This window comes from Corynebacterium macginleyi (assembly GCF_003688935.1).
Lineage (GTDB): Bacteria > Actinomycetota > Actinomycetes > Mycobacteriales > Mycobacteriaceae > Corynebacterium > Corynebacterium macginleyi.
The window spans coordinates 1-57,671 of record NZ_REGE01000012.1; the positions used below are offsets into that span (position 1 = coordinate 1).

At 56.1% G+C, this 57,671-nt stretch carries 50 protein-coding genes and 1 tRNA gene (1 of these 51 running past the window's edge); 35 read left to right on the plus strand and 16 right to left on the minus strand.

Going from position 1 to position 57,671, the window contains the following annotated elements; translation table 11 throughout:
• Positions 1–588: 588 nt before the first annotated feature.
• Positions 589–768 (plus strand): hypothetical protein, encoded by a 180-nt coding sequence (locus D9V82_RS08420; protein WP_121911961.1) that lies wholly within the window; start codon positions 589–591, stop codon positions 766–768.
• Between the two features lie 515 nt (positions 769–1,283).
• On the opposite strand, the gene D9V82_RS08430 is transcribed toward D9V82_RS08420, so the two are convergent.
• The 4 genes from D9V82_RS08430 to D9V82_RS08445 all read right to left on the minus strand — a co-directional run bounded on the left by D9V82_RS08430 (position 1,284) and on the right by D9V82_RS08445 (position 7,555).
• On the minus strand, positions 1,284–3,473 hold the full coding sequence (locus D9V82_RS08430) for a YhgE/Pip domain-containing protein (RefSeq protein ID WP_121911963.1): 2,190 nt from the start codon (positions 3,471–3,473) through the stop codon (positions 1,284–1,286).
• Entirely contained in the window at positions 3,470–6,142 is a 2,673-nt protein-coding gene (locus tag D9V82_RS08435; RefSeq protein ID WP_121911964.1) for a YhgE/Pip domain-containing protein, read from the minus strand. Before D9V82_RS08435 ends, D9V82_RS08430 begins: the two co-directional genes overlap by 4 nt.
• A gap of 222 nt (positions 6,143–6,364) precedes the next feature.
• A complete protein-coding gene (locus D9V82_RS08440) occupies positions 6,365–6,658 on the minus strand; it encodes a hypothetical protein (protein ID WP_121911965.1) in 294 nt (97 codons plus the stop codon).
• A 213-nt stretch (positions 6,659–6,871) separates the two neighbouring features.
• Positions 6,872–7,555 (minus strand): IclR family transcriptional regulator, encoded by a 684-nt coding sequence (locus tag D9V82_RS08445; protein ID WP_121911966.1) that lies wholly within the window; start codon positions 7,553–7,555, stop codon positions 6,872–6,874.
• Positions 7,556–7,607: 52 nt separating this feature from the next.
• On the opposite strand from D9V82_RS08445, the gene leuC reads away from it, so the two are divergent.
• Both leuC and leuD read left to right on the plus strand, forming a co-directional pair.
• On the plus strand, positions 7,608–9,029 hold the full coding sequence (gene leuC / locus D9V82_RS08450; protein ID WP_121911967.1) for a 3-isopropylmalate dehydratase large subunit: 1,422 nt from the start codon (positions 7,608–7,610) through the stop codon (positions 9,027–9,029).
• 22 nt (positions 9,030–9,051) lie between these two features.
• The gene (gene leuD / locus D9V82_RS08455) at positions 9,052–9,642 is read left to right on the plus strand and encodes a 3-isopropylmalate dehydratase small subunit (RefSeq protein ID WP_121911968.1); all 591 of its coding nucleotides are present in this window, start codon (positions 9,052–9,054) and stop codon (positions 9,640–9,642) included.
• A 117-nt stretch (positions 9,643–9,759) separates the two neighbouring features.
• On the opposite strand, the gene D9V82_RS08460 is transcribed toward leuD, so the two are convergent.
• Positions 9,760–10,758, minus strand: a complete 999-nt coding sequence (locus D9V82_RS08460) for an NUDIX hydrolase (RefSeq protein ID WP_121911969.1) — start codon at positions 10,756–10,758, stop codon at positions 9,760–9,762.
• A 149-nt stretch (positions 10,759–10,907) separates the two neighbouring features.
• Between D9V82_RS08460 and D9V82_RS08465 the strand changes: the two genes are divergently transcribed.
• Positions 10,908–11,906 (plus strand): NAD(P)H-dependent glycerol-3-phosphate dehydrogenase, encoded by a 999-nt coding sequence (locus D9V82_RS08465; protein WP_121912016.1) that lies wholly within the window; start codon positions 10,908–10,910, stop codon positions 11,904–11,906.
• Positions 11,907–11,927: 21 nt separating this feature from the next.
• Positions 11,928–12,995 (plus strand): D-alanine--D-alanine ligase family protein, encoded by a 1,068-nt coding sequence (locus tag D9V82_RS08470; protein WP_121911970.1) that lies wholly within the window; start codon positions 11,928–11,930, stop codon positions 12,993–12,995.
• Positions 12,996–13,036: 41 nt separating this feature from the next.
• Here D9V82_RS08470 and D9V82_RS08475 read toward each other — a convergent pair whose 3' ends face one another.
• A complete protein-coding gene (locus D9V82_RS08475) occupies positions 13,037–13,936 on the minus strand; it encodes a DUF3515 domain-containing protein (protein ID WP_121911971.1) in 900 nt (299 codons plus the stop codon).
• Between D9V82_RS08475 and D9V82_RS08480 the strand changes: the two genes are divergently transcribed.
• From D9V82_RS08480 to D9V82_RS08515, 7 genes are all read left to right on the plus strand, one after another.
• Positions 13,884–14,921, plus strand: coding sequence for a thiamine-phosphate kinase (locus D9V82_RS08480; protein WP_121911972.1), 1,038 nt, complete (start codon positions 13,884–13,886; stop codon positions 14,919–14,921). The genes D9V82_RS08475 and D9V82_RS08480 overlap by 53 nt on opposite strands.
• A 2-nt stretch (positions 14,922–14,923) precedes the next feature.
• Positions 14,924–15,562, plus strand: a complete 639-nt coding sequence (locus D9V82_RS08485) for a uracil-DNA glycosylase (RefSeq protein ID WP_121911973.1) — start codon at positions 14,924–14,926, stop codon at positions 15,560–15,562.
• Positions 15,563–15,572: 10 nt separating this feature from the next.
• Positions 15,573–16,925 (plus strand): DAK2 domain-containing protein, encoded by a 1,353-nt coding sequence (locus tag D9V82_RS08490; protein WP_121911974.1) that lies wholly within the window; start codon positions 15,573–15,575, stop codon positions 16,923–16,925.
• Positions 16,926–16,927: 2 nt separating this feature from the next.
• The gene (locus D9V82_RS08495) at positions 16,928–19,060 is read left to right on the plus strand and encodes an ATP-dependent DNA helicase RecG (RefSeq protein ID WP_121911975.1); all 2,133 of its coding nucleotides are present in this window, start codon (positions 16,928–16,930) and stop codon (positions 19,058–19,060) included.
• A gap of 231 nt (positions 19,061–19,291) precedes the next feature.
• Positions 19,292–19,885, plus strand: coding sequence for a 16S rRNA (guanine(966)-N(2))-methyltransferase RsmD (rsmD, locus tag D9V82_RS08505; RefSeq protein ID WP_121911976.1), 594 nt, complete (start codon positions 19,292–19,294; stop codon positions 19,883–19,885).
• A gap of 14 nt (positions 19,886–19,899) precedes the next feature.
• Complete coding sequence (coaD, locus tag D9V82_RS08510; RefSeq protein ID WP_121911977.1) at positions 19,900–20,373, plus strand: pantetheine-phosphate adenylyltransferase; 474 nt, start codon at positions 19,900–19,902, stop codon at positions 20,371–20,373.
• Positions 20,370–21,116 (plus strand): sulfite exporter TauE/SafE family protein, encoded by a 747-nt coding sequence (locus D9V82_RS08515; protein WP_121911978.1) that lies wholly within the window; start codon positions 20,370–20,372, stop codon positions 21,114–21,116. The genes coaD and D9V82_RS08515 overlap by 4 nt, the downstream gene beginning before the upstream one ends.
• Positions 21,117–21,144: 28 nt before the next feature.
• On the opposite strand, the gene D9V82_RS08520 is transcribed toward D9V82_RS08515, so the two are convergent.
• From D9V82_RS08520 to D9V82_RS08540, 5 genes are all read right to left on the minus strand, one after another.
• Entirely contained in the window at positions 21,145–21,909 is a 765-nt protein-coding gene (locus D9V82_RS08520; protein ID WP_121911979.1) for an amino acid ABC transporter ATP-binding protein, read from the minus strand.
• Positions 21,909–22,862, minus strand: a complete 954-nt coding sequence (locus tag D9V82_RS08525; protein WP_121911980.1) for an amino acid ABC transporter permease — start codon at positions 22,860–22,862, stop codon at positions 21,909–21,911. Before D9V82_RS08525 ends, D9V82_RS08520 begins: the two co-directional genes overlap by 1 nt.
• Entirely contained in the window at positions 22,855–23,742 is an 888-nt protein-coding gene (locus D9V82_RS08530) for an ABC transporter substrate-binding protein (protein ID WP_121911981.1), read from the minus strand. The genes D9V82_RS08525 and D9V82_RS08530 overlap by 8 nt, the downstream gene beginning before the upstream one ends.
• The gene (locus D9V82_RS08535; RefSeq protein ID WP_121911982.1) at positions 23,742–24,578 is read right to left on the minus strand and encodes a DUF368 domain-containing protein; all 837 of its coding nucleotides are present in this window, start codon (positions 24,576–24,578) and stop codon (positions 23,742–23,744) included. The genes D9V82_RS08530 and D9V82_RS08535 overlap by 1 nt, the downstream gene beginning before the upstream one ends.
• Before the next feature lie 356 nt (positions 24,579–24,934).
• Positions 24,935–25,008: transfer RNA gene (locus D9V82_RS08540), tRNA-Leu, on the minus strand.
• 144 nt (positions 25,009–25,152) lie between these two features.
• Here D9V82_RS08540 and polA point away from each other — a divergent pair.
• Together polA and D9V82_RS12235 are read left to right on the plus strand one after the other, a co-directional pair.
• Positions 25,153–27,801 carry a DNA polymerase I gene (polA, locus tag D9V82_RS08545; RefSeq protein WP_121911983.1) on the plus strand — a complete coding sequence of 883 codons (2,649 nt, stop codon included), beginning with the start codon at positions 25,153–25,155 and terminating at the stop codon, positions 27,799–27,801.
• A 356-nt stretch (positions 27,802–28,157) separates the two neighbouring features.
• Positions 28,158–28,325, plus strand: a complete 168-nt coding sequence (locus D9V82_RS12235; protein ID WP_167449765.1) for a hypothetical protein — start codon at positions 28,158–28,160, stop codon at positions 28,323–28,325.
• Positions 28,326–28,728: 403 nt separating this feature from the next.
• Here the strand turns inward: D9V82_RS12235 and D9V82_RS08550 are convergent, their stop codons facing one another.
• Together D9V82_RS08550 and D9V82_RS08555 are read right to left on the minus strand one after the other, a co-directional pair.
• Positions 28,729–29,190, minus strand: a complete 462-nt coding sequence (locus tag D9V82_RS08550) for an RDD family protein (protein ID WP_121911984.1) — start codon at positions 29,188–29,190, stop codon at positions 28,729–28,731.
• 10 nt (positions 29,191–29,200) lie between these two features.
• On the minus strand, positions 29,201–29,350 hold the full coding sequence (locus D9V82_RS08555; RefSeq protein WP_234459314.1) for a hypothetical protein: 150 nt from the start codon (positions 29,348–29,350) through the stop codon (positions 29,201–29,203).
• A 352-nt stretch (positions 29,351–29,702) separates the two neighbouring features.
• On the opposite strand from D9V82_RS08555, the gene rpsA reads away from it, so the two are divergent.
• From rpsA to D9V82_RS08590, 7 genes are all read left to right on the plus strand, one after another.
• Positions 29,703–31,166: a 30S ribosomal protein S1 gene (gene rpsA / locus D9V82_RS08560; protein WP_121911985.1), complete on the plus strand. Its 1,464-nt coding sequence runs from the start codon at positions 29,703–29,705 to the stop codon at positions 31,164–31,166.
• Between the two features lie 314 nt (positions 31,167–31,480).
• Positions 31,481–33,529, plus strand: a complete 2,049-nt coding sequence (locus tag D9V82_RS08565; RefSeq protein ID WP_121911986.1) for a glucose PTS transporter subunit IIA — start codon at positions 31,481–31,483, stop codon at positions 33,527–33,529.
• A 74-nt stretch (positions 33,530–33,603) separates the two neighbouring features.
• On the plus strand, positions 33,604–34,206 hold the full coding sequence (gene coaE / locus D9V82_RS08570) for a dephospho-CoA kinase (RefSeq protein WP_121911987.1): 603 nt from the start codon (positions 33,604–33,606) through the stop codon (positions 34,204–34,206).
• Between the two features lie 75 nt (positions 34,207–34,281).
• On the plus strand, positions 34,282–34,644 hold the full coding sequence (locus D9V82_RS08575; RefSeq protein WP_121911988.1) for a DUF4259 domain-containing protein: 363 nt from the start codon (positions 34,282–34,284) through the stop codon (positions 34,642–34,644).
• A gap of 39 nt (positions 34,645–34,683) precedes the next feature.
• Positions 34,684–36,777, plus strand: a complete 2,094-nt coding sequence (gene uvrB / locus D9V82_RS08580; protein WP_121911989.1) for an excinuclease ABC subunit UvrB — start codon at positions 34,684–34,686, stop codon at positions 36,775–36,777.
• Positions 36,778–36,931: 154 nt separating this feature from the next.
• On the plus strand, positions 36,932–37,384 hold the full coding sequence (locus D9V82_RS08585; protein ID WP_121911990.1) for a universal stress protein: 453 nt from the start codon (positions 36,932–36,934) through the stop codon (positions 37,382–37,384).
• An 83-nt stretch (positions 37,385–37,467) separates the two neighbouring features.
• Positions 37,468–37,908 carry a universal stress protein gene (locus D9V82_RS08590; protein WP_121911991.1) on the plus strand — a complete coding sequence of 147 codons (441 nt, stop codon included), beginning with the start codon at positions 37,468–37,470 and terminating at the stop codon, positions 37,906–37,908.
• 73 nt (positions 37,909–37,981) lie between these two features.
• Here D9V82_RS08590 and D9V82_RS08595 read toward each other — a convergent pair whose 3' ends face one another.
• From D9V82_RS08595 to D9V82_RS08605, 3 genes are all read right to left on the minus strand, one after another.
• Entirely contained in the window at positions 37,982–40,249 is a 2,268-nt protein-coding gene (locus D9V82_RS08595) for a HelD family protein (protein ID WP_121911992.1), read from the minus strand.
• Between the two features lie 143 nt (positions 40,250–40,392).
• Positions 40,393–41,310, minus strand: coding sequence for a DoxX family protein (locus tag D9V82_RS08600; RefSeq protein WP_121911993.1), 918 nt, complete (start codon positions 41,308–41,310; stop codon positions 40,393–40,395).
• Between the two features lie 77 nt (positions 41,311–41,387).
• On the minus strand, positions 41,388–41,990 hold the full coding sequence (locus D9V82_RS08605) for an MBL fold metallo-hydrolase (RefSeq protein WP_121911994.1): 603 nt from the start codon (positions 41,988–41,990) through the stop codon (positions 41,388–41,390).
• 64 nt (positions 41,991–42,054) lie between these two features.
• On the opposite strand from D9V82_RS08605, the gene uvrA reads away from it, so the two are divergent.
• The 14 genes from uvrA to D9V82_RS08675 all read left to right on the plus strand — a co-directional run.
• Positions 42,055–44,895 carry an excinuclease ABC subunit UvrA gene (gene uvrA, locus D9V82_RS08610; protein WP_121911995.1) on the plus strand — a complete coding sequence of 947 codons (2,841 nt, stop codon included), beginning with the start codon at positions 42,055–42,057 and terminating at the stop codon, positions 44,893–44,895.
• A gap of 407 nt (positions 44,896–45,302) precedes the next feature.
• Positions 45,303–45,824 (plus strand): translation initiation factor IF-3, encoded by a 522-nt coding sequence (infC, locus tag D9V82_RS08615; RefSeq protein ID WP_081443661.1) that lies wholly within the window; start codon positions 45,303–45,305, stop codon positions 45,822–45,824.
• Between the two features lie 36 nt (positions 45,825–45,860).
• Entirely contained in the window at positions 45,861–46,055 is a 195-nt protein-coding gene (gene rpmI / locus D9V82_RS08620; RefSeq protein WP_005280326.1) for a 50S ribosomal protein L35, read from the plus strand.
• 56 nt (positions 46,056–46,111) lie between these two features.
• Complete coding sequence (gene rplT / locus D9V82_RS08625) at positions 46,112–46,495, plus strand: 50S ribosomal protein L20 (protein ID WP_005323264.1); 384 nt, start codon at positions 46,112–46,114, stop codon at positions 46,493–46,495.
• A gap of 235 nt (positions 46,496–46,730) precedes the next feature.
• Positions 46,731–47,537 carry a TrmH family RNA methyltransferase gene (locus D9V82_RS08630; RefSeq protein ID WP_121911996.1) on the plus strand — a complete coding sequence of 269 codons (807 nt, stop codon included), beginning with the start codon at positions 46,731–46,733 and terminating at the stop codon, positions 47,535–47,537.
• Positions 47,538–47,658: 121 nt separating this feature from the next.
• The gene (gene pheS, locus D9V82_RS08635) at positions 47,659–48,705 is read left to right on the plus strand and encodes a phenylalanine--tRNA ligase subunit alpha (protein ID WP_121911997.1); all 1,047 of its coding nucleotides are present in this window, start codon (positions 47,659–47,661) and stop codon (positions 48,703–48,705) included.
• Between the two features lie 23 nt (positions 48,706–48,728).
• Complete coding sequence (gene pheT, locus D9V82_RS08640) at positions 48,729–51,245, plus strand: phenylalanine--tRNA ligase subunit beta (protein WP_121911998.1); 2,517 nt, start codon at positions 48,729–48,731, stop codon at positions 51,243–51,245.
• Positions 51,246–51,448: 203 nt separating this feature from the next.
• Positions 51,449–52,492, plus strand: a complete 1,044-nt coding sequence (argC, locus tag D9V82_RS08645) for an N-acetyl-gamma-glutamyl-phosphate reductase (RefSeq protein WP_121911999.1) — start codon at positions 51,449–51,451, stop codon at positions 52,490–52,492.
• Positions 52,493–52,520: 28 nt separating this feature from the next.
• Entirely contained in the window at positions 52,521–53,690 is a 1,170-nt protein-coding gene (gene argJ, locus D9V82_RS08650) for a bifunctional glutamate N-acetyltransferase/amino-acid acetyltransferase ArgJ (protein WP_121912000.1), read from the plus strand.
• A 9-nt stretch (positions 53,691–53,699) separates the two neighbouring features.
• Positions 53,700–54,632 carry an acetylglutamate kinase gene (gene argB, locus D9V82_RS08655; protein WP_121912001.1) on the plus strand — a complete coding sequence of 311 codons (933 nt, stop codon included), beginning with the start codon at positions 53,700–53,702 and terminating at the stop codon, positions 54,630–54,632.
• Positions 54,632–55,810: an acetylornithine transaminase gene (locus D9V82_RS08660; protein WP_121912002.1), complete on the plus strand. Its 1,179-nt coding sequence runs from the start codon at positions 54,632–54,634 to the stop codon at positions 55,808–55,810. The genes argB and D9V82_RS08660 overlap by 1 nt, the downstream gene beginning before the upstream one ends.
• Complete coding sequence (argF, locus tag D9V82_RS08665) at positions 55,807–56,733, plus strand: ornithine carbamoyltransferase (RefSeq protein WP_121912003.1); 927 nt, start codon at positions 55,807–55,809, stop codon at positions 56,731–56,733. Before D9V82_RS08660 ends, argF begins: the two co-directional genes overlap by 4 nt.
• Complete coding sequence (locus tag D9V82_RS08670) at positions 56,730–57,212, plus strand: arginine repressor (protein ID WP_121912004.1); 483 nt, start codon at positions 56,730–56,732, stop codon at positions 57,210–57,212. Before argF ends, D9V82_RS08670 begins: the two co-directional genes overlap by 4 nt.
• A 75-nt stretch (positions 57,213–57,287) precedes the next feature.
• Positions 57,288–57,671: the 5' portion of an argininosuccinate synthase gene (locus D9V82_RS08675; RefSeq protein ID WP_121912005.1), read on the plus strand. It continues 837 nt past the right edge of the window; the window shows 384 of its 1,221 coding nt (coding positions 1–384); the start codon lies at positions 57,288–57,290; its stop codon lies beyond the right edge, outside the window.

The following is a 57,671-nucleotide window of genomic DNA, read 5'->3' on the forward strand; positions in this document are numbered from 1 at the left end:
AGCCCGGAAGGCGGTGGCTCGCTGGATTGAGATTGTCTACAACCGGCGTCGTCGCCACTCGTCCATCGGGATGGTAAGCCCCGTCGATTTCGAAGCCCAGCTCGCTGATCAAAATTGTAATAAGAAAACCGCTGCTTAACCCCTAAGCAGCTTAACAACGTGTCCACGATTTGCGGGCAACCCCAATACTCGGTGGATCGGGCAGCTCTTTCTTGTTCTTTTCGCCGGAGTTAGTTTTGCTGGGTTGCTATTCCGAGACTCACTAAGCGCGGGACAAATTTTAACAGCGTCGATGACACTGGTTGCGTCATTTTCCGCACTGTTCGGTGTGAGACTTACTCTTCGTGACAAAGCGTTGGATGAGTGGTGGAAGACATCTCAGTGGATATTGGGTCAATTGATTGGTGAGGTGGATGAGGAAGATAAAAAAGTGCTCTTGCGGTTACTCCAAACTCATTTGCAGCACCGCTGAAACGGAAAAGGGATCATGACGCGACTTTAGATGTAATGGCTGATCTGTTAAATAAATGGGATCATCACCAGTGACATGCCTGCTAAAATCTAGGTTACGAGACAAAGGAGGACACTATGCGTACCTTTCAACGTAAACGTGTAAAGCGCGACAGGGCAGGTAATTCTGTCTTTGAGAAATCGGATGATTCAGTGTTGCGTTTGGCGCGCCTCATTGTAAGCGAGAGCGAGAATGCAAATGATTATCCTCGTGCGTACCAGCTTGTCCAAGAGGCTTCGAAAAAGACTGTGGCGTAGCGACGGAAGTTAGTCAGTATTCTACGAACAGTCGCACCGAATACTCAGTTCATGTTTGGGAATCAAGATCTATCTGAGAGCAGCTATTTTCGTGCTTTCTGGTGCAAGCTCTGAAATTCTGTGGGCTAGGGGTATTAGCAGGTCAGGGGTTCAGGCTGGTGGGGGAGTTTCGTGAAAGTGCCATATATTGGCTGCGAGCTTCACCGCTCGCAGCCTTTTCTTTTGCCATTTTCTTTCTGCGTTTCCCGAGGCTAGAGAAATAGATTACGCGGCGTTTGAACGGCTCTGGCTGGGCCACATGGAACATCGCGTTCTGGGTGCACGGGGCGAGGAGGGGCATCGGAAAGCACTTGTGGTAGTCGCAGTCCGCCCTTCGCGCTCACGGGGTCAGCGGGAATGGGGGCTGGGTTAGCGGCCCGTGAGCGCCAACAGAGGGGAATGGGTCCACCGCTGCAAAAAGGACGCCCAGCGAGCCTCTCAGGCTGCACTGGGCGGTGAATGTAGGTGGGGGGAGGCTATGCCATGACCTTCGTCTTCTTAATCGCCTTTTGGAGCCGCTTGTGATAGTTGTCCATGGCGGGGCGCAGGAATAGGCCGAGGATGAGCGCCGGGATGGTAAAGAGGAGGAGCATGCCGAGCTCGCGGAAGATATCGGCCTCGTAAATGCCGGCGATGGCGCTGCGGAACGCGTCGATACTGTAGGTGGCTGGCAGCCACGGACTGACATTTTGGAACCATTCCGGAAGCAACGGCAGGGGATAGGCGCCGCCGGAACCGGAAACTTGGATGACTAAGAGCAGAACCGTGAGGGCCTTGCCTGCGCTATCGAATGTGATAACCAGTGAATATACTATCAACATAAACACTAGTGAGATTATCCATGAGGCAAAGAGCATCATGAATGGGTGTTCCGGTTCGATCTCCACGAAGAAAATCAGACTGAGAACCACGAGGGTGGCTTGGGTTATGCCGATGAGCCCAAATGTAAGGAAGCGGCCCAAGAAGATTTGGTTCCTGGTGAACTGATTTTTCTTTTCGATGTCTTCGTTCTTCTTCAAGTATTTGCGCTCGGCGTTGGTATGCACCAGCACGCAGGCAAGCAGGGCGCCCACCCAGAGGGAGAGCGTTAAGTAGAACGGCGTCATGCCAACGCCGAAGGCAGCAACCTCGTAGATGGGATGCCGGTCTACATTGACCGGTGAGGCGATGCGGGAGGCTAGTAGCTCAGGGTCATCGCCGATGAGATCAGCGAGCTGGCTAAGGTCGCCGCCGGCGCGGATTTCTTCGATCTTTCGACTGAGCTCACCAAAGCGGGCGGCCTGTTGTTGCAAAGTACCGGATAGACCGGCGGTCAGATCGCGAGCCCGCACGAGGGTGTCGTTGTCATTAGAAATGGTAGTGCGGATGCCTGTGATATCGCGCTTTACCGCATCAATATCGCTGGCAACCAGTCTCACGCTATCCCCTAAGGCCACTAGCTGTGGCTTAAGCTTAGCGTTATAAGATTTGCGGGCGTTTCCCACAGCCTGCTTGGCGCTGGCAATCGCTTCTTGCGTTTGTTGTCTGGACTCTTGGGAGTTGCGGCCATCTTCAATGTTATTGGCAGTAGACGTCAAGGAATCGTATAGCGCATTGCTTTGGGCAATGCTGGCATCTATGTGACTCATCACTGCCCTGTAGCCCGCCGCTACAGGGCCGGGAAGATTGACCTTATTGGCTTTGTTCTGGATGCTGTTTTTGACGCCTTGGAAGGCAGCGGTTTGTTGTCCTACGCGGTCTGCGGCAGTGCGGAAGGTCTGGGCGGTTTGCGCTGAGGTGGCACTGGCATTGTTCAGCAATTCCTCGATTTGTGAGGATAGGACCTCGTAGCTTTGCTGCGTTGCGGCAAGGGACGCATCCAAGGAATCAGTGGATTTAGCCAGGGCGGATTTGAGGATGTCTATCGGGGACTGGCCCTTGTCGTTCGTAGTGCTGGATGCTTGGTTTCCGGCCTCGTTCAGGATATTTTTAGCAGCATGGGTCAGCGGAATGGTGGAATCTACCAGGTTGCTTAGCGCCATAACCGTGCCAGAGGCTGCATCGAGCCGGGACTGTACCGCGGTGACGCGGTGGTGCACGTTATTGAGCGCGGCTTGGGTGTCACCTTCGGCTAAGTACTGGTCTAGCGAGGAAATGACCCCGAGGCCTACATTAGACACAACGCGGGTAAAAGACTCATCGATCTTCTCTATCACACCGGTAGCGCTGCGTTGGGTAATCGTGGTCGACAGCGCATTCTTTTTCTCATTGGTATAGAGATTAAGCTTGCTCGGCTCGGTTCCTTCCACGTAAAAGGTCAGGAGGTTGGAGCTAAAATCCTTAGGCAAAATGATGCCGGCGTAGTATTCGCCGGATTTGGTGCCCTCTATGGCATCTTCGCTATTGGTCAGAACCCAGTTGATCTCATCGTTGCGGCTGAGCTGGGATAAAACCTCATCGGCTAAGTTGAGCTTGAGCGAAGCCAGGTCGCTTTGGTGGCCCTCATCCTCACTGGCGACGGCGATTTTTAATTGCTTGGTATTGGCAAACGGGTCCCAGCTGGCGAGCGCGTTAAAGGTGGTAAAAAGCAACGGGATAATGGCGAGACCGAAGATGATGACGGCGGTCATTACGTTGCCACGGATGGCCTTGAGGTCATCGCGGAGAATGGTCAGGATATTGTTCATGACGGATCTCCCTTTTGAGATGCATCGCCGTCGGCGGCGGGACTATCTGTGGCATCGGCCGGTGATTGGGGGGTAGAAGATATTTTGGCATGTTTATCCGACCGGACATCTTCTAGCCGATGTTGATTGGAGTTTTGGCGTTGATGGTCGAGGTGCTGCTGGATTTCTTCATCGCTGAGAGCCGCGAGGCGCGTGTCGTGCGCGATGCTTTGTTTAACGTATTCCAGCGAACAAATGACGGCGACTGCCAAAAGCGCCACGAGGCAAGCAATGCCAAAAAATATCGCCTTTTGATCCGGTATTAAACGGGAGAGAATCACGAGCGCGAAGAGTAAAGCCAGCCCAATGGCGATGGTGAGCTTCATTAACTGTGAATAGTTCTTCCGGGCTGTCACCCATTTGGTGTCCAAGCTCCTTTGGTAGCCATCGCGGTCCGCAGAGGCATACAGGAGATCGGTGAAGCGGTAGCGGCTGCCAACCAAATGGACCTGTTCGTGGATAACGAGCCCGCCCTTGGCCAGCTCGTCATTGACCAGCATCGTGACGTTTGATAACCCGCGCCTTAAGAAGGTGCCCATGAGATAGGCGACGACTGCCATGCCGGTCAGTGCAGCGAGATCGCGGATGTAGTGGGCGCCGTAGAATCCACCCACCGTCTCGCGCATCGCGCCGATGCCATAGGTAAAGGGCAAGAAGGGGTGAACGGCGCGGAAGAAGTCCGGTGTCATCTCGATGGGATATAGGCCCGATGCACCGGGAATTTGAATAAAGGCAAGGACGACCGCTATACCGCGGCCCACATGGCCGAATGTTGAAACAAGGCCATAAGTAATGCTGAGGTAGCACAGGCTGATGAACACAGAGGTAAGGACATAAGCGCTAGCGCTGACGTGCTCGACGCCGATGACCAAGTTACCGATGGAGACGATAAGCGCCTGGGCAATAGCAAAAAAGCTGAGGAGCAAAAAGCGCGAAAAATACGCCTTGCTGACGGTGAGGTCCCGACGGCCCTGCGGGTCAACCTCGGCACGGAAAATGATCAGTAGCATGAAGGCGCCGATCCACAGGGTGAGGTTGATAAACAGTGAAGACATACCGGAGCCGTAGTGCGTGACAGGGAAGACCGCGTGGTTGTCCATCTTTGCGGGTGAGGAGAGGAAGGAAGAAATGTGATCTGTATCAAGACCATTGACGGATTTCAGCACGGTGTTGTTATTAGCAGTGTTGCTCAAGGCAATGACATCGGTTCGTGCGGAGCGCAGGCCTTCCTCGATGCGGTCCAGATCGACCGAGAAGCGTTTTACCACCTCTTGGGCGTGGGGCAGCTGCTCGTTGATACCCCCGAGAAGCCCATCCGTTTGTCCCACTAGCGCTTTTTGGCTGTTGAGGGAGGCAGATAGTCGTCCGGCGGTAGCGGAGACATTAGAGAGCGCGGAATTGAGCTGAGGTAGGCCGTTGGCCACGTCATCGCGCAGTCTGAGGGAATCATCGCGGGCTTGGGCTGCCATGGAATTGAGCAATTCCGAGGTTTTATTCAGCGAATCAAGGGTGGCATTGGTATTGCTATTGAGAGAATCCAGCTCTCCTAGCACCGCGCGGTTTTGGTTGTTGCGCTCGCGCAATTCAGAGACCGACTGTTGAATTTGCTGGGTTAGCTCTGGAGGAAGTGCCGGTAGGGTAGCAACACTGGCTAATTTGTCGATGGCCTGGTCGGCTTGGCCGAGGATTCCCCGGGCGCCGTCTGTAGCGGCATCGACACGGTTGAGAGCACCGCTTAACTTACCGGTGGCAGAACCGATACTGGCGTTGGCGTTCGCGGTGCCATCGGCAAGCGCGGTGGTGCCTTGGATATAGGCGGTGGTGGCATCGTCGGCGAAGGAAGTTACTTCTCTTTGTACCTCGTCGGTCAAGGCGGTGACCTGGTTTAGGGCCTGCTGGGCATGATCAATCGTAGTCCGTACTGAGCCGAGGGACTTGCGAGCCTGCGCGATGGTGGGGCGAGCATTATTGATAGTGGCGTTGATATCCGCTAGGGAATTGCGGGAATTGGCCACGGTATCGGCGGTTGTTGCGAAGGAATTTGCGGTGTTACCCGCGGTGCTACTTATCCTATCGCTGAGTTCGCTGCCGGATTTCCGCAGCTCGGTGGATACTGATTTCGCTACGCTTTCATTAAAGGTCGCGCTAATCGTGGTCTCAAGAATTGAGGAACCAGTGTCAGTAACCTTGGGGGCAATGGCGTTGATTTTCTCATTCACCTGGTATTCCAGCGTGGGCTGAGAGTAATTTCCTTCGAAGAGGCTGATGAAGTCAGAGGAGAAATCCTCCGGGACGGTAATCGAGGCAAAAACATCGCCGGACTTTACAGCATGTGCGGCTTCATCACGGTCCAAAAACTGCCAGCCGAGGTTGTCGTTGTTGTGCAGCTTTTTCATTATCTGCCCGCCCACGTCAATATTGCCGGTGAGATCTGATGAGGCACCCTTGTCCTCGTTCACCACGGCTACTTTAAGTTGTTCCGTATTTCCATAGGGATCCCAGAAACCGGAGATATTGACCCAAGAATATAAAGCAGGAGTAATCATCAAACCGATGAGAATCACCCAGACTTGCGGTGTCCGCCATAGGCGAACGAAGTCTTGGCGAAAAAGCTTCCAACTAGTAATCACTCCAAAACCGTAGCACCGTAACGGTTCTAACCAATAGTCAAACAGACAGATTCCGCGAAATTGATAGCCTGGTTACCTTTGGGTTTCCGAGCACCGCGCACGAATGTGACTATGGTTAATAAAAGGTGAATTTAAGCTGGGTAAATGTGTGGAAAAGCGCCGCGGTAGTCCATGCGTCATAGCAGTGGATTAGCGCGGCGCTCGGGTACTTGCCGTCGAGGCTTAGTGCTCGTCGTAGTGGTCGCCGTGAGCGGCGTGGCGGTGGCCGTCGTGCACGTAGTCGACGTGATCGCCGTGGGGGATGGCAACGTGGCCGCAGCCTTGCCCGTGGGTGTGGTCGCTATGCGCTTCAGCCTCTATGTGATCGTTGGTCTCGCACTCGTCCCAGTGGCCTTCGTGCTCGCGGTGGATGTGGCCATCGTGTACGAAGTCGACGTGATCGCCGTGCGGGAAAGCGACATGTCCGCAGCCTTCGCCGTGGGTGTGCTCGTGGTCGGTGTGGGTAGCGTGAGTCATAATCATGAATCCTTTCTGCGCCGTGGTGTCAGGGAGTGACTCTATTCGTTTTCACTCTGTTTTCATTAAATCATGTTTTCAGTACGGTTTCAATAGCGCGCGAGAGATTTTAAATATTTTTTCACAGGACGCAATGGGGTGGGGTTGGTGGAGGAAAAACACGACGCCCTGGGCCGGTGGGCGGCGCAGGGCGTTGGTGGGGTACTGGTGAGGTTAGAGTAGTTCCGAAAGTTCTCGGGCGGCGGAGGTAAGGAGGTGGGCGTACTTCTTAGCCGGCGAGGGGCGGAAGCGTTCGGCGGAACCGGAGATGGACAGCGCAGCGCGAAAAAAGCCGGAGGAATCAAAGACGGGGGCGGAAATGGAAGCCAAGCCAGCTTCGCGCTCCTCTATAGATTCGGCATAGCCTAGTCGGCGGGCGGTGTCTGCGTCGGCGGCGCTGAAGTGCGCGGTGTCAAGGGGGAAGTCTACGTAACCGGCAATGATGCGCGCTGCGGAACCGGAGGTAAGAGGCAGCCGTCGTCCCACCGGGACCACGTTGTGCAGGCCAGATTTTGGTTCGCGGGCGGCAATGCATGTGCGCGTGGTCCCCGTCAGCTCATAGAGCTGAATGGACTCACCGGTGCGATTGAGGAGTCGGTCCATGATGGGACCCGCGACGTCGAGGATGTGGTCGCGGTTGCCTGGAAGCGCGGGGCCGGCCTTCCATTTTCCTTCAGGGGTCCGTACGAGGATGCGGTGTGCTTCTAACGCGGTCGCTAGCCGGTGCGTTGTTGCCCGAGGAAGCCCTGTGGTTTCGCATAATTCATTAAGGGTTGATGGATGGTTTGCGGCAGCCATCATGATGGCCATTGCTCGGTCTAGTACCTTAATTCCGGAAACTGCGCTATACTCTCCCATATAATGAAATCTACGTCCCAAATTATGAGATTTCAAGTGTGGAGTGATGTTTATGAACCAGAAGCTGACCTTGGCAGAAAAAGTATGGCGCGACCACATCGTCCAGCAGGGCGAGGCGGGTGCACCGGACCTTATTTATATTGACTTTCAACTTTTGCACGAAGTTACCAGCCCGCAGGCCTTCGACGGGCTCCGGCTGCAAGGTCGCACTTTGCGGCATCCAGAATTGCACCTAGCAACCGAAGACCACAATGTGCCGACAGAGGGGGTTAAATCCGGCAACCTTTTGGAAATTAAAGATGAGGTATCTCGTACCCAGGTTTCTACCCTGCGCAAAAACTGTGAAGAATTTGGGGTGCGGTTACATTCGATGGGGGATGAGCAACAGGGTATCGTGCACACCGTCGGCCCACAGTTGGGTATTACACAGCCCGGTATGACGATCGTGTGCGGTGATTCGCATACCTCTACCCACGGTGCGTTTGGCTCCATTGCCATGGGTATCGGTACCTCAGAGGTAGAGCACGTTATGGCTACCCAGACGTTGTCCTTGAAGTCGTTTAAGACGATGGCCATCGAAGTCACCGGGGAATTGCAGGACGGCGTATCTGCCAAGGACCTCATTCTCGCCATCATCGCTAAGATCGGCACCGGCGGCGGCCAAGGGTATATCATTGAATACCGCGGTGAAGCCATTCGGAAGATGTCGATGGAAGCCCGTATGACTATTTGTAATATGTCCATTGAGGCTGGCGCCCGCGCCGGTATGGTGGCCCCCGATGAAACAACGTTTGAGTACGTCAAAGGCCGCGAGTTCGCCCCACAGGGTGCCGATTGGGAGGCAGCGGTGGAGTACTGGAAGACGCTACCTACTGACGATGGCGCTGAATTCGATCGCGTCGTAGAAATTGACGGATCAGCACTGACGCCGTTCGTGACCTGGGGAACGAACCCGGGTCAGGGCCTGCCGCTCGGCGAATCCGTACCGGATCCAGAAGACTATGGCGATGATAATTCCAAGGCCACTGTAAAAAAAGCCCTTGAGTATATGGACCTGCAACCAGGCACCCCACTGCGCGATATCAAGATCGATACCGTTTTCGTGGGATCGTGCACCAATGCTCGCATTGAGGACTTACGAGCCGCCGCTGCGGTGGTCAAAGGTCGCACCATTGATGCCAATACCCGCATGATTGTGGTTCCTTCCTCCGCAGTAGTCAAAGCCGATGCGGAAAGGGAAGGCCTTGACCAGATTTTCCAAGATTTCGGTGCGGAGTGGCGTACAGCGGGGTGCTCGATGTGCCTAGGCATGAACCCTGATCAACTGAAGCCAGGGGAGCGTTCCGCATCCACGTCCAACCGGAACTTTGAAGGCCGACAGGGCCCTGGTGGGCGCACCCACCTCGTGTCCCCGCAGGTTGCCGCCGCTACCGCCGTCACCGGATACCTGTCCAGCCCGGCTGACCTGAAATAAGCAAGCGAGAAAGGTTGAAATAATGGAGAAAATTATCACTCATACCGGCACGGGAGTCCCGTTGCGGGTCTCCAACGTGGATACGGACCAGATCATTCCCGCACGCTACCTCAAATCGGTCAAGCGCACAGGTTTTGCGGAGGGCCTGTTTTCTAACTGGCGTTCCGATTCCACCTTCGTCTTAAATCAAGAGCAGTTTAGGGACGGTTCCGTCTTATTCGCTGGCCGCGACTTTGGTACCGGTTCTTCGCGCGAGCACGCAGTCTGGGCTTTGCGCGAATACGGCTTCAAGGCGGTCTTCTCCTCGCGCTTTGCGGATATTTTCCGCGGCAATTCCGGAAAGTCTGGTCTGCTTGCCGGATTGATGGAGCAAGAAGACATTGAGCTAATTTGGAAGCAGTTGGAAGCCGGGCAAACCCAAGTCACGGTCGATCTGGAGGCGCGCACCGTCCAGGTAGGTGAAAACACCTATTCATTCGATATCGACGACTACACGCGCTGGCGCCTGATGGAAGGCCTCGATGACATCGGCATCACCCTGCGCGATGAAGAAGCGATTACGAATTACGAGGACTCCCGCGCCAGCTTCAAGCCCGCTGTTCACGCGAAATAAATTGCCTGCGCTATGACTTCGCCCTATTTTGGATCAAATGACTGTAACGGAGTCCATTACTCCTCCCAATAGCCATACTGCGCGGCTAGGGGTCAAAAATGGGAGTACCCAGGCTAGTTAACGCACCGGCAGGGGGCTGGGAAGATAATCGGCGCCGGTTAATACACCGTTGTTAAAGGACAAGACCCACACTGAAGCCTTTTTAAACTTCAATTTCTCCAGCGGTTTCTTGAGGAATTGCGGCGCCAAGTCTTCGATAATGCCGGGCATGGTTTGTCCCTGGCTGATAATGACCGGCACCCCTCCGCCTTCTACAACGCGGCGGAAAGCCTTCTTGGCGCCAGCCGGGTTTTTTCCCCACGCCTCGTCCCCGAAGTCCTTATTAATCGCAATGTCCATGCCTAATTCATCGGCAAGCGGCGCAGCGGTTTGTTGGCATCGATACGGGCGGGCGGAATAGATCGCGGTGGGGTGGAAAGCAGCCAACATGGGCACAAGCATCTCTGCTTGGCGGCGCCCCTTCTTATCCAAAGGCCGCAGGTTGTCATCGCCCTCCCACTTCTTACGGTCATGGGCATGGGCGTGGCGGACGTATAAAACGCGCGTCGTAGGGGCGAGTTGCAGCCGCTTGTGCGCTTTGGCGACGACATCTATATCGACGTTATAGGACAGGAGCTGTTGGGCCTGGTCAATGGGCACCCACCGCAACTCATCGGTCTCATCATTGGGTGTATAGGTGCCGCTGAGATAAAACGCCGCCCAGTAATAGACCACCTTAGTGCGCCCCTGCACGGGGTAGGTGACTTTGCCAATGAGCTTGCCTAGGCGCACGTGAAAACCGGTTTCTTCCGCGATTTCTCGCACTGCGGTGGTAGGAAGCGATTCGCCCGGGTCCACTTTCCCCTTGGGTAAGGACCAATCGTCATAATGTGGGCGGTGGATGAGTGCGATTTCGGGGCAATGGGGATCGCCGCGCCAGACTACGGCGCCGGCGGCAAGGGTAGTGCGGGGAAATTCTTTGGCGGGATCCACCGGAATTTCTTGGTGCCGACCGGAAATGAATTTTTCGGACTTTTTATCTTTATCAGTCTCGTGCATCTTCTTTGCGCTCGGCATAGCTTTTTCGTGCCTTCCTTTGGTGGGTGACAATGGGCGTTAAACTCTTCATCATTGTTCCACGGGGGAGATCCCTGACGCATCCTTGCCACGCGCAGAGTGATAAATGACTTATGGTGGAAACAACGAAAAACCGTTTGGAGGACGCCATGGTAAAAGTAGCGGTAATGGGTGCTGGTTCGTGGGGCACCACCCTGGCCAAGGTATTTGCGGACGCAGGAAATGATGTCACCTTGTGGGCGCGCCGAACCGAGTTGGCGGACGCGATCAATAAAACGCACACTAACCCGGATTATCTGCCGGATATTCACCTTCCTGCGGCATTGCGAGCCACGCACGACGAGACAAAGGCGCTCCCCGGCGCGGATATCGTGGTCTTCGGCGTGCCGTCGCAGTCCCTGCGCGCTAACGTCGAGCGGTGGGCACCCGCACTACCTGTAGATTCCACATTGCTCTCGATTTCCAAGGGCGTGGAAACTAGCACGTTGCAGCGCATGAGCGAAGTCATCGTGGGTGCGGCAGGTGTGGATCCGCGGCGCGTGGCGGTGCTTTCTGGGCCTAACCTGGCTAAGGAAGTGGCGCAGGAGCAGGTTGCGGCCACAGTCATTGCTTGTACCGACGAGCAGCGTGCCAAGGCGGTGCAAGCGGCTATTGCTGCACCCTACCTGCGGCCCTATACAAACACCGATGTCATTGGTGCGGAAATCGGTGGTGCCTGTAAAAACGTCATCGCCTTGGCCTGCGGTATGGCCTCAGGCAAGGGACTCGGCAATAACACCATGGCTACGATGGTCACCCGCGGTCTGGCGGAAATTACCCGGCTCGGGACAGCGCTAGGAGCGGAGCCCTTTACCCTTTCCGGACTGGCAGGTTTGGGTGATTTGGTGGCCACGTGTAGCTCCCCACTTTCCCGTAACCGGACTTTTGGTTACCGCCTCGGTCAAGGAGAGAGCCTAGAATTAGCAAAGGTGGCCACCAACGGTCAAGTAGCAGAGGGGGTGTTTTCCTCGGATTCTATCTTCCGGCTTGCTCAGCAGGCTGAGGTAGATATGCCCATTACAGAAGCCGTCTACGGCGTGTGCCATCAGGGAAAGACGGTAGACGATATGATTGTCGCCCTTATGGGTCGTTCCAAGAAGTCGGAGTAGCAGAAAGGTACAATTTCGCCCATGACTGAAAAGACCCGCGTAGCCGTCCTCTATGGTGGCCGCAGTACTGAGCACTCTGTTTCCTGCGTATCTGCAGGCGCGATTATGAAGCACCTAAACCCGGAGAAATTCGAGGTCGTGCCCATTGGCATTACGCGCGAGGGCACGTGGACGCCGGGGGACACTGAGGGTTTAGAAATCGTCGATGGCATCATGCCAGAAGTCAAACGCGGTACGGAGTTGGCATTGTCTGCTGATCCATCGCGCCGGGGCGAAATCCGCACGATTAGTGATGGCTCGCTATATGCACAGGTCGATGTTATTTTTCCCATCCTTCACGGTTCTTATGGTGAAGACGGCACAGTGCAGGGCCTTTTCGAACTTTCTGGCATCCCTTACGTAGGCCCTGGTGTATTGGCGTCCGCGGTGGGAATGGACAAGGAATTTACCAAGAAGGTTCTTACCGCAGCTGGTCTGCCGGTAGCACCAGAGGTTATCGTGAAGGGGCGCACCGAATTAACCGCGGAGGAAAAAGAGCGCTTGGGCCTGCCAGTCTTTGTCAAGCCAGCCCGCGGAGGATCTTCCATTGGGGTATCCAAGGTAAATGACTGGGCGGATTTCCCAGAGGCAGTGCGCGTGGCCGCCAAAGACGATGACAAGATTTTGGTCGAGCCAGAGATCGTCGGCCGCGAGGTAGAGGTCGGCGTGTTGCAGTACCCGGATGGCTGCCTCATTGCCTCTGTTCCGGCCCTGCTCAAGGGAATAGATGATTCCGATGAGGGATTCTATGGCTTCGAGACCAAGTACTTAGATAACGTGGTCACGGCCCAGATTCCCGCACCTTTTTCGGAAGATATCACGGCGCAATTGCGCGATATGGCGATCCGGGCTTTTGAAGCGCTCAATTGTTCCGGCCTTTCCCGGGTAGACTTCTTCGTCACCGAAGCAGGCCTGTATATCAACGAGGTCAATACCCTGCCGGGATTTACCCCGATTTCCATGTATCCGCAGGTGCTGGCAGCCTCTGACGTGGATTATCCCACGCTGCTTGAGGTGCTCATCGTCAGCGCCCAGGCCCGCACTGCGTAAGGTCCCGCACCGCGTACGGCTCCAGTGTGGCCTGGCTCCCTTTATCTTTCCGGGATGTGCTTCGCGATGATATCACTCAGGGCCACCAATGCGGACTGCGCAGAATCCTGCGGGGCATGCAGCGCGAGGTAATTCTCGCGGCCTAGCGCAAACCAGGTTCCTGCGGTTGTGCCTTGGGCCAAGGTCGTATCCTCAAACCAGGCTATATCGTTGACTTGCTGAAGCTGCACGCCTGCCTTGTAATTTTCCGGCCGGGCTACCCCACAGCGCACGACGATGTCCTCGTGTCCCTCCAAGCTCCACACATAGGTGTCCTTAGCGTCTATATTCCGGCGGTGGTACCCGTCCGCAATTTCTTCCGGTAGCGCTTTTTCTACCGCGGCGCAGCGGTCATTTTTTGACGGTTTGATATCGCGCAACGGGGGTAGGTGGGTCTTCGCCGGCTTATCTTTCAAGGTGGCAACGGCCTCGTTGAGATCTTCAGGTCCTTCGTCATTAAAGGTTGTTACTGCCACAATGGGAAAGCGCTGCGCCGTATACCACGTCGTTAGGTTCGAACCAGAGGTCGCATCCTTTACTTGGAACCACCGCTCACCGTTAATATCTTGCGTCGTGGAATAGTCGGTGTACTGGAAGGGCATGGCAACACCGCACCGCGCCGTCACCTTGTCCTGGGAGTTGGCTGCCCAGGCCGCAACGCCTGCGGGAACGGGTTCTGCAATGTCCGCGCGCGGTTGGCCCATGGCTTGATCAGGAAGCGCATTCACAAAATCCCTGCACGCCTGCGAATCGGCCTCTTCGGAATCCACCGGGGAGACCGCTACAGGGGCCTTGGCTGTGTTAGTGAATACGTATTTTGCGCCGAATAAGACGGCTAAAACCATCACTATGGACAACCCGAGTGAAATGAAGATCATGGTGCGGTTAAATTGGGATGTCATAGGGGCTCATTTTATCGAAAGGATGCCGGTGAACTTAAGTCAGACTCTCACGGACGTGGGGGAGCAGGCGGTTATTCGGGAAATTACCACGGCCGCTCCCAGCAGCCTTAATGGCGATGACGCCGCGGTGCTTTTCGCAGCACCGCCCAATTCCCGAACCGTGGCGTCTACTGATTTGATGGTCGATGGCCGCCACTTCCTGAGGGAATGGTCCACACCGCGCGAAATTGGCCAAAAGGCTATCCTGCGTAACTTCGCCGATATTGAGGCCATGGGCGCACGCCCAGTGGCGGCCCTTTTAGCCATCGCTGCACCGGGCGATACTCCGGTGAGCTTTGTCAGGAGCGTGGCTGAGGGCATCGCCGAGCGTTGCTCTTTCTACAACGCCGAGCTGGTGGGCGGAGATATTACGAACTCGGACGTGCTGGTTATCAATATCACGGCCATTGGCTTTTTGGGCGGCAGTCGGGCAGCTTTGACTCTCGATGCGGCACGCGCTGGCCAGAAGCTCGTGGCCCACGGCTCGATTGGTTACGCTGCGGCGGGGTTGTCCCTGCTGCAGCGATTCGGCCGCAATTTGCCCGCAGAATATGCGGATTTACACCCGCTTATTGATGCCCAATGTGCCCCCTGGCTCAGCCCCGGCCGCGGAGTTATTGCCCGCGCCGCAGAGGTTACGGCCATGACCGATAATTCTGATGGCCTGATCCAAGACTGCGGAAGCATGGCGCAACGCTCTGGTGTACACATCGATTTGAATGCCGATGCCATCCAGCCCGATCCACTGCTGCACGCCGCGGCCGCTGTCCTCGATTGCGATCCGTGGCAGTGGGTCCTTGCCGGTGGCGAGGACCATACCCTGATTGGAACCACCGCGAAGAAGGCACCTTCAGGTTTCCGGGAAATCGGCACCGTCTCGCGCGGAAGTGGCGTTACAGTAGGCGGCGCACGTCCCCGTTACGCAGAAGGATGGGCAGGATTTTAGATATGCACCCGACTTATCATCCCTCGTGGGAACCGGTTCTCGCACCGGTTCTGGAGCGCCAGTGGCCCCGGATTTCTCGGGCGCTGGCCGGTCAGGATTACCTGCCCCCGGCGGAAGATGTATGCAGGGCGTTGCTAATGCCGCTTGATGAGGTCCGTGTGCTCATCGTCGGCCAAGACCCCTATCCGACCCCAGGCCACGCGATGGGAATGGCCTTTTCCACTAGGCCGGGGGTCAAGCCCCCGCGGTCCTTGGTCAATATTTACCGCGAGCTTTATGACGACGTGGGCGTTCGCGGACGCGAAGACGGCGACTTGAGCGCCTGGGCCGCCCAGGGGGTATTGCTCCTCAATAGGGTGCTGACCGTCGGGCCGGGGCAGGCGGGCTCTCACCGGCGCATTGGCTGGGAAGAGGTGACCGAAGCGGTCATTCGCGCCCTCAACCGCACCCCGCTGGTCGCCATTTTATGGGGCCGCGATGCACAAACCTGTGAGCGCTTTCTGCCCGATGTGCCTTGCATTACCTCCCCGCATCCTTCGCCGCTTTCGGCCAGCCGCGGGTTCTTTGGCTCCCGCCCATTTTCTCGAGCAAACGCCCTTTTGCGTGACCAAGGCGCGAGAGAGATAGCGTGGGACTTGTAAACTATTGCCCATGTCATACCCGAGCACGCTGGATGCACGCGGATTGCGCAATTGGGCGCACCGCGCCGTAGGCGAGCTTTCTCATCGCCGCGCAGAAATTAATGCACTTAATGTTTTTCCGGTACCGGATGCAGATACCGGCTCGAATATGGCACACACTATGGAAGCCGCCGTCGCGAGGGTGGACACCGGCGACGGCGACGTTGCTGCCGCCCTAGCTATGGGTGCTGTGCGCGGGGCGCGGGGCAATTCCGGGATGATTCTCTCGCAGGTCCTGCGCGGGGTCGCGGAGGCCACCGTGGATTCCACCATCGATGGCGCTATTTTTGCGGCCGCCCTCATGCACGCGGTAGAGCTCGTGGACCGAGCGATTTCGGAACCGGTGGAAGGTACCGTCATTACCGTATTGCGACGTGCCGCAATAAAGGCTGAGAGCATCGCGCGGCAACCCGAATCTAGTTTTCACGCCGTCGTATCGGAAACTATCTCGGCCGCCCGTACGGCGCTTGCAGAAACGCCCTCGCAACTGCCGGAGCTGCGTGCAGCCGGGGTGGTGGATGCAGGCGGTGCCGGCCTAGTGATTCTTCTAGAGGCACTCCTTGCAGAAATCGAAGGCGCGACCAGCCACGTGCCCGAATTTATGCCGGAGGCCGCCACCGAACTTGAGGTGGTCTTCTTTTTTGAAGGCGATAGCGCAGCGCTGAAAGAAAAGATTGCGTCCTTGGGCACGAGTTTGGTCATTGCACAAGCAGGTGAGGACAGCGCTTCGATCCACATCCATTCCACCCGGGCCGGCGAGGTTATTGAAACCGCCTATGCTGAAGGATTGGTCAGCGATTTGCGTTTAGAGGCACTTCCCAGCGTCCTAGCCCACCCCGAACTCACTGACAACGGTCATACGCGCACCGTTTATGCCGTGGTACCCGCCGGCCCTGTGGCTGAGCTTGCGCGATCCGCCGGGGTTACGGCAGTCGAGCCGGGCGAAACAATCCACGCGGCGGGCGAGGACATCGTTTTATCCAGCGGACTAGAAGAACGCGAAACTGCAGCGCATACCGTGAGTATTTCTTCCCTCGCGGCGGGGCTGGCCGCCATTTCGGTTTATGAACCAGATAATACGGATACCGTTTCGGTCGTAGAGTCCATGCGCGAGGCGGCACAGTCGATGCGGGTGGCGCACCCGGCAGAAGAAACAGAGGCAGCGATCGCGCAGATGGGGCGTGAGCTGCTTGCCGCGGGCGGCGAACAGGTCATGGTCATTAGTCCTCTTAGTATCTCGCAAGAAGGATTGGCGGCAGAGCTGGGCGTAGATGTAGTGGCCGTGCAGGTGCCAGGTATCCCTACGGAGATTGGAGTGGAATAGCGATGCTTGGCTGGCAGGATGATCGCCCTTTAAGCGATGTATTGGACAAAAAAGACGCCACGAAGATCACTAAGGCACTGGGATATCAGACCTGCGGGGAACTCCTGGCCCACTATCCGCGTGACTATATTCGCCATAATAAAGACGTGGGGCTTGGCGATGCCGCCGAGGGCGATATCGTCACCGTCACGGGAACCGTAACAGGAATAACAACCCGCGATACGGGCAAGACGACCATCATCAACGTCCAGCTCGATGGTCATATCATCGCCACGTTTTTTAATGCCATGTACGTCTTGCGTCTGCTCCATCGCGGGCAGCGGGTGATGATGAGCGGAAAATTGAAATATTTCCGCCAGCAGCCCCAGCTGCAGCAACCGGATTTCGTAGAAATTGACGCCTTTGGGCGGCCCGACGGGGAGCTTGCCGCCTACCGCGCACAGGCCCCAGCGACGGGAAAGAAAAAGTCACAGAAGGCGACCGGGTCCCTGCGCAATCTGTCCCAATTCGGGCGACTGGATAAATTATTGCTCGAGCGGGAATGGATCCCGGTATATCCTGCCACCGCAAAGATCACCTCGTGGTACCTCATGGGGGCCATTCACTATGTGCTCGCGCATACCCCAACCATCCGTGAACCGTTAGACCAGCAAATGATTATCAGCCTGGACCAAGCGGTGCGCGAGATTCATGAGCCCGGCGCGGCTGGCCCACAACGCGCGATTCAGCGCCTCAAGTACAATGAGGCGCTTTCTATTGGCCTGGTCATGGCGCTGCGCCAACGTGATGCGCATGCGCACACTGCGCCGACGATGCCCGCTATTTTGGGCGGTTTTCGCGAAGAGTTATTGGCCCACTTGCCGTTTGAACTCACACCAGGCCAGCGACGGGTTATCACTGAGATTGATAATGACCTGTCCGGCTCCTTACCCATGATGCGCCTTTTGCAGGGTGAAGTTGGCTCGGGTAAAACCATGGTTGCAACCTGCGCCATGCTGCAGGCCATCGATGCCGGAAGCCAGGCGGCGCTGCTGGCTCCTACCGAGGTCCTGGCCTCCCAGCACGCGGCCTCTATTGGCACGTCGGTTCCAGAAGGGGTCAAGGTGGTGCTCTTAACCGGCTCCATGCGCACTGCTGAAAAGCGCCAAGCGCTGCTCGATATCGTCTCCGGGGAGGCGAATATCATCATCGGTACGCATGCCATCATTCAAGAATCAGTCGAGTTCTTCGATTTGGGTTTGGTGATCGTGGATGAGCAGCACCGCTTTGGCGTTGAGCAACGTGATAGCTTGCGTTCCAAAACGCGCGAGGGGATTAGCCCCCATGTGTTGGTCATGACGGCGACACCTATACCGCGTACCATCGCCATGACGATTTTCGGTGATCTCGCGGTCTCGACGCTTGCTGAGCTGCCCGGCGGGAGAAAACCTATCCAGTCTGCTGTGGTGGCGGAGTGGCGGCCTACATGGGTTGCGCGGGCGCTCGAGCGCATTCGCGAGGAAGTGGCGCAGGGCCACCAGGCGTATATCGTCTGCCCGCGCATTGAAGGCGAGGGCGGCGTGCTTGAGTTGGCGGAACAGCTTGCCGCCGGCCCGTTTAAGGGGCTGCGGGTAGATATCTTGCACGGCAAGATGCCAAATAAGGATGAGGTCATGACCTCTTTTGCCCGAGGTGAGATTGATATCCTGGTTTCGACTACGGTCATCGAGGTGGGCGTCGATGTTCCCAACGCTACGGTCATGCTCATCCGAGAGGCGGAGAATTTCGGCGTGTCCCAGCTGCACCAATTGCGCGGGCGTGTAGGGCGCGGCGGCAATGCGTCCATTTGCCTGATGCATACGAAAGCGGAGGATAACTCGCCCTCATATCGGCGCATAACCCAGATTGCCCAAACCTCGTCTGGGTTTGAACTTGCGGAATTAGATCTTCGGCAACGGCACGAGGGCGATATCCTGGGGGCGGTGCAATCTGGTACGCACCGGACGCTTCGGTTGCTCAACCTTGCTGATGACCAGGATATCGTCGAGCGCACCCACGCAGATGCCTATGCCATGGTCCAGCGCAATCCCCAGTTAGCAGAAGAGCTGACGCGGAATTTGAGCGAAAGCGAGCAGGAATTCTTGGAGAAAAACTGAGAGGGTTTAATCTATAAGTAGGAAAATCTACGCCCCTTTCGCGGGCATCGTGTGCTGCTTTGGCGTTGGAGGCGCGAAAATTAGCATGTGTTATGCGCTAGTTACCATTGCGACGACGAAGCTAGGATCTTCTGGCTTGTCCCCGGGCCCGGGGACAATTCGCGCGTAGCGGCGGCGGATTTGGGCAATATTATTGGTGGAGACTTAATTATGGAGATTGGAGAAGCGTAAATGACGCGGATTATTGCAGGCGAAGCGCGGGGTCGGACTATTAAAGTCCCGGCAGAGGGAACGCGGCCAACCGCCGATCGCGCGAGGGAAGGCCTGTTCTCCTCATTGAATGCCCGGTGGGGGTTTCCGGGTTCCAAGGTGCTTGACCTATTCGCCGGATCTGGCGCCTTGGGATTGGAAGCATTAAGCCGTGGGGCTGACGAGGCAGTGTTGGTGGAGTCCAACCCTGCGGCGGTCTCCATCATCAAACACAACATAGGTGTGGTGAAACATCCCGGTGCCCGCGTGGAGGAAAGGAAAGTATCTACGTACCTGGCTAGTGCCCCGCGTGGCTACTTCGATCTGGTTTTAGCCGATCCGCCTTATGCGTTTGACGATGTCCCAGGGCTCATCGCCGCAATGGAGCCAGTGCTTACCGATAGCGCGATGGTGGTCATTGAACGTCACGTCGAATCGCCTGAGACAGAATGGCCCGAAGGTTTTGCGCCGACGGGGCAGAAATTAAAGAAGCGTACCTTCGGCATTGCGCGCATGGATATGGCAATCTTTAGCCGTCCCGTTACCGATGATGCCGATGAAACTCTAGATAACTAGGAAAGCGATATTTTATGACCACAGCCGTGTGTCCCGGGTCTTTTGATCCCATCACTCTTGGCCACGTGAATATTTTTGAGCGCGCCAGCCAGATGTTTGATGAGGTTACGGTACTTGTTACTGGTAACCCAGAAAAGCCTTCCGGGTTATTTAGCGTGCACGAGCGCATGGAGCTCATCCGCCAGAGCGTGGATTCGCGCATTAACGTGGATTATTGGTCCGGCCTGCTCGTGGACTATACCTCGCAGCACGGCGTGGATGTTTTGGTCAAGGGACTGCGTTCTTCCTTGGACTATGAATACGAGCTGCCGATGGCGCAGATGAACCGGCGCTTGTCCGGCATCGATACGGTCTTTTTGCTTACCGATGAAAAATACGGCTACATCAGTTCTTCGCTGTGCAAGCAGGTCGCGCAATTCGGTGGTGAGGTCACCGGCATGCTTCCTGATCCGGTCGTACAAGCGGTGAAGGAAAAATACCGCCGATGATAGTGGCGCTGATTATTTTCGCCGTTGTTGTCGCAGGATCCACCCTGCAACGCGTCTCCGGCATGGGGCTTGGCCTTATCGGCGGGCCGATTCTAATGCTGGTTATGGGCCCGGTAGAAGGCATCCTCGTGATCAACGTCTTGGCGGCGGTTAATGCGTTGCTTACCACGTTGACCGTTCGCCGCAATGTTAGCTGGAGAATGTTTGGGCTCATCGCGCCAGTGATGATTATCGGTTCTCTCGCCGCTGCGGCGCTAATTAGCAAGATTGATACTGCGGGCCTATTGATAGTGGTGGGTGCAGCTCTGCTCATCGCCCTGGTGGTGGTGACCTACGGCGCTAGGTTCATCCCGCCGCTCGAGGGCAAGGGCCCAGCCATCTCCGCAGGCATCTTGGGCGGATTCACCAATACCTTGGCGGGAGTGGCAGGCCCAGTCATTACCGTCTACGCCCAGGCAGCCAAATGGCCGCAAGCTATGTATACGGCGACCCTGCAGCCGATTTTTGTGGTGGGCGGAATCTTTTCCGTCCTCACCAAGACAGCTCTTGGTGCCGCGACATTTGATGGCCTGCCCTGGTTCATCTGGCCCGCAGGCATTGCCGGTATGTTCATCGGTATTTGGCTGGGCTCGCGCATCGCGCACGTGGTGTCCAGGGATATAGCGCGCGCATTGTCGCTATCAGTAGCAAGCCTTGGCGCCCTCAGTGCGTTGATTCGCGGCATCGTCACCTACAGTGCCTAAGACGCGGCCGACGCGGCGCGAGGGCTACTTAAAGCAGCGAGGATAAGAACTCTTTGGTGCGCGGCTGCTGTGGATTGTCGAGCACTTCAGCTGGGGTACCGGATTCCAGGACTACGCCGCCGTCCATAAAGAAGATTTTATCCGCAACCTCGCGCGCAAAGCCCATCTCGTGGGTAACCACGAGCATGGTCATGCCCTGGGCCGCGAGAGCCTTCATGACGCGGAGGACCTCGCCGACGAGCTCGGGATCGAGGGCGGAAGTGGGCTCATCGAAAAGCATGAGCTTGGGATCCATCGCTACGGCTCTGGCGATGGCAACGCGCTGTTGCTGGCCGCCAGAAAGCTGAACCGGGAAGTTGTCGGCCTTGGCCGCAAGCCCCACCTCCTCTAGCAGCTCCATGGCTCGCTTCCGAGCCTTATCCTCTGGCACCTTCTTGACCTGCATCGGTGCTTCAATGATGTTTTCTATAACCGTGCGGTGAGGAAATAGGTTAAAAGACTGGAATACCATGCCGATATCAGAGCGCTGCTGCGCAGCTTGCTTCTCACTGATTTCATACAGGATTCCATTCTTTTCGCGGTATCCTATCAGCTCACCATCGACATACAGGCGGCCCGCTGTGATTTTATCCAGATGGTTAACGCAGCGCAGGAAGGTTGACTTACCGGAACCGGAAGGGCCCAAAAGGCAGGCAACTTCGCCGCGCTGGACCTCCAAGTCGATACCCTTGAGCACCTCGAATTGACCGAAAGATTTGTGCACATTCTCGGCGGAGATCATGGGAGTAGTCATTAATTTTTACCCTCCTGGATTACGGAGACATTGCGGGGGATTGTACCTTCGGCATCGGCAAGCGCGGCAAGTTGGCGCCCGGTAAGCTCGCGCGTCGCGCCGCGTGCAAAGTGGCGCTCGAGGAAGTACTGGCCCACCATGAGCAGGGAAGTAATGCCCAGGTACCACGAAGCAGCGACCATTAAGAGGGGAATAGGCTGGAAGAGGGCTGCGGAAATGTCGGTGGCGCGGCCGAAGATCTCATGGGTATAGGGGATGGCCACCACCAGGGACGAGGTCTTGAGCAGAGAAATGAACTCATTGCCGGTCGGCGGGATGATAATGCGCATTGCCTGTGGCAACACGGTGCGCCGCATAGTCATCCACCAGGACATGCCGAGGGCCTTAGAGGCTTCCTTTTGTCCTTCTGGAACCGAGGAAATGCCCGAACGGACGATTTCGGCCATATACGCGGCCTCATTGAGGCCCAAACCCATGACCGCCAAGAAGAACGCATTGGTCAACACGCTTTGCAGGGAGACCTCTGCAAAGCCTAAGTTGATGGACTGGTAAATCGCGGAGAGCAAGCCCCAGAATACTAGTTGGACGTAGATTGGGGTGCCGCGAAAGAGCCACAGGAAGATCCAGGCAACGGCGCGCAGAATGGGGTTGGGCGACATGCGCATCACGGCGAGCATGGCACCGCCTACCACGCCAATGATCATAGACAAGATGGTGATCGCAATCGTGTGCAGGGAGGCGATGGCGATGCGCTGGTCAAAGAGATACTGGAAGTACGTATCCCACCTGAAGGCTTCATTGCGCGCGGAGGCAATGACGAACCACAGCCCAAGACTGAGCAGCACGGCCGCGCACAGCCACCGCCAGGGGTGTCGCAGTGGTCGGGCTTCGATCTTGGCGGGTGCCTCCTGCAGTGTCGTGGGGCCGGCTGCTTCTCTGTGCTCGTTAACCATTGATGGGCCTTTCATTAATCATCGCCTGGTCTACTAATCCATCTTCAATTCCCCAGCGGGCCAAAATCTCCGCGTACTCACCGGTATCGATAAGGTGCTGGAGGGCCGCAGCCGAGGCCTTGCCCAAGTCCGAGTCCTTTGGGACCGCGAAGCCGTAAGGGGAGGCCTGGAATATATCGCCGACCACGCGCATCTTTCCCTCGGAGCGGTTTACCGCCCAAGCGGTCACCGGCGAATCCGCGGATAAGGCATCAGCGCGGCCCATAAGGACGGCGAGCGCGGCGTTATCCCCGGTGTCGTAGGACAACACGGTCAGATCGCCGTCGCAGGAATCTTGCTTGGGGCGCACATCGTCGGTTTCGGACACGGTAGTGCGCTGTACAGCGACGGTCAAACCGCAGGGGTTTTGGGGATCGACCTTATTCGGGCCATCGACAAGCTCTGCCCATTGGATGCCCGCGTACAGATGGTCCACAAAGTCGAACTCACCACGGCGATCGGCCGTGTCGGTAAAGCCAGAGGCCCCCATGTCTATCTGGCCGGATTGCACAGCCGGCAAGATCATGGAGAAGTCTTGCTCTACGGCCTGGAATTTCAGGCCCAACACCCCGGCTACGGCGCGGGCAAGATCGAGCTCTACGCCCTGTAGATCGCCGTTGGAGTCCTTGAGCTGAAACGGGGCATAGGGAGGGTTCGTTCCTGCCGTGAGCACGCCGTCATCGTCGTGGTACATCGCGGCAATTTTGGGAACCTCTCTGGTCTTTGGCTCTTGCCAGCCCTGCGGAGTGGAATCCTCCTCGTTGACCACGCACGCGCTCAAGGGGAGCACGCAGGCCATAATGGCGGTCGCTAGTGGTCGATGCTTAATCGCCCAGGGCATTAATATTTCGCCGTCCTTTCCTCGATGGCTTGTGCGTTCCTGCGGTCTATGTAGATGAAGATGGACACGATAACGGCCCCGAGGATGGCGTATCCGATGATGGCACCCGAAGAAGCATCCTGGTCTGTACCCCACGGCCATAGGGCGCGCAGGGATCCCAGCATGAAACCTGCCATGGCGGCCAGGGTGGGAGCGCGGTGGCTGCTAAGCAAGTAGTTGAGCAATTTGATGAAGGCGGCGAGGCCACAGAGGGCTCCTAGCGCAAAGACGCCCATGGTCCCCAACTCTCGATCCGATACCGCGCCGATGATCGGCTGGTACAGCCCCATGGTCAGCAAGATGAGCGAACCGGAAATACCCGGCAGGATTAGTGCGCATACGGCGATTGCTGCGGCAAGGAAAACAACTACGAGGCTCGGGTCTTCGTGCGGCGTGGAGGTAAATCCCGTGACGACAAAAATCACAACGGCTGCAGTGATAAAGGCGATGATGGAGGAGGGGGCGGTGCGCTCCGCCTGGGGCAACATGGATAGCGGGACGATGATGGAGACGACCACCATGCCTAAAAAGAGGGCGCTGGAGGCAGAGACGTTGTTATCGACGAAGTGGGACAAGAGCGTGGAAAAGCCGAAGACTGCGATGAGCATGCCGATGGCGACTGAGGCCAGAAATGACCACTCAACCTTCTTAAAATTGCCGGAGATAAGGTGATTGGCATTGCGGACGGCGCGTTCATAAATTCCCACGATGAGGGCGACGGTTCCACCGGAGATACCGGGAACCAATTCGGCCATGCCGATGAGGGTGCCACGAATGGCGTTCAGAATATAGTGCATAAATTAAAAATCTACCTGGGGATAAGAGATGACTGCCGTTGACGGGCCACTCCGGGGTGTCGAGAACTTGTTACTCGACAACGAACGACGTGCTGCAACACCGTTCGCGGTGGCTAAAGTCTGCATATCTTTCATTACTTTAACGGTTATCTACCTTATATGAGATGGGCTTGTGCTTAAAGTCTCGAGGTAAGAAGGTGTTATTCTGCAGAGATCGCGCTTATTTGCCGTTGTGTAAATATGCAATTCGCGGAAGTATATACGCTGTATCGAGGCCGCAGTAGGAGAAGAAAGGGGAATGACAAAACCCCGCTTCCTTCGTGGATAGGTATCCGGAAGGAAACGGGGATGAAATGTGCCCCTGGTGAGACTCGAACTCACACTGGACGGGTTTTGAATCCGTTGCCTCTGCCAATTGGGCTACAGGGGCAATCAAAAGCTAGCGCCTTTGACTGTTGGAAATAGTAGCGCAGAGGTTGGCGCAATTCCTAATTGGGGTCTCTTTTCGGTAAAAAGACCTGCTCAAGGCGGTGAGGTTGGGTGGGGTGTCGCCGTGTCCATGGTGTTGCCTACTATGGGGCAGGTGACTTCCAATAAGACCCGCCTTTTGCTCATTGACGGCCATTCGATGGCATTTCGTGCCTTTTATGCCCTGCCGGTGGACAATTTCTCTACCTCCGGCGGTCAGCACACCAACGCCGTGTATGGCTTTTTATCCATGCTGTCCAGTATTGTCTCTGAGGAAAAGCCGGATGCTATCGCGGTTGCTTTTGACGTCGGCCGCAAGACGTTCCGCACGGAGATGTTCCCGGATTATAAGGCGCAGCGCGAGGCTGCGCCGGAAGAATTTAAGGGCCAAGTAGATATCATTCGCGATACCTTGGAAACCTTGGGTATTACAACGCTCTCGCGTGAAAATTACGAGGCCGACGATATTTTGGCTACCCTGGCCACGCAGGCGCAGGACTACGAGACGCTGATTGTCACCGGAGACCGCGATTACCTGCAGCTGGTTACGGATTCGACCACGGTGCTCTATCCCATGAAGGGCGTATCCACGCTGCACCGGTTTACCCCAGAAGCCGTCGAGGATAAATACGGGCTTACCCCCGCGCAGTATCCCGATTTTGCTGCCCTGCGCGGCGATCCATCCGATAACCTCCCTGGCATCCCCAAGGTGGGAGAGAAAACCGCCACCAAGTGGATAGTCAAGTATGGAGACTTGGCTTCATTGGTAGAGCACGCCGAAGAAATCAAGGGCGTGGTGGGAAAAAACTTTCGCGAACGCATCGAGCAGGTGCAGATGAACCGGAAGCTCACCCAGATGGTTACCGATATGGACTTAGACGTCGGTCCAGATGATCTGGCTTTTAAGGAAGCCAAGGTTGCTGATGTTGCCGCAAAATTCGATGAATTGGAATTTGGCACCAACCTGCGCGACCGTGTCTTATCCGCCGTCCCCAATGACGGGGCAGTGGCCGCCGAGCAAGCCGCGGAGGCCCCAGATGTCGATCTCACCATTGATGACGCCTCGCTGATCGAGTGGCTACCGGGTCGCGAGCACGTAGCCGTATATGTGCAAGGCCAGGGCGCCCCAGGCCAAGGCGATGCCTCAGCTATAGCCTTTGTGGACGGCGATCGCCACGGCCTGCAGGTGGAACTCGGGGAACTTTCCGCCGATGAGGAAAAGGCCTTGGTCCAGTGGTTAGAATCGCCGGCCCCTAAGTATTTCCACGCCGCGAAGGCCGCGTTCCACATGTTGGCAGGGCGCGGAATTGAGCTCGACGGGCTCGCTCATGATACGGCCTTGGCGGCCTATATCCTGCGCCCAGGCCAGCGCACTTACGAGCTTTCCGATGTCTACCAGCGCCACCTTCAAAAGTCCCTCGGCGCCGCCTCGGAGCAGATGTCGTTACTCGATAGTTCCTCCCTGGTAGATCAGGCAGCGGCAATCATGGAGCTAGCGGAAAAACTCACCGCGGAACTGCAGGACATCGACTCGTTCGAGTTGTACACCGATCTGGAATTGCCGCTGGTGACCATCCTGGCACGCATGGAGGCTACGGGCATCGCGGTCGATGTAGATATTTTGGAAACCCAAAAGGATGCTTTTGTGGAGCAGGTGGCGGAACAAGAACGCTCCGCGCGCGAGCTCGCTGGCGATGACAAGCTCAATTTGAATTCACCTAAGCAGCTACAAAAGGTACTTTTTGAGACCTTCGATATGCCCAAGACGAAAAAGACGAAGACGGGATATTCCACGGCCGCGAAGGAAATCGAGCAGCTGGCCATCAAGCACCCGCACCCGTTCTTGGACCACCTTTTGGCCCACCGTGAGTACCAAAAGATGAAGACCACGCTCGAGGGCCTGATTAAGGCCGTCCAGCCGGATGGGCGCATCCACACGACCTTTAACCAGACCGTGACCTCGACGGGACGTTTGTCCTCGACGGAGCCTAACCTGCAAAACATTCCGGTGCGCACAGAGGCCGGTCGTCAGATTCGATCGGCATTTATCGCAGGTGAGGGGTTCGAGCAATTAATGACTGCGGACTACTCGCAGATTGAAATGCGTGTGATGGCGCACCTGTCTGCCGATCCCGGGCTGATTGAGGCCTACAAGGCCGGCGAGGATCTACACAACTTCGTTGGTTCTAGGGTCTTCGATGTGCCCGTTGACCAGGTGACCCCTGAGTTGCGTCGCCGCGTAAAGGCCATGTCTTATGGCTTGGTCTATGGCCTGTCCGCATTTGGATTATCGCAGCAGCTGGGAATCCCGGCGGGCGAAGCCAAGTCGATTATGGAAAGTTACTTTGAGCGCTTTGGTGGCGTAAAGAAATACCTTGATGACGTCGTCGAAAAAGCCCGTAAGGATGGTTATACGGCCACGCTCTTTGGCCGCCGCCGCTACTTGCCAGAGCTTAACTCCGATAACCGGTTGGCCCGCGAAAACGCGGAACGCGCTGCGCTCAACGCCCCGATCCAGGGAACGGCCGCGGATATCATTAAGGTCGCGATGATTCGCGTGGATCGTGCGTTGCGAGACCTGAAATCTCGTGTATTGCTCCAGGTTCACGATGAACTGGTGGTAGAGGTTGCCCCCGGCGAGTCGGATCAGGTTCGAGAGATTCTCGAGCGCGAGATGGATTCTGCCATCGAGCTGAACGTGCCGCTTGAGGTCTCTGCCGGTGCTGGTACCGATTGGGATGCGGCGGCGCATTAATCCAGTGATACGGCTTATTCGTCATGAGCGTGCTCGCATACGCCTCGCAGCTCAAGGGCTGACAGCTCAGCGGTGGAAAGGTGCGGGGGAGTCCGTCTGTGGTTTCGGCTTACGCAGCGTCAAAGACCTTCACTCGATGCCCCGCAGAAACGTGAGGGGTTAAAAATAACACGTAGTGTGCCTGTGACCTGGGGTAAGTCTCGCGCCGCTGCATAATGAGGCGACGACCGTGAGTACTTTTCGAATCAACTCTTACCTATCTTTCCAAGGACGTAGGCTTGACGCCCAAAGTGTCTAGTTTCCGGGGGTCAGGCCCAGGCGGTCATTCGTCCTTTCTTATTAGGGTAAAGACCTGGATGAAAACCATCGTCACCAGGGAGATAATGGCTACAATTCCTGCAGCTTCCGCTTGGCCAGCAAAAGAGAAAAATGTAATTGCGGCAAATAGAGCTATTGCGAGAATCATGGTCTTATTCATTCTGGAAATCTTTTCAGGAAATCTGGATGACTATTGGCAACGCTAAGAGCCGTTTGGTGGCAATTGCAACGTCTTTATTTTTGAGCTTGTCCGTAACGGTCGGTGCGGCCTCTGCTGCCATTAGCGTACCTGTTTCATCATCTCAGGGGATTGTTTAGCAACAAAATGTTTAACTAGAGATGGATGAAGAAGCATATAATGAGTGGATTCAAGAAAATATGCCCACTAAATAGAAGACTTCTGAAAGAATGAATTGGGTTGCGTGCGGGACTGTGGTCGGGGCAGTAGCTGGCGCTTGCGGATTTGGAGAGTAGTAATACAAGAGGCGGGTTTAGTAGCAAAAAGGGGGTGCGGACGAAATCTTGGAGGTTTTCTCGCACGTCTAGTATTCGATACCCGGATGCGCGAAGGCTTAAGGCGTTATATGTACGTCCTGACCCCCAACGTGTCTATTTTCCTGGCGCGGGCCCATCTTCCTGAGGTCGCTTTTCCACCAGGCAGCCAGCCAAGAGGTCAAAGGGTGTTTGGCCGATGGCTAAAACAGAAAGGCCTAGAAGCGCAACGATAATGCTGTCGATGTTCCAGCCAGTAAGCGTCAGCGGTGTGAGCAACAGCCACGAATTTCGCAGGCACGCGGTGACAAACGGCGAGCGGGCCGGGATGATTTCTAGCTGCATCGACCATTTGCCCAGGGAGGTAGACTTCTTCGTTTCCACCCCCACGCGGTAGATATAAAAGACCACGGCGAGAGCGACCGCCTCGTAGATTTCTTGGGGGTGGCCGGTCAGGGGGTTACCGGCAAGAGCATTAATCAGCCACCGCACCACGGTGATAATGGCGGCGACGAGGAAGGCATCAGTCCACCATGCCACAGCGCGGCGCAGGACAATTTTCAGTCTTTCGGTGATCATGTTCCCCATGCTAGTTGCATGTGTGGCACATGAAAATCGTGATCCAGGCAAGCGCGGTATCGCAATCGGTGAGGAAGGGGAATGCGCCGAACGCAGAAAATGCCACGTCAAAGAGATCAGTGGCGTAGTGCAGTGCCAGCGCATCGGCCTGGTGGGGCATTTCCGGGCGGTATTATTAGAGGAAAGTTCCGCGACGAGCTTGGGATGGGAGACGGCCGCATCACCATTCGAACAGGATTAATTGCCGTAGAAGACGAAGTGCTTGGGACGGGTTACTGGCCTGGCCGACGGGCTGTATTTGCCGTATGAGCTGGACAGATGTAAGCTCTTACAGGCATGTCTATGCCACGGGTTGCTGTAGGCTATTGTAGGAAAGCTTAGGGCAACCACGCGGCGGGATCGGATGTCACCTCTATCTCCTGTATTTGTGCAGCGCAGAGGGGCTTTGAATTCGAGAGACACGCAGTTGTCCACGAACGATTTCCTACATTTATTCGGAGCATTTTTACAATATGCCATCTTCTACTACCCCTCAGGTTGCGATCAACGATATCGGAACCGCCGAGGACTTCCTCGCAGCTGTAGACGCCACCATCAAGTACTTCAATGACGGTGACATTGTCGAGGGTACTGTCGTCAAGGTTGACCATGATGAGGTACTGCTGGACATCGGATACAAGACGGAAGGCGTTATCCCTTCCCGCGAGCTGTCCATCAAGCACGACGTCAACCCTGACGAAGTTGTCAAGGTCGGCGATGAGGTGGACGCACTTGTCCTGACCAAAGAGGATAAGGAAGGCCGCCTGCTTCTATCCAAGAAGCGCGCACAGTATGAGCGTGCTTGGGGCGCCATCGAGGAGCTCCAGGCCAAGGAGGAGCCGGTTACTGGTACCGTCATCGAGGTTGTCAAGGGTGGCCTAATCCTAGACATTGGGCTGCGCGGCTTCCTGCCTGCTTCCCTCGTTGAGATGCGTCGCGTCCGCGACCTAGAGCCTTATATTGGCCAGGAGCTGGAAGCTAAGATCATCGAGCTGGACAAACAGCGCAACAATGTCGTCCTGTCTCGCCGCGCACACCTGGAGCAGACCCAGTCCGAGGTTCGCTCCGAGTTCCTGCACCAGCTGCAGAAGGGCCAGGTCCGCAAGGGTGTTGTCTCTTCCATCGTCAACTTCGGTGCTTTCGTCGATCTGGGCGGCGTAGACGGCCTGGTTCACGTTTCCGAGCTGTCCTGGAAGCACATCGACCACCCATCCGAGGTTGTCACCGTTGGTGACGAGGTAACCGTTGAGGTTCTAGACGTCGATCTGGACCGCGAGCGCGTCTCCCTGTCCCTGAAGGCAACCCAGGAAGACCCATGGCGCGTCTTCGCCCGCACCCATGCTGTGGGTCAGATCGTGCCGGGCAAGGTCACCAAGCTGGTTCCGTTCGGCGCGTTTGTTCGCGTCGAGGAAGGCATCGAGGGCTTGGTTCACATCTCCGAGTTGGCTCAGCGCCACGTCGAGGTTCCGGACCAGGTTGTTACCGTTGGCCAGGAAGTTATGGTCAAGGTTATCGATATCGACCTCGAACGTCGTCGTATCTCCTTGTCCGTCAAGCAGGCTGATGAGGATTACTCCGATGAGTTCGATCCGTCCAAGTACGGCATGGCTGACTCCTACGACGAGCAGGGCAACTACGTCTTCCCAGAAGGCTTCGACCCAGAGACCAACGAGTGGAAGGAAGGCTTCGACGAGCAGCGTCAGGCTTGGGAGGCACGCTACGCAGAGTCCGAGCGCCGTTTCAACCTGCACACCGCTCAGATCGAGCGCAATCGCGCTGCAGCCGCAGAAGCTGCAGAGTCCGCTGATGCATCCTCCAACTACTCTTCTGACTCCACCGATGCAGCTCCGGCATCGGAGACTCAGGCAGAGTCCGGCGGATCCTTGGCTTCTGACGAGCAACTTGCCGCACTCCGCGACAAGCTTGCCGGCAACTAAGACAAGTTTGGAGTGTGGGGTGAGATAGCCCCCTAGCTTCACCCAGCTGCACTAGCCGCGTCCTTCTCCCCCAGGGAGACAGGACGCGGCTTTGTGAGTTTTATGACAGTGGCACAAATGACCGCTCGCTCATTCTTTAAAAACCCGTGACTTGACCTGCGGTAAAACGTTTTTGTCTGTAAAAAGATCACTATCCCCACTAAAAACCACTCAAGTGGGCTTTTGTTTGTGTTGCCTCTCACTTATAATCCCAATGTGACGTAATAGCCAGTTAAGTGCTGACTATCGTTTTGTCTTTATGCAAGGAGTATGAAGTGGCATCTGTGAAAGACACTTCCACACACATCATTGAGAGCCTTGGCGGCGCCGAAAACATCACGTCGCTGACGCACTGCGCTACGCGCTTGCGTTTTCAACTCGTGGATGTAGGGAAAGTAGATCAGGAAAAGCTGGAAAGTGATACGGCCATTCTCGGTTCTGTCACGCAGGGTACGCGTGGCTACCAAGTGGTTATGGGTGGTGGCGTAGCCAACTACTACAGCGAAATCATCAAGAATCCCGGGGTAAGTCCGCCAGATGAGGAATCCTCCTCAGCCAAGAAAAATTACGATGCCGTGCGTGGAAAATATGATTGGGTCGACTACTGCTTCGAGTTCCTTTCTGATACGTTCCGCCCGATTCTGTGGGCGCTGCTAGGTGCGTCCCTCATCATCACACTGTTGGTTCTGGCGGATACCGTCGGCATCCAGGATTTCCGCGCGCCGATGGAGGAGCAGCCCGAGGGCTTCCGCTTGGCCCACGCGATGTTCCAATCGGTCTTCTACTTCCTGCCGGTGATGGTGGGTGCCACCGCCGCGCAGAAGCTGGGCGCCAATGTGTGGGTTTCGGCCGCCATTCCGGCCGCTCTGCTGACGCCAGAATTCATGTCCCTAGGTGAACAGGGCGATACCGTCAACGTATTCGGCCTGCCGCTGGTGGTTAACTCCTACGGCTCCCAAGTATTCCCACCGATCTTGGCCGCGATCGGCCTGTTCTGGGTAGAGAAGGGCTTGAAGAAGATCATCCCGAGCGCGGTACACATGGTCTTCGTGCCGTTCTTCTCGCTGATGATTATGATTCCGGCAACGGCCTTCCTGCTCGGACCATTCGGCATCGGTGTGGGTAACGGCATCTCGTGGGTACTGTTCCAAATTAATGGCTTCTCGCCGTTCATCCTGGCCATCGTCATTCCGTTGCTGTACCCATTCCTGGTTCCGATGGGCCTGCACTGGCCGCTCAACGTAATCATGATTCAGAACATTACGACCTATGGCTATGACTTCATCCAGGGCCCCATGGGCGCGTGGAACTTCGCGTGCTTCGGTGTGACCGGCGCCGTGATGGTTATCTCCATGAAGGAAAAGAACAACTCCATGCGCCAGGTATCCGTCGGTGCCTTCGCAGCCGGTATGCTCGGCGGTATTTCGGAGCCGTCCCTCTACGGTATCTTGCTCCGCTTCCGCCGCACCTACTACCGCTTGCTGCCTGGTTGTGCCGTGGGTGGTGCAGTGATGGGGCTTTTCGATGTCCGCGCTAATGCCTTCGTCTTTACTTCCATCTTGACCACCCCGGCCATGTCTCCACAGCTGGGTTACATCATCGGCATCGCCGTGGCATTTTTCACCTCCTTCTTCCTCACGTTGCTGTTTGGCTACCGCACCGCTGAGGAAAAGCAGGCCGATCTCGAGCGCATTGCCCGGGAAAATCATGAGAGCATCGAAGACGTGGCTAGCCGCTCTGAGTCACACCTCATTGGATCCTCTGGTCATGGAGCGCATGCTTCTGAAAAAACAGCGGCTGTTGGGGTTGTGCCTGCCACCGGAATCGCTACCAAGGAAGCAGAACAGGCAACCATCGTGTTGGATACTCCCTTGGAGGGTGAGGCCGTGGACCTATCTGAGGTGCCGGATCCTATCTTCGCCGGCGCGAAGCTTGGACCTGGCGCTGCAGTCAAGCCAACTGGCAATATCGTTTATGCGCCTGCCGATGGCACCGTGCTCACTGTCCAAAAATCTGGCCACGCGATCGGGCTGAACCTGGATAACGGGGTCCAGCTACTCATCCACGTTGGCCTAGATACGGTGGAATTGGCCGGTGAGGGATTCGATGTCCATGTGGAAAAGAAGCAGCGCGTTTCTGCTGGCGATAAACTCATCAGCTTTGATACAGACCTCATTAAGTCCAAGGGCTATAACCTGATTACCCCGGTCGTGGTCACCAACGCCAAGAAATTCGGTTCCGTTAGTGGCGCTACCGGCACGGTTACTCTAAGTGACGGACTTTTGCAGGTTCATCCAAAGCCAGAAGAAGAACTTGAGTCCTAGTCAGTACCCTTAATTTCGGCAGCAAGGAGTCCAGGCATTTAAGCCGGGCTCCTTTTCGCGTAGTCTGTTCACTTATGGTGCTAATCGGATTAACCGGGGGAATCGGCAGTGGGAAATCTACGGTAGCGCGAATGTGCGCCCAGCGCGGCTGGCGCGTCGTAGACGCAGACCGCATTGCGCGGGATATCGTCGAGCCAGGCCAACCAGCATTAGCAGAGCTAGCTCAGGAATTTGGCCAGGATATTCTGCAGGAAGATGGCAGCCTTAACCGCAAGGAACTTGCCCACCGAGCATTCGTGGATACGGAACGCACGCAACTTTTGAATTCGATTACCCACCCGCGCATCCAAGAAGAGACCCAGCGACAATTTGTCGCCGCGCGCGAAGAAGCTGTTGATTTTACGGTCTATGATATGCCGCTGCTTGTAGATAATGGACTGGAAGGGGACATGGATTTTGTCATCGTCGTTGATGTGAATCCAGAAGAACGCGTGCGTCGACTCGTGGAATTCCGCGGACTCGATGAAGTAGACGCGCGCAAAAGGATTAACGCTCAGATCTCAGATCACGAGCGCCTAGCGGCAGCAACCCATGTCATAGACAACAACGGCACTCTGAAACAACTGGCTGAACGCGCCGCTGCGGTCTGCGACGACATCGAAGCGGTGTCCTCTTAACCTTAACCTTTTAGGTAAGTAGCGTTAATGTATTTTCCTTTTAACGTTTACTTTTGACCCCTACTCTGTTGGAACGTGGGAACTTGGGGAACTGGACCATTTGATAATCACGCGGCGCGGGACATACTCGCTAGCCTGCGGGATGGTTCCTTTGATCTCCGGCATTTTCAGAGATCGTGCAGCACGGGAGTGCTCGATTCTGATGAAGCTGAAGCAGTCATCGCATTAGGTGCGCTGACGAAGCTACCTGCCGATCGCCTGCCGGAAGGTGTAGCCCCGCGGGATTTGGCTTCTTTGTACACCCCGCAATCCAAGGCGTGGCTGCGCCGACGTATCAACCAGGCGATGTGCTCTGATTCTTCATCGGTTTACGCGTTGTGGGAACCGACGGGGCAACTCGACCAATGGCTGCACACAGCCCAAGCCGCACTGCCGTGAAATGGCTAGCAGGCGCGTACACGCAGTAAAATAGCGGGTATGGCTTTCGCTGCTGAACATCCCCTTATTCCCAATTCTGAACACCGCGTGGTAGGTGAGGTTGAACGCACCCCCGGTAGATTTCAGGTCGTTTCTGAGTACGAACCCGCGGGTGACCAGCCCGCGGCTATCAAGGAACTTGATGAGCGTCTCAACCGTAACGAACGAGACGTTGTCCTCATGGGTGCTACGGGTACCGGTAAATCCGCGACGGCTGCGTGGCTGATTGAAAAGCAGCAGCGGCCCACGCTAGTCATGGCACCCAATAAAACCTTGGCCGCACAGCTGGCCAATGAACTGCGCCAATTATTGCCCAATAACGCGGTGGAATACTTTGTCTCCTATTATGACTACTACCAGCCAGAAGCTTATATCGCGCAGACTGATACCTATATTGAAAAAGACTCGTCTATCAATGAAGATGTCGAGCGCCTGCGCCACTCAGCGACTTCCGGATTGCTCTCGCGGCGCGATGTCGTGGTAGTTTCTTCGGTCTCGTGCATTTACGGTCTGGGTACACCGCAATCCTATTTGGACCGTTCTGTCATTATCGCCATTGATGAGGAGCTTGATAGGGATCGCTTCCTCAGGCTGCTGGTGGATATTCAGTACGAGCGCAACGATGTGGGCTTTACCCGTGGTACCTTCCGTGTCAAGGGAGATACGGTCGATATCATCCCGGCCTATGAGGAACGCGCGGTTCGCATCGAGTTCTTCGGCGATGATATCGATTCCCTGTACTATATCCACCCAGTGACAGGTGATGTGATCGAGCAGGTCGATGAAGTGCGAATTTTCCCCGCGACGCACTATGTGGCCGGTCCAGAGCGCATGGAAAAGGCCGTGGCCGATATCAAGGAAGAATTGGCTGAGCGCCTAGAGGAACTTGAAAACCGCGGTAAGCTGCTTGAAGCACAACGGTTGCGCATGCGCACGGAATATGACCTGGAGATGATCGAGCAGGTGGGGTTCTGCTCCGGTATTGAGAACTACTCTCGTCACGTGGATGGCCGCCCTGCCGGGTCCGCGCCAGCTACGCTCTTGGATTATTTTCCAGAGGACTTTCTTACTATCATCGACGAGTCCCATGTGACCGTGCCGCAGATTGGCGGCATGTACGAGGGCGATATGTCGCGCAAGCGAAACTTGGTGGAATTTGGCTTCCGCCTTCCCTCCGCAGTGGATAACCGGCCACTGACCTTTGATGAGTTTGAAGAGCGCGTCGGCCAAACCGTCTATATGTCCGCGACCCCGGGAGATTTTGAGCTGACTTCCTCCGGCGGCGAGTTTGTCGAGCAGGTCATTCGCCCGACTGGCTTGGTAGATCCCAAGGTGTCGGTAAAACCAACCAAGGGCCAGATTGATGACCTCATTGACGAGATCCGCGGGCGCATTGCAGCTAAGGAGCGCGTATTGGTCACTACCTTGACTAAGCGCATGGCAGAGGATCTCACAGATTACCTGTTGGAGCAGGGGATTAAGGTCCGTTACCTGCATTCGGATATCGATACGCTGCAGCGCGTGGAACTCCTACGCCAATTGCGGTTGGGTGAATTCGATGTGCTCGTCGGCATTAACCTCTTGCGTGAGGGCTTGGATCTGCCCGAGGTTTCGCTGGTCGCCATCCTCGATGCGGATAAGGAGGGGTTCTTGCGCTCTACCACCTCGCTCATCCAGACCATTGGTCGCGCTGCGCGTAATGTTTCCGGCGAGGTTATTATGTACGCCGATAAAGTAACCGATTCGATGCGAGAAGCCATTGATGAAACGGAGCGTCGCCGCGAGAAACAGATTGCCTATAACAAGGAACACGGCGTGGATCCGCAGCCGCTGCGCAAGAAGATCGCCGATATCTTGGATCAGGTCTATGAAAACAACGGGGGAGAGCCAGCTGAGTTGGACCCTTCAGCGATGGTGGAAAAGCGCGATGTTTCCACTATGGCCACCGGTGAGGTCGAAGCGCTCATTAGTGACCTGCAGGCACAGATGGGCGCTGCCGCGCGCGAGCTGAAATTTGAGCTGGCAGGTCGGCTGCGCGATGAGATTGCGGATTTGAAAAAGGAACTGCGCGGGCTGAAGGACGCCGGAATATAACAGTGTGCCCAGTATTCCAGTGATGTTCTTCCCCCCTAAAAGGGCGCAAATCTACAACCGGGAGGCTTGTTGATTTTGCGCCCTGACTATACTGGTGCCGAGTTAATAAACCGGTTCAATGTGCCGACCTAGTAATTCACCAGCAAGGAGAATCATGCTTACGTATCACACCATCGCCGTCGGTACCGATGGCTCTGAAACTTCCCTGCGCGCAGTGCGTTCGGCGGCATCAATGGCTCGGGCATACGATGCCAAACTCATCATCATCTCTGCTGCCTATAACCATTCGGGTTCCATGCTCGGTGCCCCCAGCGGTGAGGGATCCAGGTTACCTGTTGTCAGTGAGGAAATGGCTGATACCTACTTGACGAATGCGCAGCGGATAGCCGAGTCCGAAGGCGCGGACAATATTGAAGTCATCACCACCTCCGGTGACCCAGTAAATGCCTTGATTGAGGCTACGGATAAATACGATGTGGAGCTTTTGGTCGTGGGCAACCGCGGCATTAATTCCGTGCGCGGTCGCGTTTTCGGCTCAGTTCCAACGGAGCTTACTCACAAATCCAAGGTGGATGTCGTAGTGGTTAACACCAGTGAAAAACGCTAATCATTTCTCATTGTTACACTTGAAATACCGCCAAGTAGGCACAGTAGAAAAGTTCGGTTACACACCCACAAAGAAAGGTCATCATGAGCGATTACAGCACGATTGTTGTCGGTACTGACGGTTCCAAGTCCTCTCTCCTTGCCGTGGAGCGAGCAGCCAAAATTGCCGCTGCATTCGATGCCACGCTGATCATCGGCTGTGCTTACTACGAGAATCAAGAGCAAGCCTCGAAAACCTTGCGCCAGGATTCCGTCACTATTCTTGGTGACGAGAAAGCCCAAGCTAACCTGCAGGCAGGCAAAGAGAAAGCGGAAAAGCATGGGGTTTCCAAAGTGGAAACTGCAGTCCGCCCTGGAACGCCGGTGCAAGCCTTGATGTCTATCGTCAATGACAACGATGCAGACCTGCTCATCGTCGGTAACCGCGGCATTAATTCGCTGACCGGCCGTCTGCTCGGCTCGGTGCCAGCAGATGTAGCGCGTCAATCCGACTGCGACGTTATGATCGTTCACACCGTCAATTAATCGAGTTTTTCTTAACCCACCGCAGCGAGTTCCTCACCGGAATCGCGCGGTGGGTTGTGTGATCCTTGCGGAGCTAGATCAGATCGCCCGTATCTCCTACTAGAGTCAGCGTTTGCGTAGCCCGGGTGATACAGACGTATAGATTCTGTAGCCCCTGCGGGGAGGTCGCGACAATCTCGAGGGGGTTGAGAACAACGACGTTATCGAATTCGAGCCCCTTGACGGATTCGGCGTTCGTGGCATCAATAACCGCAGTGAGTCGGCCGTCCTCCTCGGTAAAAATGCCGGGGGTATACCCCGCATCCTCAAGCCGGCGCACCGGCACGCCATCGCGAATGGCAAATGCAGGAATAGCGTCCGGATCGATGGATGCCAAAAGGCCGTTGGCAAGCTCGGTAATAGGTTCAGGGGTGCGGTAGTTGACGGTGAGGAGGTGGTGGCGGAAGCGCTGCGCGACGAAAGGCTCCAAGGCCTCGCCCCAGTCATCCACGCCGGCGGGAGAGCTCGTCTGCGAGGTATCGCCCACCAGCGTCATCCATCGCGACGGGCAGCGGCGGAAGAGCATTCGCCATTCCATTGGGGTAAGCTCCTGGGCCTCATCCACGATAATGTGTCCAAAAGCCCAGGTGTGATCTTCCCGTGCGCGCTCTGCGGTGGTGCGCGTATCCTGCACCTTCTGGCGCTGCGCCAGGGTTTCCGCATCAATCACGTCGTGTGCGGAAAGAATTTCCGCCTCGAACATATCATCGTCGTTATCGGTCGATTCAGAGGAAGAAAGGATATCCAACGCATCTTCTGCATCCGCGATCTGTGCGCGCCATTCGGCCTCTTTGGCTGCTTTCTTCTCCTCGGGATTGGGCAGGCCTACGAGGACGGCCAACTCATCCAAAAGAGCAGTATCGGAAGCGGTCCAGGCGTAGCCATCGGGACGGTACAAGGCGGCCTGGGTCTCCTCATCGTAGCCACGGGCAGCCGAGGCGATGAGTTCACGGGAAGACAACAATGCGGCGAGAACTTCGGACGGATCAAGCTCGGGCCAAAAAACATCGATGCAGTTGATAACAGATTCATCATTGGCAAGATCATCGTGGAATTGATCCACATCCGCGCGGCTCAAGAGGTTTTCCCCGCCCAACGGATCCGTTCCCACCTTGTTGGCCATCTCTTGGGCCAAATCCTCAACGAAGTGCTCGATGAACGCCTCGCGCGCTTGGTTATGCGGCTTGCGGGCGCGGCGGGCGCGAGTGCGCGCTCTTTTCACCATTGATGGGGTGATGGTCAGTGGCAAGCCATCCACGGTAATGTCCCGGGGTACATTCGGCACCTGCTGATAATCTTTTACTGCAGCATTAAGGATTTCTGCCATGGCCTCACTGCCTTTAATTTCGCGGCCCAGAAGTCCCTCGGTATGGATGGGGGTGATGCCGGGAAATAAATCACCGATGGTAGACAGCACAACGCCGGTCTCACCGAGCTCTGGCAGGACGCGAGAAATATAGTCCAAAAAGTTGGTATTAGGTCCAACGATAAGCACACCGGTGGAAGATAGCAGCTCGCGATGGGTATAGAGCAAGTAAGCTACGCGGTGCAGGGCGACGGCGGTTTTGCCGGTGCCGGGGCCGCCTTCGACGACCATGACGCCGCGGGTATTATCTCGGATGATCTCGTCTTGCTCGCGCTGGATTGTTTCCACGATGGAGGACATGTGTCCCGTGCGGGCGCGTTGGATCGCAAAATACAGGGCGGATTCGCTCGCCACGCCTGCTTCCTCCTCGCGCACCCCCGGGCCGTCCAATGCTTCGTCGTTGACCTCCGTGACCGTGCGGCCGGTCATGCGGATCTGGCGGCGCGTGTGTACACCTTCGGGCTGGGCCGTGGTGGCGAGGTAGAAGGGGCGGGCCATGGGTGCACGCCAATCCAAAAGGAGCGTGCGGTAGTTGTCTTCGCGCGCATCCAAACCCATGCGGCCAATATAGCGGCGATCGAGTCCTTCTTCGGTGGGGTTATCGCCGGCCGCATCGATATCGATGCGGCCGAAAACAAGCCCCATCTGTGCGACGTTGAGGCGGTCTAATTTAGCCTGGAGGCCGTGGTATTCCGTTTCGCGGCGCACGAGGGCATCGGCATCGGGAGTCGCCGGGTCGACCTCGGCCTGGACCTCGTTCAAGCGTGCGTTTGCTGCGGCCACTTCGTCATCGAGGCGGTTGAAAAGGCCATCGACATAGTTTTGTTCTGCTTCGATGGTCGAAATTCCAGCGTTTTCCGTGTGGTCTCCTGAACTGGTTGAGGATGCAGCAGCAGGAGAATGCGTGGCTGGAGATTTCTTCGGTGCGAAGTTCACGAGACTCCTCAGAATGAAACATGAAAAATACGGGAGGGCACGCATTCGCGTGCGCTGAAGGGGAAGTTCGAGTTTAGACCTTGCCGCGACAAAGAACAACGGCCCAGCGTAAGAGGCTGGGCCGTTGAGCGTGTTGAGTCGATTTACTTAGCGCGCTTTTCAACCTTCTTAATAGCGGTTTCTATCTTCTTATTAGCCTTCTTTTGCAGCTTGTCTGCCTGCTTGGAAGCTTTGCTAGCGGCGCGCTTGGAATCCGCCCTGTTGAGTTTCGAAGCGGCTTTATCAGCGCGCTTTTGTGCCTTGTTCGCAGCCTTGACTGCACCTTTGCGGGCGGTCTTCGCATTGGATTCAGCGGACTTCAGCCAGTCTTGCTTGTTGTCATCGACGTAAGACTTGGCATCATCGACGTAGGATTTGGCGGTATCGAGAATACCCCGACCGGTGGATTGCCAATCACCTTTGTTGTCATCTACATAGGCGTGGGCCTTCCGGGATGTTTCGTTGATCCAGCTGCCGGCCTTAGTGGATAATTCGTTGGCGCGAGCAGACAGCTCCTCGCGCTTTTCCTGAGATTCAGACTTAGTAGGCAGTGCCTGCTGGATTTTCTTATTGGTTCGTTCTCCGACTTTCTGGGCGCGCCAGCGCAGAGAAGGCTTGCCCTCGGTGTCCTGGGTGGTGATAAAGAGCGCGCCGAGCAGGGCAGTGTTGGTAATGAAGCCGTTGCGACGGCGTTCCTTTTCCTTCTTATTATCTGCGGTCCAGAAGTTATTTTTGCTCACCAGGTTGGGCAGGGTAGCGGCAGCCAGCACGGCTGCGGAGGTGCGCGGTGCCTTGCCCAGAGCCAAGGTGGTTCCTGCACCTATCTTTGCGCCGCCAAGGGCGCGGGTAGTTAGCTCCGGATCGTTGGGAATGAGGTTTTTATAACCGGCGGGGACAAACTTGCGCAGGGTCTTGAGGAAGCCTTCGGTTTCCTTAGTGTGCTCCGAGGCATTGCGCAGGTCGTCTACCCCTTCCCACACGAATACTGATGCCAGCATGGGGCGGGCAAACTTGCGAATCATAGTCCTTTAAGCTCCTTAGCTCGTTTTTCTAGACCAAACGTGTGATTGACCAGTATACGCGGAAATGACCGCTTAGATCACCAACGGCGCTCCCACCAATCACCCAACTTGGGGCGTTCTTCCCCCAAGGTGGTGGATTTGCCATGCCCGGGGCGAATGATGGCGTCATCCGGGAAATCCTCGAAGATGCGCTGGGTGACGTCTTTATACAGTCGCACGAAGTCCCCTTCGGAGGTTGTTCGTCCCAGTCCGCCGGGGAAAACGGAATCTCCTACGAAGAGGTTGGTGACACCGTCAACGGTAGCCACGAGCGCGACGCCGCCGGGGGTATGGCCGCGCAGGATGATGACCGGCAACTTCATGCCGGCAAACTCGATGGAATCGCCCTCACGCAGTTCGACGTCCACATCTTCTGGAATGGCGGGCGAATCAATAAAGGAGGCGTAGTGCTTTGCTTTGGTGGTTTGCAAGATCTCGCCCAAAGCGCGCACATGATCCCAGTGGCGGTGCGTGGTGAGAACGGCGGTGATGTCAACGCCCGCTTCGTGAGCCATGTCAAGGATGGCGGGGGCATCATCAGCAGCATCGACAAGCAAGCCTTCATCGCCCGCTGTCAGCAGGTAGCAGTTATTGTCCATCTCTGAAACGGAAATTTGGTGAAGTTGTAGCTCGTTAGTCATACCTTCCAGCTTACGGGTACATTCGAGGGGAGAATAAAATCTAGGATCTGGAGGCTGGAGCTCAGTGGCGGAACGATTGATTGTGCGGGGCGCAAGGGAACACAATCTCAAAGGCGTGGATATCGATATTCCGCGCGATAAAATGGTCGTCTTTACTGGGCTTTCCGGCTCGGGTAAGTCCTCGCTAGCCTTCGATACCATTTTCGCAGAAGGCCAACGCCGCTACGTGGAATCGTTGAGTTCTTATGCCCGGATGTTCTTGGGGCAGATGGATAAACCCAACGTGGAATACATTGGCGGCCTGTCGCCGGCCGTGTCCATCGATCAGAAATCCACCAACCACAACCCGCGCTCTACCGTGGGCACGATTACGGAGATTTATGATTACCTCCGCTTGCTCTTCTCCCGCGCCGGCACCCCGCACTGCCCCAAGTGTGATGCCGTTATTGAGCGCCAGACCCCGCAACAAATTGTTGATGCCGTTCTGGAGCAGGAAGAAAAGCTGAAGTTCCAGGTGCTTGCTCCGGTGGTGCGCAAGCGCAAGGGCGAGTTTGTCGACCTCTTTCAAGATCTCTCGGCGCAGGGCTACTCCCGGGTGCGCGTGGATGGTGAGACCCATCAATTAAGTAATCCGCCGAAGCTAAAGAAACAGGTTAAGCACACCATTGAGGTGGTGGTGGACCGTTTGCAGGTCAAGGCGTCGCAGAAGCAGCGCCTGACCGATTCCGTGGAAACGGCATTGCGGCTTGCCGATGGCTTAGTCACCATCGAGTTCGTTGATAAAGAAGAGCTCACACATACCTATTCCGAAAAAGCGGCCTGCCCCAAAGGCCATGCCCTCACCATCGAGGAATATGAGCCGCGTGCCTTTTCGTTTAATGCGCCTTTTGGCTCTTGCCCGGCTTGCGACGGCTTGGGAACCAAGCTCGAAGTGGATGTTGACCTGCTCATTCCGGATCCGGATGCCCCTGCAGTCGATGCAGTGCAACCGTGGCATTCCAGCCCAAATTCCCGCTACTTCGCCAAACTCGTGGAAGGCTTGGGCAAGGCCCTGGGGTTTGAACCGCAGACCCCCGTCAGCAAGCTGACGAAGGAGCAGCGTGAAGCGCTGATTTACGGTACCGAAACCGAGGTCCGGGTGCGCTATAAAAACCGCTATGGCCGCCAGCGCAATTGGACCGCTCCCTTTGAGGGAGCCGTTGGTTTTCTCCACCGCAAATTGGATACTACGGATTCGCAGTCCCAAAAGGATCGCCTGCTGCAATACACCCGCCCGGTGCCGTGTCGCACGTGTAAGGGAACGCGCCTGAAGCCGGAAATCCTGGCCGTGCGCTTGGCGTCAGCTTCGCACGGTGAACAATCCATCGCGGGGCTCAGCGCGCTGTCCATTGAAGATGCTTCGGAGTTTTTGGATACGCTGTGCTTAGGCCACCGCGAGGAGATTATTGCCGGGGCGGTGCTGAAGGAGACGCAGGCGCGCCTGCGCTTCTTATTGGACGTGGGGCTAAACTATCTCACACTGGACCGCGGTGCCTCGACCCTATCCGGTGGCGAGGCCCAGCGCATCCGTCTGGCCACACAGATCGGTTCCGGGCTCGCCGGAGTGCTCTACGTCTTAGACGAGCCGTCCATCGGTTTGCACCAGCGGGATAATCATCGCCTGATTTCAACCTTGCAGCGCTTGCGCGATATTGGCAATACACTCATTGTGGTCGAACACGATGAAGACACCATCCGCTCGTCCGATTGGCTGGTAGATGTGGGCCCGCGCGCTGGCGAATATGGTGGTGAAGTGGTTTATCAAGGCGAGCCTGCTGGTGTTGAAAATGTAAAGGATTCCTTAACGGGGCAGTATCTGTCCGGTTCCAAGGTGCTGGCCGTTCCGGATCGCCGCCGCGAAATCGATAAAGACCGCACTCTGAAGGTAGTAGGGGCACGAGAGAACAACCTCAAGGGCATCAACGTCGAAATTCCACTTGGCGTGCTGGTGTGCATTACCGGTGTGTCGGGGTCCGGCAAGTCCACCGTGGTCAATGAAATCCTAGCCAAGACCTTGGCAAATAACCTCAACCGTGCCCGACAGGTTCCTGGACGCGCTAAGCGCGTGGAAGGCATCGAGCACCTGGATAAATTGGTGCAAGTGGATCAAAGTCCGATCGGCCGAACCCCGCGGTCCAACCCGGCTACCTATACTGGCGTCTTTGATAAAATTCGCAACCTCTTTGCAGAGACCCAAGAGGCCAAAGTGCGCGGCTACAAGGCCGGCCGGTTTTCGTTCAACGTCAAAGGTGGACGGTGCGATGCCTGCCAGGGCGATGGCACCATTAAGATCGAGATGAATTTCCTACCGGATGTCTATGTTCCGTGTGAGGTCTGCGAGGGCGCGCGTTATAACCGCGAGACTTTGGAGGTCCACTACAAGGGCAAAAACATTTCGGAAGTGTTGGACATGCCCATCTCCGAAGCCGCGGAATTTTTCGAGCCTATTACCTCCATCCACCGTTACTTGGCCACGCTTGTCGATGTCGGTTTGGGTTATGTCCGCCTCGGCCAAGCCGCCACTACCTTATCCGGCGGTGAGGCACAGCGCGTGAAGCTCGCATCGGAGCTGCAGAAGCGGACCAACGGCCGCACCATTTATATTCTGGATGAGCCGACGACCGGGCTGCATTTTGAGGACATTCGCCGTTTAATGCTGGTGATTCAAGGTTTGGTAGATAAGGGTAATTCCGTGCTTATTATCGAGCACAACCTTGACGTGATTAAAGCAGCGGATTGGATTGTGGATATGGGGCCAGAAGGCGGTGCCGGCGGTGGCACCGTGGTAGCGCAGGGAACACCGGAAAAGGTCGCACAGACAGAAGGCTCCTATACTGGCGTTTACCTCAAAGAAATTCTTTCTTAGAAAACTAAGGGAATAGGTCTATTAAAAACTGCCTCTAAAATGGGGCAGTATATAAACAATGAACCTGTAGCGGACAAGCTTCCAGGCAAGCCCGGATCGAAACCTCCTTTGGAAGTGGTCGGCCACCTGCACAGACCCTTAACTTGGGACGGTTTGCTTTAAGCGGTATCGGCTGTTAGCATGAATCTCACTACCGCCTAAGGTACCTTTTGTAGGAACCTGGGTTGCAAGCGGAGATTCTCCCACCCGATGCCGCAAATTTTTTGTTGGATAACGGTAAAGGTTGCCGGACAATAGTGTCTGGCTCTGCGAGTTATCCCGGCTGTCTATGGCAGACCGGGTTATCCGCTTGTGGTCCATGGTAGGTGAACTCATTACCCGTAACCCCCTAATCGAGGAGAACCACAATCAGCGCTGAAGCTCGCATTAATGAGCGTATCCGAGTACCCGAGGTCCGTCTTGTTGGCCCGGGTGGTGAACAGGTGGGTATCGTCCGCACCGATGATGCCCGCAAGCTTGCCTATGAAGCTGACCTGGATTTGGTCGAGGTAGCTCCGAAGGCTAAGCCCCCAGTTGCCAAAATCATGGACTACGGCAAGTTCAAGTATGAGCAGGCCCAGAAGGCTCGCGAATCTCGTAAGAACCAGCAGCAGACCGTGGTGAAGGAACAGAAGTTCCGCCCGAAGATTGACGATCACGATTATGAGACCAAGAAGAGTAACGTAGTTCGCTTCCTGGAAAAGGGATCCAAAGTCAAGGTGACCATCATGTTCCGTGGCCGCGAACAATCGCGACCGGAACTGGGTTTCCGGCTCTTGGAGCGGTTGGCCGATGACGTCGCCGAGGTTGGCGTAGTTGAGTCCCGCCCCAAGCAGGATGGTCGCAACATGACCATGGTTTTGGGTCCGGTTCGTAAGGGCAAAAAGTAAACCATATTCCACGTAGGATTTAAGGACTTAATACTCATGAAGCAGAAGACCCACAAGGGCACCGCAAAGCGTATCAAGGTGACCGGTTCCGGCAAGTTACGCCGCGAGCAGGCCAACCGCCGCCACTTGCTGGAAGGCAAGCCATCCAAGCGCACCCGTCGCCTCAAGGGCACTGAATCCGTCTCCCAGGCAGACACCAAGCGCGTCAAGCGCCTTCTCGGCCGCGCCTAAAAGCGCCCAATCAACCCACGCCCACCATCTCAATCAGAATTTAAGGAAGTAACACTGTGGCACGAGTAAAGCGCTCAGTTAACGCAAAGAAGAAGCGCCGCGCGATCCTGAAGTCCGCCAAAGGCTACCGCGGTCAGCGTTCCCGCCTGTACCGTAAGGCCAAGGAACAGTGGCTGCACTCTATGACCTACGCTTACCGCGACCGTCGCGCGCGTAAGTCTGAGTTCCGTAAGCTGTGGATCCAGCGTATCAACGCTGCTGCTCGCATGAACGATATCACCTACAACCGCCTCATCCACGGCCTGCGCTTGGCTGAGATCGAGGTTGACCGCAAGATTCTCGCTGAGCTTGCCGTCAATGACTTCGAGGCCTTCTCTGCTTTGTGCGAGGCCGCCAAGGCTGCCCTGCCCGAGGACGTTAACGCACCGAAGGCTGCCTAAGCTTTTCGGCTTCATAGCTGCTTTGCCCACCCCATTATCGGTTAATCTCCGGTGTGGGGTGGGTTTTGTGGCTCCAGCCAAGTCCTCGGCCAGAATCAGCCCTATTAATCCCCGGATTTGCAATCCGGTGGTTATACACAGCAATAGCGCCATGGCCCTGCCGGATTGTCGGCAGGGCCATGTCATTCCTAAGGTGCAAAACTAGCAGTATTGGGGCCAAGGTAGGGTAGGGCCTATGAATTTAGACTTTGAGTCCGCCTTTACCGAACGCACTCCGCGCATCGTCAACGCGGCGAAATTGCACCGGGCTGCTAGCCGGAAGAAGGCGAAGCAGTTTATTATTGAGGGCGACAACGCCGTCGACGCAGCGGTGTCCACCGGTGCGGCCACGGATGTATTTGTGACGCAGAGGGCCGCAGAGCGCTTCGCGGAGATCATCACGGCTGCTGGGCATATGGATGTTTACGTGCACCCCATTACTGATAAAGCCGCAAAGCATTTGGCCGATACCGCCACGACGCCGGGAATTTTTGCCCTGTGCAACTCGTCTGTCTTGTGGTCTGCAGGAAAGATTCTCGCCGGAAGGCCGAATCTGATTTCGGTCCCGGTGCTTACCTCGGAACCCGGAAATGCGGGCACAGTGATTAGGACTTCGGATGCGATGGGCGCCGACGGCGTGATCTTTGCCGGCGAGACTGTGGATCCCCTTGGTTGTAAGGTTATCCGCGCGTCAGTCGGCTCACTATTCCACGTCCCCGTCGCACGCGATGTAAATATCAAGGACGTACTCGGCCAAGTGCGCAAGTCTGGTATGCAAATTGTCGCTACGGCTGCGGATGGGGAAGTAAAGCTTGCTGATGCCGATCTGTCCCAACCCACCGCTTGGCTCTTTGGCAATGAAGCCCATGGCCTGGGCGAACTGCTCGAAGAGGCCGATATGCGGGTACGCATTCCGCTACGGGGGCGCGCGGAGTCACTGAATCTTGCCACTGCGGCCAGCATTTGTTTGTATGAATCCGCGAAAGCACAGGAGGCGAAATAGGCCATATTGACCTTCACACCGTGGTAGCGAATGAAAAGAGGGTCCCTGGGGCTGTCCGTGTCCCGGTGACAGAGTAAGATTGCACGCGTTAGTTTTCGCGCGAAAAGAAGGTACGAAGTACGTGTCCGATACACCGCAGATCGAATTGACCGAACAGGCCCTCGGGGTCGCGGCCGATAAGGCTATCGCAGCCTTCGAAGAAGCAGAGACGTTAGATGAACTCGCCGCTGCCCGCCGCGAGCACCTCGGCGATAACGGGTATATTCCGCAAGCCCGCCAATCCCTAGGCCGAATCCCCAAGGATCAACGCAAATCTGCCGGCAAAGCCGTCAACATGGCCCGTGGCACGATGGAAAAGCGTTTTGCTCAGGTCAAAGAGAAATTGGAGCAGCAAGCCCGCGAAGCCCAGCTGCAGGCTGAAACCGTTGACGTGACTATTCCCACCACCAGGGCGCAAACGGGTGCACTACATCCCATTACCTCCCTATCGGAGCGCATTGCCGATATTTTCGTTGGCATGGGGTGGGAGATAGCCGATGGCCCAGAAATCGAGGCTGAGTACTTTAATTTTGACGCCCTGAACTTCAAGCCGGATCACCCTGCGCGGACCCTGCAGGATACATTCCACGTGGGTAAGCAGGACTCAAAGCAGGTCCTGCGCACGCACACCTCGCCGGTGCAGGTCCGCACGATGCTCGAGCGCGATGTGCCCCTCTACATCGCCTGCCCAGGCCGCGTTTTCCGTACGGACGAGCTGGATGCTACCCACACTCCAGTCTTCCACCAGGTAGAAGGCCTTGCCGTGGACAAGGGGCTGACCATGGCTCACCTGCGCGGCACGCTCGAGCACCTAGCCAAGGTGCTCTTCGGCCCGGAAACCACTACGCGCATGCGCGTAAATTACTTCCCATTTACGGAACCTTCCGCTGAGGTGGATGTCTGGTTCCCCAATAAAAAAGGCGGCGCCGGCTGGATTGAATGGGGTGGTTGCGGAATGGTTAACCCCAACGTGCTACGGGCGGTTGGTATTGACCCGGAAGAATATTCAGGTTTTGCCTTCGGCATGGGCCTAGAGCGCACCCTGCAATTCCGCAATGGACTGACCGATATGCGCGACATGGTTGAAGGCGATGTCCGCTTCACCCTGCCCTTTGGCATACAGGCTTAAAACCCAGAAAGGATAGATACATCATGCTTATTTCCCAAGACTGGGTTACCCGTATCCTTGCCGCTTCCAATCCGAATTGGAGCGTGTCTGCCGCAGATATGGATTCTGGTTTCGTCCGTGTCGGCTTTGAAACTGAAGGATATGAGCCGATCCCTGAGACCACCGGCCCGTTGGTTATCGGCCAGGTTGTCGAAATCGAAGAGCTTACGCAGTTCAAAAAACCCATTCGCTATTGCCAGGTCGATGTCGGTCAGGCCAATGGCACCGGTGAGCTGCAGGGCATTATCTGCGGCGCGCGTAACTTCCGCCTGCATGACTTTGTCGTAGTCTCCCTACCCGGCGCACAGCTACCCGGCGGATTCACCATCGCGGCCCGCGAAACTTATGATCACATTTCCAACGGCATGATGTGCTCCGCTGCTGAGCTGGGCCTTGGCGCGCAGGCAAATGGCATCATCGTGCTTGGTAAGGAGGTCGCGGACATGGTGGGCGAAGATGCCCGTCCCGTCATCGGCCTGTCAGATACCGATTTTGATGTCAATATCACCCCAGACCGCGGTTACGCACTATCCGCGCGCGGCTTAAGCCGCGAGATTGCCTCCGCCTTTGATCTGAAATTTAAGGACGTCGCCGACGATCCAGCGGTAGCCGGAATCGATACCTCTTCTGTGCCAGAGGCCCAAGGCTCCCTTCTCAACATCGACCTGCGCGAGGAAACCAAGGCGCAGCGTTTTGGCGTGCGTAAGGTAAGCGGTATTGATCCGCAGGCACGCACCCCATTTTGGATGGAGCGCGAACTCATGCTGTGCGGCCAGCGCAGCGTCAATGTGGCAACGGATGTAACCAATTACGTCATGATGCTATTGGGTGCCCCGATGCATGCCTTTGATGCCGATAAAATAACGGGCGATCTTACCGTGCGCAATGCCCACGAGGGCGAGAAGTTTGAAACTCTCGATCACTTCACGCGCGAACTGTCCGGTGAGGATGTGGTCATCTGTGATGATAACGGCATCCAATCCTTAGCCGGTGTCATGGGCGGTACGAGCTCAGAGATTTCTGAGCAGACCACCGATGTCTACTTTGAGTCCGCAATTTGGGATCCCATCACCGTGGCCCGTACTTCTCGTCGGCACAAGCTTTCGTCTGAGGCATCGCGCCGATTCGAGCGCGGTGTCGACCCAGCCATCGTCGAGGTGGCACTCGATATCGCGTGTGCATTGTTGCACTCCATCGCGGGTGGAACGGTTGAAAAGGGCCGCACTCTCGTCGGAGAGGTAGCTCAGCCGCAGGCCATTCGTCTACGTGCAGAAAAGCCGAGCGAATACGCCGGCGTGGCGTACTCCCGCGAGACCGTTATCTCCCGCCTAGAAGAGGTCGGTTGCTCGGTCGAAGCAGAATCGGATTCGGTTCTCAAAGTCACGCCCGCGACCTGGCGCACCGATATTTCCATGGACGTTGACCTCATCGAGGAGGTCTTGCGCCTTGAAGGCTTGGAAGATATCCCCACCGTTCTACCTACACCGGCAGGCGGTCGCGGTTTGACCCCAGCGCAAAAGCGCCGCCGCGCCATCGGTCACGGTTTGGCATATGCGGGCTATGCCGAGGTTTTGCCTTCGCCATTTATCGCAAACGACACCTTTGATGTGTGGGGTCTTGCGGCTCATGATGCCCGCCGCAATACCGTGGCAGTGCAGAACCCATTGGAGTCTGACAAAGCCATCTTGGCCACGACGTTGCTCCCCGCAATGCTTGAAGCTTTGGGCCGCAATGTAGCTCGTGGACGCAAGGATTTAGCGCTCTATGGCCTCCAGCAGGTGGCATTTAAGCGCGCAGAATCTTCGCCTATGCCCTCTGTGGCGCAGCGGCCCGCCGATGAAGTGGTGGAAGAACTCCTGTGCACCCTTCCGGATCAGCCGTTGCATGTAGCGACGGTAGCCACGGGCAAATTGGAATACGAGGGCCCGTGGGGTGAAGGCCGCGACTATGCCTACGCAGATGCCATTGAATCTGCACGGCTGGTTACCCGCGCCGCGGGCCTGGATATCGAGGTTGAAGCGGTACAACACCTGCCGTGGCATCCAGGCCGGTGTGCTGCAATCAAGGTGGCAGGAACCGCTGACATCGTTGGCTATGCAGGAGAATTGCACCCGCAGGTGCTCGAGGCGCAAAACTTGCCGCCGCGCACGTGCGCAATGGAGCTTAATATCACCGCATTGCCCCTCACTGAGCGCTTCCCGGCGCCGGTTCTGTCCGCATTCCCAGCCTTGCACCAGGACATTGCGCTGGTAGTTGATGAGGATATCCCAGCGGAAAAGGTGCGCGCCACGGTGCAAGAGGGGGCGGGCGATCTCATCGAATCGGTTGACTTATTTGATATCTTCCGCGGTGAGCAAGTGGGCGAAGGTAAAAAGTCCTTAGCCTTTCAGCTGCAATTCCGCGCCGCGGACCGTACTCTGACCGATGAGGAGGTCAACGAGCACAGGACGTCAGCCGCCGAGTTGGCCAAGCAGCGATTCGGTGCGGAAATGCGCGCATAGGGAAGGCATAGTAGTCCAACTTTCTGCTTTACACGGCGAAGAACCAGAATGCAGTGGCACTAAGTCATGTGGGTCCTGGGTCTTTGCCGTGATACTTTTTTCATGCAGTTTATTAATTACTTTCATAACCTCTGAACTGGGAAAAGTAACCCAATTCACTGAATAACATACAGTGCAACGTATTTCTTGCTATAGTTTCGGGTATGACGAATTCAGTAGCAGTGGCAGGGGCCACAGGGTACGCTGGCGGAGAGATACTGCGCTTGCTGCTCTCACATCCGGCCTATCACTCCGGGGACCTGCGCATTGGTGCCCTGACGGGAAATTCCCAAGTAGGCCTGCGTGTTGCGGAAATTATGCCACATCTCCCACCGTTGTCGGGCCGCGTGATCTCAGAAACCACTCCGGCAGAATTAGCTAAACATGACGTCGTCTTCCTAGCCTTGCCGCACGGGCATTCGGCCGGTCTTGCGGAGCAATTGGGTGATCAGGTCACCATCATTGATTGCGCCGCCGACTTTCGCCTGGGCAAGGAGAGTGATTGGGCAGCCTATTACGGCGGAAACTATGCAGGGCAGTGGCCCTACGGTATGCCGGAAATCCCAGGACATAGGTCGAAGCTTAAGGGTGCGAACCGAGTAGCCGTGCCCGGCTGTTTTCCTACGGCCATTACCTTGGGAGCGCTGCCCGCCATTGCGTGTGAGCTAGTGGAGTCCGGCCTTTCGGTGATTGCTGTTACCGGAGTCTCCGGGGCTGGAAAGAAGGCGGCGGTCGCGCAATTGGGTGCAGAAACTATGGGCAATGTCAAGGCTTATAAGCCAGGTGGCACTCATAGGCATACTCCGGAAATCGTGCAGAATCTCCAACCATTTTCCCATGATGAGGTTTCCGTGAGTTTCACCCCGGTGCTTGCGCCCATGCCCCGTGGAATTCTGGCAACGATTACGGCGGGGCTGAAAGGGGGCATTGGAAAGCAGCAGGTGCGCACCGCATTTGCGGAATTCTATGCCGATGAGCCCTTCTGCCTCGTGCTACCAGAAGGCCAGCAACCGGAAACTCAGAACGTCGTGGGCACGAACATGGTGCATATTCAGGCCCATGTTGACGAAAATTCCCACCGCCTCATCATTACTGCGGCCCTAGATAATTTATGCAAGGGTACCGCCGGTGCCGCCGTGCAATGCATGAACCTCTCGGTGGGATGGACGGAAACTTTGGGATTGCCCCTAGCCGCAGTCGCCCCCTAGGACTACGCATTCTGTAGAGGAGAATTTTATGTCTATACAAGGAATCACCGGACCTGCCGGATTTAGCGCCGGGGCCGTGGCAGCCGGGATCAAGCCCTCCGGCGCGTTGGATTTAGCTTTGATTCTAAACGAGGGACCGCGCTCGGACGCGGCGGCGGTATTCACGCGCAACCGCGTGGTGGCTTCCCCCGTTAGGGTCTCCCGCAAGGCGGTAGCGGATGGCCAGTTGCGTGCTGTAGCCATCAACTCCGGAAATGCCAATGCATGCAATGGCGCGCAAGGTGATGCCGATGCGCGCGCGATGGTAGACGCCGTATCTCATGGCACGGATATCGCGGTGAATGATATTGCGATCTGTTCTACTGGGCTCATCGGTGAGCCGTTGCCTATGGACAATGTACTTACGGGCATTGCGGACGTCGTGAACCACATCGGTGCGACCCGACAGCATGGCAATAACGCTGCCACTGCGATCATGACCACGGACACCATCCCGAAGGAATCCGTTTATGCAGGCGATGGATGGTCCGTGGGCGCTATGGGCAAGGGTGTCGGTATGATGGCGCCATCGCTAGCCACGATGTTGGTCTGCATTACTACTGATGCCATCGCTAACGCAGCGATCTTACAAAGATCGCTGGAAAAGGCCTGCATACAGACTTTTAATACCTTGGACGTGGATGGTTCGACCTCTACCAATGACACGGTGATTATTATGTCGTCGGGGGCCTCCGGCGTGCAGCCCAGCGAAGAAGAGTTAGCTCAGGCAATCCTAGAGGTTTGCGCGGATATTGCAGATCAGCTCCAGGCTGATGCTGAGGGAGTGACAAAGCGCGTAAAGATATCCGTTGCAGGTACGGGATCTGATGAACAGGCGCTCCATGCCGCTCGCACGCTGGGCCGGGATAATTTATTCAAGTGCGCCATGTTTGGCTCCGATCCCAACTGGGGCAGGGTACTGGCGGCCGTCGGCATGGCGGATGCAGACATGGACCCGGACAATATCTCCGTTTATTTCAATGATCAGCCCGTATGCGTGCAGTCGACGGGCGTGCCCGGAGCCCGCGATGTGGACTTGAGTGGGGCGGATATTGATGTCCGCGTGGATCTCGGTACCGGCGGCACAGGCACGGCGTTCGTTCGTACTACAGACTTGTCCTACTCCTACGTGGAGATCAACTCGGCATATAGCTCCTAGGAGGAGAAAATGTTTCACGGACTGAATAATCAGGAGCGCGCTACGGTGCTGGCGGAAGCCCTGCCGTGGTTGCAGCACTTCCGCGATAGGATCGTGGTTGTCAAGTATGGCGGCAACGCCATGGTGGATGAGGAGCTCAAGAAAGCCTTTGCGGCGGATATGGTGTTTCTACGCACCATCGGCGCAAAGCCCGTTGTAGTCCATGGCGGCGGCCCGCAGATCAATTCCATGCTGGAAAAGCTTGGTATGGAAGGCGAATTTAAAGGCGGTTTTCGCGTCACTTCGCCCGAAATCATGGACGTGGTGCGCATGGTCCTTTTTGGTCAAGTCGGCCGTGGATTGGTAAACCTCATTAACTCGCACGGGCCCTACGCCGTGGGAACAAGTGGTGAAGACGCTGGGCTTTTCCGGGCTACTAAGCGCCTCGTGGACGTGGAGGGAGAGGCAACCGATATCGGCATGGTGGGCGATATCGTGGAGGTCAACCCAGAAGCCGTTAATGACATCATTGAGGCTGGCCGCATTCCGGTGGTCTCAACCATTGCGCCAGGATCCGACGGCGAGGTCTATAACATTAACGCCGATAGCGCTGCGGGTGCGCTGGCGAGCGCGCTTGGAGCAGAACGCCTGGTTATCTTGACTAACGTGGAAGGTCTATATACCGAATGGCCGGATAAAGGTTCTCTAGTCTCGAAAATCGCAATCGATCAGCTATCCGGGCTGCTGGGCGGTCTGAGCTCCGGAATGATTCCCAAAATGGAATCCTGCCTTAAGGCCGTGCAGGGTGGGGTATCCGCTGCGCACGTCATCGACGGCCGTATAGACCATTCTGTACTCCTTGAGCTTTTGACTCCGGGCGGCATTGGGACGATGGTGCTGCCGAATGACTTCGAAAAGCACGATTATCCCGAGGGCACAGTGTTCAGGAAGGACGATATCTGATGCACGCTCAAGAAACTTTAACTCGCCGGTGGTCAAAAACACTGGCCAATACCTACGGCCAGCCTCCACTCGGCCTCGTGTCAGGCCAGGGGGCTACCCTGACCGGTGAGGACGGCAAAACTTATATCGATCTATTGGCCGGCATCGCCGTCAATTCCTTAGGCTATGGTAATGCGGAGGTAGCAAACGCCGTTGCCCAGCAAAGCCACACCCTGGTGCATACGTCCAACCTTTTTGCCACCCAACCCGTACTCGACGCCGGGGCAAAGCTGATTGAGCGTGTGGGTGATAGCGACGCGCGGGTCTTTTTCTGTAACTCCGGCTCAGAGGCAAACGAGGCGGCGTTCAAGCTCGCGCGGCTTACCGGTAGGCGTCGCATCCTCGCTGCGAACCATGGTTTTCATGGGCGGACGATGGGCTCTTTGGCCATGACTGGGCAGCCCGAAAAGCAAGATGCATTTCGCCCACTGCCTAGCGGCGTGGAGTTTTATCCACACGGCAATATAGATTACCTGCGCCAATTGGTGGAGCAAGACGCCGCGGATACCGCCGCCATTATTTTCGAGCCGATTCAAGGCGAGACCGGAGTTATTCCCGCTCCTGCCGGTTTCATGCAGGCCATTTCTGATTTATGCGATGAATATGGGATCTTGCTCATTGTTGATGAGATCCAGTCCGGGGCGGGGCGCACGGGGCAGTTTTTTGCCCACGAGCTGGAAGGAATTTCGCCCGATGTTATCACGATGGCCAAAGGACTCGGCAGCGGATTGCCCATCGGCGCGACCATCACCCGCGGGCGGGCCAAGGACCTATTCCAGCCAGGGTCCCATGGCACCACCTTCGGCGGGAACCCCGTGGCGTGCGCCGCGGCCAATGTTGTTCTCGACACCCTCGATGAGAGTTTTTTACGCGAAGTCTCCACCAAAGGTGAGTATTTAGCGCGAGAACTCAACAACATTCCCGGGGTCAGGCAAGTGCGCGGTCGCGGCCTTATGCTGGGTGTTGTATTGAGTGCACCGGTAGCTCGCCAGGCCGTTATGGGCGGATTTGAACTGGGCATTATCCTCAACGCCCCGAGCGAAAACGTCCTGCGCCTGACCCCTCCATTGATTATTTCGCAGCAAGAGATTGATGTTGCCCTAGAAAAACTACGCACTATTGTGAAGGAATTAGTATGAGCTTGCGCCATTTTTTAGCCGATGATGACCTTAGCCCAAAGGAACAAAAGCAAGTCCTCGATCTGGCGGTCCAATTAAAAGCCGATCCGTTCGCGCGGCGACCGCTGGAGGGTCCCAAGACAGTAGCCGTCCTCTTTGATAAACCATCCACGCGCACTCGCTTTTCCTTTGAAACCGGAATTGCACACATGGGTGGCAGCGCCATTACCGTTGACTCATCCGGCACTCATATGAGCAAGGGCGAGTCCTACCAGGATACGGGTTCGGTCTTATCGCGTTATGTGGAGGCCATCGTCTGGCGCACCTACGCCCACGACAACTTGGAACAGATGGCGCAGACGGCAACGGTTCCGCTGGTCAATGCGCTTTCTGATGACTTGCATCCGTGCCAAATCCTGGCTGACCTGTTGACCTGCCGCGAAAACCTTGGTGAACTTACCGGCCGCAAGGCGGTTTATCTTGGGGACGGTAATAATAATATGGCCAATTCCTACATGATTGGCTTTGCTACCGCCGGCATGGATATTTCGATCATTTCCCCGGAAGGCTTCCAGCCTCGTCCCGAATTTGTCGAGCGCGCACGGCAGCGCGGTAATGTCACGGTTACTGATGATGTGGCGGAAGTTGCCGGTGCCGATGTAGTTATTACAGATACCTGGGTATCTATGGGCCAAGAAAACGATGGGCAAGACAGGCGTACCCCGTTCCTGCCTTATCAGGTGTCTCAGCAGGTGATGGCAATGGCTAAGAAGGACGCAATTTTTCTGCACTGCCTACCGGCCTATCGTGGCAACGAGGTCACCGCAGATGTTATCGATGGCCCACAGTCCCGAGTCTTTGACGAAGCGGAAAACCGCTTGCATGCCCAAAAGGCACTGCTGGTGTGGTTGCTTGATATCAATAAGGAGAACAGTCAATCATGAGCATCCCGAGTACTCGAAATGCCCGACAGGCAAAAATCTTGGAGATTTTAGATCGCAGTCGTGTCACGAGCCAGGTACAACTACTGGAGCTTTTGTTGACAGAAGGCATAGATATTACACAGGCCACGCTGTCGCGAGATCTTGATGAGCTGGGCGCGAAGAAGATCAAGCGAGATGGTGGACGTTCTTACTATATGGTCGCGGGCGAGTTGGAACAGTTCGAAGATCAGGTAGGCGGACCACGTGAGAAGCTACGGCGGATGTTGGATGAATTGGTGGTTTCTCACGATTCCTCTATGAATATTGCGATGCTGCGGACGCCAGCTGGGGCAGCGCAATATCTCGCCAGCTTTATTGACCGTGTGGGCCTGCACGATGTGGTTGGGTGCATCGCCGGTGACGACACCATCTTTGTGCTGGCACGCGAGGGCGTATCCGGTGCGGAATTAGCGGAGATGCTCAAGGCACAGAAGATTTGAGTAGTGGCATTCTCTAACTCAATCGTATATTATTTAGGCAACCGAATTTTTTTCACATAATCAAGGAGTCTTAGTATGTCTGCACGTGTGGTCCTGGCCTATTCCGGTGGCCTTGATACCTCGGTAGCCATTCCTTACCTGGCCAAAATGACCGGCGGCGACGTCGTTGCTGTTTCTCTCGACCTTGGTCAAGGTGGCGAGGACATGGAGTCCGTACGCCAACGCGCGCTCGATTGCGGTGCGGTGGAGTCCATTGTTATCGACGCCAAAGATGAGTTTGCGGAGCAATATTGCGTGCCCACCATCAAGGCGAATGGCATGTATATGAAGCAGTACCCGCTGGTATCGGCCATTTCCCGCCCGCTTATTACCAAGCACCTCGTCAAGGCCGCGCAGGAGTTTGGCGGAACGCATGTTTCCCACGGGTGTACCGGTAAGGGTAATGACCAGGTACGTTTC

Excerpts from the sequence above, each read along its gene's own strand:
- uvrB (WP_121911989.1), top strand. The coding sequence starts at position 34,684 with ATGGCTTTCGCTGCTGAACATCCCCTTATTCCCAATTCTGAACACCGC.
- D9V82_RS08525 (WP_121911980.1), bottom strand. The coding sequence starts at position 22,862 with ATGGTTAACGAGCACAGAGAAGCAGCCGGCCCCACGACACTGCAGGAG.
- D9V82_RS08430 (WP_121911963.1), bottom strand. The coding sequence starts at position 3,473 with ATGAACAATATCCTGACCATTCTCCGCGATGACCTCAAGGCCATCCGT.
- D9V82_RS08490 (WP_121911974.1), top strand. The coding sequence starts at position 15,573 with ATGTCATACCCGAGCACGCTGGATGCACGCGGATTGCGCAATTGGGCG.
- D9V82_RS08555 (WP_234459314.1), bottom strand. The coding sequence starts at position 29,350 with ATGCCCCACCAGGCCGATGCGCTGGCACTGCACTACGCCACTGATCTC.
- D9V82_RS08660 (WP_121912002.1), top strand. The coding sequence starts at position 54,632 with ATGCACGCTCAAGAAACTTTAACTCGCCGGTGGTCAAAAACACTGGCC.
- D9V82_RS08535 (WP_121911982.1), bottom strand. The coding sequence starts at position 24,578 with ATGCACTATATTCTGAACGCCATTCGTGGCACCCTCATCGGCATGGCC.
- argB (WP_121912001.1), top strand. The coding sequence starts at position 53,700 with ATGTTTCACGGACTGAATAATCAGGAGCGCGCTACGGTGCTGGCGGAA.
- D9V82_RS08530 (WP_121911981.1), bottom strand. The coding sequence starts at position 23,742 with ATGCCCTGGGCGATTAAGCATCGACCACTAGCGACCGCCATTATGGCC.
- D9V82_RS08515 (WP_121911978.1), top strand. The coding sequence starts at position 20,370 with ATGATAGTGGCGCTGATTATTTTCGCCGTTGTTGTCGCAGGATCCACC.
- leuC (WP_121911967.1), top strand. The coding sequence starts at position 7,608 with ATGAACCAGAAGCTGACCTTGGCAGAAAAAGTATGGCGCGACCACATC.
- D9V82_RS08460 (WP_121911969.1), bottom strand. The coding sequence starts at position 10,758 with ATGCCGAGCGCAAAGAAGATGCACGAGACTGATAAAGATAAAAAGTCC.
- argF (WP_121912003.1), top strand. The coding sequence starts at position 55,807 with ATGAGCTTGCGCCATTTTTTAGCCGATGATGACCTTAGCCCAAAGGAA.
- D9V82_RS08485 (WP_121911973.1), top strand. The coding sequence starts at position 14,924 with ATGCACCCGACTTATCATCCCTCGTGGGAACCGGTTCTCGCACCGGTT.
- D9V82_RS08440 (WP_121911965.1), bottom strand. The coding sequence starts at position 6,658 with ATGACTCACGCTACCCACACCGACCACGAGCACACCCACGGCGAAGGC.
- D9V82_RS08590 (WP_121911991.1), top strand. The coding sequence starts at position 37,468 with ATGAGCGATTACAGCACGATTGTTGTCGGTACTGACGGTTCCAAGTCC.
- argC (WP_121911999.1), top strand. The coding sequence starts at position 51,449 with ATGACGAATTCAGTAGCAGTGGCAGGGGCCACAGGGTACGCTGGCGGA.
- D9V82_RS08495 (WP_121911975.1), top strand. The coding sequence starts at position 16,928 with ATGCTTGGCTGGCAGGATGATCGCCCTTTAAGCGATGTATTGGACAAA.
- rsmD (WP_121911976.1), top strand. The coding sequence starts at position 19,292 with ATGACGCGGATTATTGCAGGCGAAGCGCGGGGTCGGACTATTAAAGTC.
- D9V82_RS12235 (WP_167449765.1), top strand. The coding sequence starts at position 28,158 with ATGAAAACCATCGTCACCAGGGAGATAATGGCTACAATTCCTGCAGCT.
- coaE (WP_121911987.1), top strand. The coding sequence starts at position 33,604 with ATGGTGCTAATCGGATTAACCGGGGGAATCGGCAGTGGGAAATCTACG.
- rpsA (WP_121911985.1), top strand. The coding sequence starts at position 29,703 with ATGCCATCTTCTACTACCCCTCAGGTTGCGATCAACGATATCGGAACC.
- D9V82_RS08670 (WP_121912004.1), top strand. The coding sequence starts at position 56,730 with ATGAGCATCCCGAGTACTCGAAATGCCCGACAGGCAAAAATCTTGGAG.
- coaD (WP_121911977.1), top strand. The coding sequence starts at position 19,900 with ATGACCACAGCCGTGTGTCCCGGGTCTTTTGATCCCATCACTCTTGGC.
- D9V82_RS08480 (WP_121911972.1), top strand. The coding sequence starts at position 13,884 with ATGGACAACCCGAGTGAAATGAAGATCATGGTGCGGTTAAATTGGGAT.
- D9V82_RS08550 (WP_121911984.1), bottom strand. The coding sequence starts at position 29,190 with ATGATCACCGAAAGACTGAAAATTGTCCTGCGCCGCGCTGTGGCATGG.
- D9V82_RS08600 (WP_121911993.1), bottom strand. The coding sequence starts at position 41,310 with ATGATTCGCAAGTTTGCCCGCCCCATGCTGGCATCAGTATTCGTGTGG.
- D9V82_RS08520 (WP_121911979.1), bottom strand. The coding sequence starts at position 21,909 with ATGACTACTCCCATGATCTCCGCCGAGAATGTGCACAAATCTTTCGGT.
- D9V82_RS08475 (WP_121911971.1), bottom strand. The coding sequence starts at position 13,936 with ATGACATCCCAATTTAACCGCACCATGATCTTCATTTCACTCGGGTTG.
- polA (WP_121911983.1), top strand. The coding sequence starts at position 25,153 with ATGGGGCAGGTGACTTCCAATAAGACCCGCCTTTTGCTCATTGACGGC.
- pheT (WP_121911998.1), top strand. The coding sequence starts at position 48,729 with ATGCTTATTTCCCAAGACTGGGTTACCCGTATCCTTGCCGCTTCCAAT.
- D9V82_RS08630 (WP_121911996.1), top strand. The coding sequence starts at position 46,731 with ATGAATTTAGACTTTGAGTCCGCCTTTACCGAACGCACTCCGCGCATC.
- D9V82_RS08585 (WP_121911990.1), top strand. The coding sequence starts at position 36,932 with ATGCTTACGTATCACACCATCGCCGTCGGTACCGATGGCTCTGAAACT.
- argJ (WP_121912000.1), top strand. The coding sequence starts at position 52,521 with ATGTCTATACAAGGAATCACCGGACCTGCCGGATTTAGCGCCGGGGCC.
- D9V82_RS08470 (WP_121911970.1), top strand. The coding sequence starts at position 11,928 with ATGACTGAAAAGACCCGCGTAGCCGTCCTCTATGGTGGCCGCAGTACT.
- rpmI (WP_005280326.1), top strand. The coding sequence starts at position 45,861 with ATGAAGCAGAAGACCCACAAGGGCACCGCAAAGCGTATCAAGGTGACC.
- leuD (WP_121911968.1), top strand. The coding sequence starts at position 9,052 with ATGGAGAAAATTATCACTCATACCGGCACGGGAGTCCCGTTGCGGGTC.
- D9V82_RS08465 (WP_121912016.1), top strand. The coding sequence starts at position 10,908 with ATGGTAAAAGTAGCGGTAATGGGTGCTGGTTCGTGGGGCACCACCCTG.
- D9V82_RS08445 (WP_121911966.1), bottom strand. The coding sequence starts at position 7,555 with ATGGGAGAGTATAGCGCAGTTTCCGGAATTAAGGTACTAGACCGAGCA.
- D9V82_RS08420 (WP_121911961.1), top strand. The coding sequence starts at position 589 with ATGCGTACCTTTCAACGTAAACGTGTAAAGCGCGACAGGGCAGGTAAT.
- D9V82_RS08605 (WP_121911994.1), bottom strand. The coding sequence starts at position 41,990 with ATGACTAACGAGCTACAACTTCACCAAATTTCCGTTTCAGAGATGGAC.